Source organism: Demequina sp. NBRC 110056 (genome assembly GCF_002090155.1).
GTDB lineage: Bacteria > Actinomycetota > Actinomycetes > Actinomycetales > Demequinaceae > Demequina.
The window spans coordinates 792,740-849,368 of the sequence record NZ_BBRM01000002.1; the positions used below are offsets into that span (position 1 = coordinate 792,740).

Here is a 56,629-nt window from a genome sequence, read left to right on the forward strand (position 1 = left end):
AACCAGTACATTAGCGGCGAGGCGCCTCCCCCGAGGCGCTCAAGACGGAACGAACAAAGGTGTCTCGTGACCGACGATCCACGACGTGAGGGGCAGCCCCGCCCCGTCGCCGCAACCCTGCGCGTCCTCGGCTTCCTCGAGCTCGGCATCGGGGCGTTGTCGCTGCTGACGATCCTGGTGCTCGTGTTCTTCCAGGCCCTGCAGCGCTACCTCCCCATCGACCAGATCGCGTGGACCGGAGAGATCGCGCGGTTCTCGCTGGTGTGGCTCACCTTCGCGGTGATGGGCTGGCTGGTCACGGCACGGGGCCACATCGCGCTCGAGGTCGTCGACACCCTGCCGTGGCCGTCCGTGGTCCGCGCAGCGCAGACCCTCGCGCTCGTGGTCGTCGCCGCGACCGGCGTGGGGCTCGCGCTCGAGGCCTGGGCTCTCGTCGAGACGCAGAGCATCATCAAGTCCCCGGTGCTGAGGATGCCGATGTCGTGGGTGTACATCCCGGTGCTGTTCGGCGCCGCGATGACCGTGGTGCGCGCGCTGCTCGCCGCGTACGAGGTCGCCCGCTACGGCCCTCCCCCGCCGCCGGAGGCGGAGCAGCCCGTGAGCGACGCTCAGGAGGTGGCGTCATGACGCTTGCGCTCCTCGGCATCGGCATCGCCGTGCTGCTCCTGCTGCGCGTGCCCGTCGCCTTCGCGTTCCTGGGACCATCGCTCGTCTACATGGCGATGATGGAGCAGTCCACGGGCTCCGCGCTGCGCCACGTCACCAACTCGGCCGCCAGCTTCCCGCTGCTGGCGGTGCCGCTCTTCGTCCTGCTCGGGACGCTCGCGAACCACACCGGCATCGCGGAGAAGTTCTTCAGGTTCGCTCTCGCCGCTCTCGCCAAGGTGCGCGGAAGCCTCGGGTACGTCGCCGTCGGCACCTCGGTGGGCTTCTCCTGGATGAGCGGCTCGGCGGTCGCCGACGCGGCCGCGCTGGGCAAGGTCCAGATCCCTGCGATGCTCAAGGCGGGCTACTCGCGACGGTTCGCCACGGGCGTGTCCGCCTCGTCGTCGCTCGTCGCCCCCGTCATGCCGCCGTCGATCCCCGCGGTGATCTACGCCGGGCTCGCCGCCGTCTCGACCGGCGCTCTGTTCGCCGCCTCGGTAGTGCCGGCGATCGCGATGGCGGTCGGCCTGTGCATCGTCGTCTTCGTCCTGGTGCGCCGCGATCGGTCGATCACGACGGACACCTTCGACCGCGCCGAGCTGCGGGCCTCGGTGCCGGGTGTCCTGCTGCCGATGCTGGCCCCCATCATCATCCTCGGCGGGATCCTCGGCGGCTTCTTCACCCCCACCGAGGCCGCGGCGATCGGCGTCGTGTGGATCATCATCGTCGGCCTGCTGCACCGGACCCTCAACTGGGGCGGGTTCGCGAGCGCGGTGAAGGACGCCGTCACCACCACCGCCTCGATCATGCTCATCGTCGCGTCAGCATCGCTGCTGGGCTACATCCTGGCGCGCGAGCGGCTGCCGCAGATGCTCACCGAGGCCGTGCTGGCGGTGACGGACAGCCCGATGGTGTTCCTCGCGCTCGCCGCGCTCATGATGCTGATCCTCGGCACCGTCATCGATGCCACCGCGATCCTGGTGCTCGTCGTCCCGATCCTCCTGCCCATCGCCCGCGAGTTCGGCGTGGACCCCATCACCATGGGCGTCCTGCTGATCGTCTCGCTCATGATCGGGCTGCTCACACCGCCGGTCGGCACGGTGCTGTTCGTCACGGCACACGTGTCGAAGACCAAGGTCGGCGAGGTGTTCCGCGGCTCGATCCCGTTCCTCATCCCCTCCGTGTGCATCGTCGCGATCATCATCCTGTTCCCTGACGTCGTCACCTGGCTGCCGAAGGCGCTCGGACTATGACGACACCAGCAGACGCCCGCACCCGCCTCGTCGGGCTCGTCGGCGAGGGAATCTCCACCTCGCTCACGCCGCCGATGCACGAGCGGGAGGGTGCGCGCCACGGCTTCGCGTACGTCTACCGGACGATCGAGCTGACGAACGCGGAGAGCGGGGTCGGCGCCCTGCACGCGCTCCTCGAGTCGGCGAGGAGGCTCGGCTTCGACGGGCTCAACGTCACCCACCCCGTCAAGCGCACCGTGATGGGCGCGCTCGACCGCCTCGCTCCCAGCGCCACCGCCGTCGGCGCGGTCAACACCGTCCTGTTCACGGCCGACGGCGCCGTCGGTCACAACACGGATGTGACGGGGTTCGCCGCGTCGCTGTCGGACGCCGCCGCCGGCCGTTCCTTCGAGCGGGCGGTGCTCGTCGGCGCGGGCGGCGCCGGGTGCGCGGTCGCCGCCGCTCTCGCGGACCGCGGGATCGCCCGGCTCACGATCGTCGACGAGGACACCGCGCGCGCCGCGGAGCTCGCGGACACCGCGACCGGAGTCGGCGAGGCGACGACACGTATGCCGGAGGACGCCGAGGAGGCACTCCGCGGCGCGGACCTGGTGATCAACGCCACCCCCGTCGGCATGGCCCACCTGCCCGGATGCGCCATCGACGTTGATCTCCTCTCCCCCACGACCTTCGTCGCCGACGTCGTCTACCGGCCGGTCGAGACGGAGCTCATCACCCGGGCACGCGCCCGGGGCTGCACCGTCATGACCGGGCTCGGCATGGCGATGCACCAGGCAGCCGACGCGTTCGAGCTGTTCACCTCAGAGACTGCCGATCGGCGCGCCATGCTCGCCGATCTGACAGAGATGGTCGCCGCCGAGGCGGCCGCAACCACTGCCCCAGCGGCACCCATGAAAGGACAGGAACAATGACGTCACCACGTCCGATGCGCACTCGCTGGGTGGCCCTCGCGGCCGCGCCGGCTCTCCTTCTCGCTGCCTGCTCGTCCGAGGACCCGGCCACGGATCCGACCGACAGCGCGGCACCCGAGGAGTCGTCGGCTCCGCCTGCTGAGCAGGAGACCATCGAGCTCACGCTCGCGCACAGCTACACCGAGGACCAGCCGCAGCACGCCTGCGGCGCGCAGGTCATCGCCGACGAGGTCGCCGCCGCGAACGTCGGCCTCACCGTCGAGATCTTCCCGTCGAGCCAGCTCGGCGGCGACGCGGACCGCATCGCGTCCGTCGTCTCCGGCGACATCGACATCGACATCCAGGGCGCCTCCGCTCTGGGCGCGGTCTACGAGCCGATCAGCGTGCTCGACTCGGCGTTCGCCTTCGACGACGAGACCCACCTCGCGGCGTTCATGGCCAGCGAGGAGTCCGGCGTCCTGATCGAGGGCTTCGCCACCGAGACGGGTGTGCAGACCCTCGGCGTCTGGTCCGCCGGAGCGCGCCATTTCACCGCGAACGACCCGATCCGCACCCCCGACGACCTCGAGGGGCTGAGGATGCGCTTCCCCGGATCGCCGCAGTACCTCATGAATGCCGAGGCCCTCGGCGCGACCGCCACCGAGGTCGCATACGAGGAGCTCTACCTGGCGCTGCAACAGGGCACGGTCGACGGCCAGGAGAACCCGATCACCAACATCGACGCCTCGAACCTCAAGGAGGTGCAGGACTACCTGAGCCTGTCCGCGCACCAGCTCAACACGAACCTCGTGATCGTCAGCCCGATCTGGGAGGAGCTCAGCACGGAGCAGCAGGACGCGCTGTCGGCGGCGACCCTCGCCGCCGTCGACGCGGTCACCGCGTGCGTCGCGGAGGCGGAGACCGAGACCCTCGACGCGTGGCGCGCCGAGGGCGAGTGGGAGATCGTCGACGACGTCGACCGCGACGCCTTCTCCGAGATGGCCGTCACGTACCTGGAGGAGACCTTCACGGGCGAGTCGCTCGAGGTCTTCAACGCGATCCGCGCGACCGCGCCCTGACCGGATCCGCGGCGTGGGGACAGTAGCCACCTACTCCGGCGACACCCACGCCGCGGACCTGGGGGTCACGCTCATGCACGAGCACCTGTTCGTGCGACAGCCGGAGCTCGACGGCGTCCTGCCCGATCCCGAGTGGGACGCGCAGGGCGCCGTCGAGCGCGCGGTGGAGCTCCTGAAGCGCCTCTTCGCTCACGGCGTCCGCACCCTCGTGGACCTCACGGTCCCCGGCATCGGACGGGACGCGACCCTGGTCGGCGAGGTCGCCCGCCGTAGCCCGGTCGCGATCGTCGCCTCCACGGGGTGGTACACGACGACCGTCCTCCCACCCGCGCTGCAGGCACAGGGACCCGGCCGTCTCGTCGACGGCCCGGATCTGCTCTCCGCCCTCTTCGTGGCAGACCTCACCCGGGGCATCGCGGGGACCGAGGTGCGCGCGGGGATGATCAAGGTCGCGTCGGCCGGATCGGGGATCACCGAGGACGTGCGGCGGGTGTTCGCCGCGGCAGCGCACGCCCATGCGGAGACGGGCGCGCCCATCACGACGCACTCGGACCCGCTGGCCGGAGGCGGCCCCGATCAGCAGGATCTCCTCGAGTCGCTCGGGGTGGACCTGACGCGCGTGGTGATCGGCCACGCCGGCGATGGGAGCGACCTCACCCTTCTGCGTCGGATCGCGGACCGCGGCTCGTTCTTGGGCTTCGACCGATTCGGCATGGAGCACACGGCGCCGGACGCCCGCCGCGTCGACAACCTCGTCCGGCTCATCGAGCTCGGGTACGCCGATCGCGTGGTGCTCTCGCACGACGCGGCGGTGCACAGCCGGGTGACCCCGCCGTCGTGGCGAGCCACCCACACGCCCCACTGGCACATGGAGCACCTGCATCGGACGATCCTTCCGGCGCTGCGCGAGCGCGGAGTCTCGGAGGGCACCCTCGCCACCATGATGATCGACAATCCGCGTCGAATCCTCGCTGGTCACTAGGGTGGGGAGCGTGACCGAGACACCGCGACGACGCGACGCCGAGCGCACGCGCGCCGAGCTCCTCGACGTGGCGACGGAGGCGTTCGCGGAGTCCGGCTACTCGGGCACCCGCGTCGACGAGATCGCGAGCAGGACCCGCACCACGAAGCGGATGATCTACTACTACTTCGGCGGCAAGGAGCAGCTCTACCTGGCTGTCCTCGAGAAGGCCTACCGCGGGATCCGCGAGGCGGAGGAGTCGCTCCACGTGGGCGACCTCGACCCCGTCGAGGGCGTGCGGCGACTCGCCGAGCTGACCTACGACCACCACCTCAACCACACCGCGTTCATCCGACTCGTCGCGATCGAGAACATCCACCGCGGCGACTTCATCCGACGGCTCGACAGCCTGCGGTCGCTGAACCGCAACGCGCTGGGCATCCTCGACGGGGTGCTCGAGAGAGGCCGTGCGGACGGTTCGCTTCGCACCGACGTGGACCCGCTCGACGTGCACATCGCCATCAGCGCGTACTGCTTCTTCCAGGTCGCCAACCGCCATACCTTCGGGTTTCTGTTCGAGCGCGACATGCTCGACCCGGACCTGCGCGATCACCACCGCTCGATGATCGGCGACATCGTCGTCGGGTGGCTGACCAGCGGGATCGCCGGCCGCTAGCCCGACTCAGGCGGCCCGACCATCGGGAAGCGCACTCGAGATGAGCCGCGCCGCGCGCGCGAGAACTGCCGCCACCGCCCTGGGCGCCTCGGCCTCGCGCGGCAGGACCACCGACAAGGCCGCGACGACCGGCGCCCCGCGCCCGGCGCCCGCTCGCACCGGCACGGCCACCCCGGTCGACGCCTCCGACACCATGCCCGGGCAGATCGCCCACCCCGTCGCACGCACCTCGGCCAGCGCGTGACGCACGGCCTGGGGGTCGACGAGGGTGTGGGCGGTGTGGCGCCGCAACGGGCCCTGCACGACCTGCTCGCGCACGTCATCGGGGGCGTGGGCGAGCAGCACCAGCCCCGATGAGGTCGCGTGCAACGGAAGGCGGCTCGCGACACGGGCGATGTTGAGGCCCGCCTGCGGGTCGGAGAGCCGCTCGACGATGAGCGCCTCGCCGTTCTCCAGGACGGCAAGCTGCGTGTGCTCGCGGATGCTCGCCTGCACCTGCTCCATCGGTCCGCGCGCCGCCTCGCGCAGGCGCAGCACCTCGGAGCCACGGTGGGCGAGCTCCCACAGCCGCAGCCCGAGTCGCACCTCGCCTCGCGGGTCGCGGTCGAGCAGGCCTGCAGTCGTGAGGTCCTCGACGATCCGGTGCGCGGTCGACATCGGGAGGTGGGCGCGACGCGCGATCTCCGACGGGGTCTGCGCCGTGCGGTCCGACGAGAAGGTCGCCAGGACGCGCACGAGTCTCTCCGTCACCGACTCGCCGCTCGCAGAGTTCGCCACCGCGCCTCACCTCGCTTCCCGTTCAATGAGAACTTTCACTCCTCGCGACGCTACTCGCACGACACTGAGAGGGCAACGAAGCCGCACGAAGGAGCCACGATGGCAACAGTCCCCACGGTCGCGCCCGAGAGGGCGCCCGCGCCCGACACCGTCCCGACGCAGGCCGACATGAGCGCCGCGATCGCCCGGCGCCACCGCGAGCTCGCGGCGCTCGGCGACTCCGCCCCCGCGACCGCCGTCGACTTCGCGCCGTATCGCTCGAGCCTGCTGCGCCATCCCACCAAGAATCCGCGCCTGGCGGACCCCGAGGCGGTCGAGCTGCACTCCCCCGCATTCGGCGAGCACGACGTCGCTGGCGTCGAGGCGGACCTGACCGCGCATCACACCGGTGAGCCGCAGGGCGAGCGCATGACGGTCACCGGAACGCTCATGGACGGCCGCGGGAGGCCGCTGCGATCCCAGCTGGTCGAGGTGTGGCAGGCGAACGCGTCGGGCCGCTACGTGCACCAACGTGACCGCCACGCCGCCCCGCTCGACCCCCACTTCACCGGCGCGGGGCGCATCATCACGGACGACCAGGGCCGCTACTCGTTCACGACGATCAAGCCCGGCGCGTACCCGTGGCGCAACCACGCGAACGCCTGGCGTCCGGCGCACATCCACTTCTCGGTCTTCGGCCGCGCGTTCCTCCAGCGCCTCGTCACCCAGATGTACTTCCCGGGGGACCCCATGTTCCCCCTGGACCCCATCTACAACTCGATCCACCGCCAGGCCGATCGCGACCGACTGGTCGCCGCCTACGACCACGACGCGAACGTGCCGGAGTTCTCGATCGCCTACCGGTTCGACATCGTGGTGGACGGACCCGACGCGACGTGGTTCGAGCGGGACGGGGAGCCGGCATGAGCGCATCGGACGTCAGCCTCGCTCCGACGCCGCACCAGACGGTCGGACCCTTCTTCGCGTTCGGGCTCGAGTATCCCGACATGCATCAGGTCGCCCACCCCCACAGCGACGGCGCCATCACGCTCAGCGGACGCCTCCTCGACGGCGCCGGCGCGCCGGTGCCGGACGGGGTCATCGAGATCTTCTCGGCGACAGCCGGGGGCGAGATCCCGCGCGAGCGCGGGAGCCTCAGACGGGACGGCCTGCGCTTCACGGGCTTCGGGCGCGCCTTCACGGACGACGACGGCCGCTACCTGTTCTGGACCACGGAGCCGGCGCCCACCGCGGCCGGCGGAGCGGCGTTCTTCGCCGTCGGCGTGTTCGCGCGGGGTCTCTCGGCGCGCCTGGCCACCCGCATCTATGTCCCTGGCGACGCCGATGCGCTCGCGAGCGACCCGCTCCTGGCCTCGCTCGATCAGGACGAGGCGGCGACGTTGACGGCCGTCCGCACCGCCGAGGGCCATCTGGTCCACGACATTCGCCTTCAGGGCGAACGGGAGACGGTGTTCCTTGTCTTCTGAGCAGTTCCACGCGCACGCGCCGCTCCTCGACCCCCTCCGGGCGTCCGATGCGAGTGGCGCGGCCGATGCGGGAGGCACCTCCGATGCCGCCGTGGTCGCGGCGATGGTCGAGGTCGAGGTCGCTCTGGTCGAGGCGTGGGCCGAGTCCGTGCCGAGCGCGGCCGTCGCGGCCGAGCGGATTCGCGCAAGCGTCGACGCGCCCGGCTCGCCCTTCGCGAGCGACTCGCTCGCATGCACCGCCTCCGAGCTCGCACGCGCATCGGCGGGCTCCGGCGCGCCCGTGCTGCCTCTGGTCGACCTGCTGCGCGCCGAGGCGCCCCCGGAGGCCCGGCGCTGGGTCCACCGCGGCCCGACCACCCAGGACGTCGTCGACTCCGCGCTGATGGTGGTCGCGCGGACGGCCGCCGCCAGCATCGACGCGGCACTCGCCGCGACGGTCACGGAGCTCAGGAGGCGCGCGGCGCTCCACGCGAGCGACCTCGCGGTCGCGCGAACGCTGACGCAGCCCGCAGTCCCCACCACCCTCGGCGCACGCTTCGACGCGTGGGCCGCGATGGTCGAGCAGGCCCGCGTCGGACTGCTCGGCGCCGCCCGCCTCCCCGTCCAGCTCGGCGGAGCGGGAGGCACGCTCGCCTCGTTCGTCGAGATCTCGCGAGCGGAGGGACTCGCGGTGGAGGACGCCCGCCTCGCCGCAGCGACCCTGCCCGCCGCGCTCGCCGAGAGGCTCGGCCTGGAGACGCCCGCGGGTCCGTGGCACACCTCCCGCGGGCCCGTCACCGCTCTCGGGGACGCGCTCGTGAGGTGCACCGATGCGCTGGGAACCATCGCGAGCGATGTCGCGCTGCTCGGACGGCCGGAGATCGGCGAGGTGATCGACACCTCGGGCGGCGGCTCATCGGCGATGCCCCACAAGCGCAACCCCGTCCGCGCGGTGCTCGTGCGCGCCGGAGCCCTCCGCGCCCCCGCGCTGGCCATGACGCTCCACACCTGCGCCGCGACCGCGATCGATGAGCGACCCGACGGAGCGTGGCACGCCGAGTGGCGCCCGCTCCAGGAGCTGCTCGCCCTCACCGTCGCGAGCGCGGTCACCGGGCAGGCACTCGTCGAGGGCCTCGCCGTGGACCCCGTGGCCGCGCGGGCGCACGTCGACAGCGCCGGCGCGGCGCTCCTGAGCGAGCGCATCGCCGCGCACCTGCGCGACGCGCTCGCTCCCGACGCGCTGGCACGCGTCACCGCTGCCCTCGGCTCTCGCGAAGAGGCCCATGCCGCCATCGCCGCCGAGACCGCGTGGGAGTCGGACAGGATCGACGAGCTCCTCGATCCGCACTCGTATCTGGGGCTCGTCGACCCCGCTCACGTGCGAGGCGGCCGGCCGTGACGACCGTCTCGATTCGCGTGGACGCCCACGGGGCGGACGCCGCGCGGCCGCCGCTGGTGCTCGGCCCCTCGCTCGGCACGGTCTCCGCGCAGGTGTGGGAGGACGCGGAGGCACGGCTCGCGGCACGGTTCACGCTGGTCCACTGGGACCTGCCGGGCCATGGGACCGCGCCGGCGTCCGACTCTCCCTTCACCGTCGCCGACCTGGCCGATGCGCTCGCCGCGGCGCTGCCTGGTCCGGTGGCCTACGCCGGCGTGTCGCTCGGCGGCGCCGTCGGTCTCGAGCTCGCACGGCGCCACCCTCACCTCGTGGCCTCGTTGGCGGTGGTGTGCTCCGCCGCCGCGTTCGGCGAGCCGCAGGCGTGGGAGGACCGGGCCGCGCAGGTGAGGTCGACCGGGACGGCGGCGCTCGTCACGGGCGCCGCCTCACGATGGTTCGCGCCCGAGACCATCGGCCGTCGACCGGACCTCGTCGGCCGTCTCCTGCACGGCCTGCGGGACGCGGACGACGCATCGTACGCACGATGCTGCGAGGCACTCGCCCGCTTCGACGCCCGCGAGCACCTGGGCGAGGTCGAGGCTCCCACGCTCGCACTGTGGGGCGACCTCGATCCCGTCACTCCGGAGGCCTGCGCCGCCGAGGTCGCGCACGGGGTGCGCCGCGGTCGAGCGCAGGGCATCGCAGGCGCCTCACACCTCGCCCCCGTCGATGCGCCGCAGGCGGTCGCCGACGCGCTCATCACCCACCTGGAGGGACACCCATGACCGACGGTCCAGCCGACCTCTCGGACAGCGAGCGCCGCGAGCGCGGCATGGCGGTGCGCCGGGCCGTGCTCTCCGACGCGCACGTCGACGCCGCAGGGCGGCGCGCGTCCGACTTCACCGCGGACTTCCAGGACTTCATCACGCGCACCGCGTGGGGCGATGTGTGGTCGCGGCCCGGCCTGAGCCGGCGCGACCGTTCCATCGCCGTGCTCAGCCAGCTCATCGCACTCGGCCACCACCACGAGCTCGAGATGCACGTGCGCGCAGCACTCCGCAACGGGCTCACGGTGGACGAGATCAAAGAGGTGATCCTGCAGTCCGCCATCTACGCCGGAGTGCCCGCCGCGCACCAGGCGTTCGCGGTCGCCGAGCGCGCGCTCCGTGCCGACGAGACCAGCGATGACGGCCACCCCGGCACCGCACAGACGCTAGACTGACCGCATAGCGCAGGCTCGTTCGCTTTGCGAACGCGCGTGAGGTCGTGAGGCCCTGCGCATCGCATCACCCAAAGGAGAGTCCATGATCGACAAGCGCCGCGACACCGTCACCGAGGCCCTCGAGGACATCCACGATGGCGCGGTGATCCTCGTCGGCGGATTCGGGCGCGCCGGCCAACCGGTCGAGCTCATCGACGGCCTCATCGCCCAGGGCGCTCGCGACCTCACCGTCGTGAACAACAACGCCGGCAACGGCGATACGGGGCTCGCTGCGCTGCTCGCGGCCGGACGCGTGCGCAAGATGGTGTGCTCGTTCCCCCGTCAACACGATTCGTGGGTCTTCGACGGCCTCTACCGCGCAGGCGAGGTCGAGCTCGAGCTGGTCCCCCAGGGCACCCTCGCGGAACGCATCCGCGCCGCCGGCGCCGGCATCCCTGCCTTCTACTGCCCGACGGGCGTCGGCACCCCGCTGGCCGAGGGCAAGGAGTCGCGGGTCATCGACGGCAGGGAGCACGTGCTCGAGCACGCCCTCGCCGCTGACTACGCCCTCATCGCGGGGCTCGCGGCCGACCGCTGGGGCAACCTCGTGTTCCGCAGGACGGCGCGCAACTTCGGGCCGATCATGGCGACGGCCGCACGCACGACGATCGCCCAGGTCGACGAGATCGTGGAGCTGGGCGCGCTCGACCCCGAGGCGATCGTCACCCCGGGCGTCCACGTCGACCGCGTGGTCGAGGTCGGCGAGCGCCCGTGGCTCCGCGACGGCGCATTCGTCGGAGGCGTCACGGTCAACGGCGAGCCACTGTCACAGCCCACGACGAAGGAGGCCACGGCATGACGACGCCCCAGCGCCCGACCGGGCTCAGCCGAGCGGAGGTCGCCGCCAAGGTCGCCGCGGCCATCCCCGACGGCGCGTGCGTCAACCTCGGCATCGGCGCCCCCACGGCCGTCGCCGACCACCTCCCGGACGGGGTCGAGATCATGCTCCACACCGAGAACGGCATGCTCGGAATGGGCGCCGCGCCTGCGCCCGAGCACGTCGACCCGGACCTCATCAACGCCGGCAAGCAGGCTGTCACGGCCGTGCTGGGCGCCTCCTACTTCCACCACGCGGACTCCTTCGCCATGATGCGCGGGGGCCACGTCGACCTCTGCGTCCTCGGCGCCTACCAGGTCTCCCAGCGAGGAGACCTCGCCAACTGGTCCACCGGAGCGCCCGGCGCGATCCCCGCCGTCGGCGGCGCGATGGACCTGGCCACCGGCGCGCGCGAGGTCGTGGTCATGACGGACCTGCTCACCCGCGACGGCACCCCCAAGCTCGTGCAGGACTGCACCTATCCCCTGACGGGGGTCGCGTGCGTCACCCGGGTGTTCACCGACCATGGGGCGTTCACCATCACCGACGGGCGCTTCGCGCTCGACGAGATCTACGGCGACGCGGACGTCCGTTGGCTGCGCGCCACGCTCGACCTCGACCTCGTCGACGCTCGACAGGAGGACCAGACATGAGCACGGCGCCGGTGATCTACGACGCGGTGCGCACGCCCTTCGGACGCCACGGGCGCGGGCTGGCGCAGGTGCGTCCGGACGACCTCGCGGCGACCGTGATCGGCGCGATCGTCGAGCGGTCGGGACTCGACCCGGCCTCGATCGACGACGTCATCATGGGCGACGCGAACCAGGCAGGCGAGGACAACCGCGACGTGGCGCGCTTCGGCGCTCTGCTCGCGGGCCTCCCGACGAGCGTGCCCGGCACCACGGTCAACCGCCTGTGCGGATCGAGCCTCGACGCGATCATCCACGCGAGCCGAGCAGTCATCGCCGAGGACGCGTCGCTCGTCGTCGCGGGCGGCGTGGAGTCGATGACGCGCGCACCCTTCGTCCTCGAGAAGTCGCCCCGCGCCTTCCCGGCGGCGAACCAGACCCTGTGGAGCACCTCCATCGGGTGGCGCATGGTCAACCCCCGCTTCCCAGCGGAGTGGTCGATCTCGAACGGCGAGAGCGCGGAGCGGCTCGCGAGCATCTACGGGATCTCCCGCGAGGACCAGGACGCGTTCGCTGTCCGCAGCCATCGGCTCGCGGCGCTGGCGTGGGACGAGGGCGTGTTCGACGACGAGATCGTCCAGATCGCTGAACATCCGCTGCCGCGCGACGAGTCGATCCGGCCCGACTCGTCCTCGGAGGCGCTCGCGACCCTATCGCCGGCCTTCGCGGCGGACGGCACGGTCACCGCCGGCAACTCGTCTCCGCTGAGCGACGGCGCGAGCGCGATCCTCGTGGGCGCGCCAGGCGCGCTCGACGTGGAGCCGCTCGCCACCATCACCGGGCGCGGCGTCGCCGGCAACGACCCCGACGTCTTCGGCGTCGCACCGGTCGAGGCCGCGAACCGTGCCCTCGCACGCGCCGGAAGGACCTGGGACGACGTGGACGTCGTCGAGCTCAACGAGGCCTTCGCCTCGCAGTCGCTCGCCTGCCTGCGGCTGTGGCCCGACCTCGACCCCGAGCGGCTCAACGTCCACGGAGGCGCCATCGCCATCGGGCACCCGCTCGGCGCGTCGGGGGCGCGTATCGTGGGCCGCGCGGCTCACCACCTGGCGAGCCGCGGCGGCGGCGTGGCCGTCGCCGCGATCTGCATCGGCGTGGGCCAGGGCCTCGCCGTCGTCATCGAGAGGTAGGGATGGACGACTCCACCGCCGCGACCTCCGAGGACTCCGCGACCTTCGTCCAGTCCCTCGCCCGCGGCCTCAGCGTGATCCGGGCCTTCTCGGGCGAGCGTCCGGCGATGACGCTCTCGGAGGTGGCCGAGCACGCGGGCATCTCTCGCGCCGCCGCGCGGCGCTTCCTGCTCACCCTCGAGTCCCTGGGCTACGTCACGAGCGAGGCCCGCGCCTATCGCCTGACGCCGCAGGTGCTCGAGCTGGGCGTCAGCTACCTGTCGTCGCTGTCCCTCCCGGAGGTGGCCCAGCCCCACCTGGAGGCGCTCGCCGCAGAGCTGGGAGAGTCCGTCTCGGCCGCCGTGCTCGACGGCGCTCGGATCGTCTACGTGGCGCGTGCGGAGGCGCGACGCATCATGAGCGTGCGCATCGCCGTCGGCACCCACTTCCCGGCACACGCCGCCGCCATGGGACGCGTCCTGCTCGCGTCCCTCCCGGAGGACGCGTGGGAGGAGCGCCTGCGTCAGACGGGCCTCGCAAGGCTCACCAGCCGCACCGAGATCGACCTCTCGACGCTGCTCGGCGTCCTGCGGGAGACGATGGTCCACGGGTGGGCCGCCGTGGACGGGGAGCTCGAAGAGGGCCTGCGGTCGGTGGCCGTGCCCGTGCGCGGCCCGCACGGCATCGTCGCCGCCATCAACGTCGCGACCGGAGCGGGCGCACCCCGCGACGCGGAGACCACCGAGGGCTTCGTCCACGCGCTGCAGCGCACCGCCCGCGCCATCGAGGACGAGATGCGCCGCGTGTCCCTCACGCACAGCTGACCGAGGCAACCCTCCCGCTCCGCGATAATGGGCGCCATGCCGTCGCAGCCGCCCGTCCACGCCAGCAGCCACCCGCGGCGCTGGGCCGGTCCGCTCACCGGCGGCATCCTCGGCATCGGCCTCGCGGTGATCGGATGGGCCGCGATCGCCGGCACGGGCGCCGGCGAGGACAACACCCCCGCGGACCTCGCCGACGCCCCCACCGCGGCCGGCGACCCCTCTCCGACCGCCCCTTCAAGCGCATCGGCGCCACCCCCCGTCGAGCCGAGCGAGACTCCGGAGCCCGAGCCGGACGTGACCTTCACCCTCGTCGCAGGAGGCGACATCCTCACGCACGGGCCCGTGCTGCGCTCTGCCCAGCGCGCGGCAGGCGGCTCGGGCTACGACTTCGCCCCGCTCATGGAGAACGTGCGGCCGTACGTCAGCGGCGCGGACCTGGCGATCTGCCACATCGAGGTGCCGATCGCTCCCGAGGGGACGCAGCCCAGCGGCTACCCGGTGTTCGGCGCGCCGCAGGAGCTCATCCCGGCGCTCGACGCTGAGGGCTGGACCGGTTGCTCCGTAGCGTCGAACCACTCGGTCGACCGCGGCTTCGCGGGGCTCGAGGCGACGCTCGACGCGTTCGACGCGGCGCGCATGGGCCACTCGGGCACCGCGCGCACCGAGACCGAGCAGCTGTCGACGCAGCTGTACTCCGTGCGCTCCGAGGGACGCGTGGTCGACGTCGCCTCGATCTCCTTCACCTACGGCCTCAACGGGCTGCCCAAGCCCGAGGGCAAGCCCTGGGCGGTCGACACCTTCAATGCGGACGACGCGAACGTGACGCCCATCCTCGAGGCGGCGCAGCGCGCTCGCGACGAAGGCGCCGACGTCGTCGTCGCGTCGGTCCACTGCTGCGTCGAGTACCGCACCGAGCCCACCGACGCGCAACGGTCCATCGCCTCGCAGATCGCGGACTCCGGCCTCGTGGACCTCTACATCGGCCACCACGCGCACGTCCCGCAGCCCATCGAGCTGCTGCCCGGCGGCCCGTCCGGCAAGGGCATGTGGACCGCCTTCGGCCACGGCAACTTCCTGTCGAACCAGGACACGCAGTGCTGCGTGGCGGCGAGCAACTCGGGCTACATCACCACCTCGACCATCACCGTGGACCCCGAGGGCGGGGTCGACGTGTCCGTCGAGTGGACCGGCGTCACGGTCGACCGCCTCGACTCGCACACCATGCAGGTGCTGCGCGACATCGTGGACACCGGATCGGCGAGCGTCAGCGCGGCCGAGGCGAAGGCTCGCTTGGCCCGCGTCGCCGACGCGGTGGGCGACGAGGCGCCCGAGCGCACCTCCCCGCCCGAGCAGCTCGCCGACAACGGGTACGCGCACCTGCGGTGGTGGCAGCCGGGGGCGTAGGTCCCGCGCGGTCGCGCCAGGGCGCCGGGTCCTGGTGGCTTCGCGCCGATGCGCGCGCTGGGTTCGGCGGGGACCGTGCCGTTCGCGTGGGCTCGCCCGGGCGTGGACCGTGGCCTGCGCGCCGTGCGGGCGGCCTGCACATCCGGGGGCGGGCTCAGCCCAGGCGGTCCTCGGCGAACGCCGCGTCGTGCTCCTGCGGCCGCGGGTCGATGAGGCTCGTGGTGAACTGCGGCCGCGACTCCCCCACCGCTCCCGCGGGCTGGGCGACGCCGAAGAGCCAGCCCTGGCCGTAACGCCAGCCGCAGTTGGCCAGGAACTCGGCCTGCGCCTCGGTCTCGATGCCCTCGGCGATCGTGGCGAGCCCCAGCTCGCGCGCGAGGGCGCCCAGGGCGCGCGAGACGCGCGCGCCCGCCGGGTCCTCGGGGATGCCGGCGACGAAGGACATGTCGAGCTTCACGCCGGACACGGGCAGGTCGCGCAGGTAGCTCAGCGGGGACACGCCCGTGCCGAAGTCGTCGAGCAGGATGGGCACGCCCGCGTTGCGCAGCTCGGTGAGCTCGTGGCGGATGCGCGTGTTCGGCGCCACCAGCGACGCCTCGGTGAGCTCGACCACGAGCCGCTGCGGGCTCAGGTGGTAGCGGCCGATCGCGCTGAGGACGCGGTCCGCGAACTCCGAGTCGCCCAGCTGGTCGGCGCTGACGTTGAGCGACACCCAGGTGGTGGTCGACGGGCCGTGCGCGAGGAACTCCGCGGCCTGGTCGACGAGCGCCGTGCCGAGCGCCACGGACAGGTTCTTGTCCTCGATGAGCGGCAGGAACGCCGACGGCAGCAGCAGCCCCCGCGTCGGGTGCTGCCAGCGGACGAGCGCCTCGTAGCCGACGATGGTGCGCGTCGCGAGCTCGAGGATGGGCTGATAGTGCAGCACCAGCTGGCGCGCCTCGATGGCGGCCACGAGGTCCTGCGCGAGCGCCGACTGCGCGTCGGTGGTGGTCCGCATCGACGGCTCGTACACCTCGGTGCGCGACTTGCCGGTGGACTTCGCCCGGTACATCGCGGCGTCGGCGGCGCTCAGCAGGCTGGGCGCGCCGCCGGAGGTGGTCTCCTCGTCGGCCATCGCGATGCCCACGGACGCGTGGAGCGTGATCTGGTGGCGCTTCACCTGCACGGGGCGCTTGAGGCCCTGGTGGATCGCGCCGGCGATCTCGAACAGCGCCTTCGAGCAGTCGGGGTCCTGGACCACGATGACGAACTCGTCGCCGCCGATGCGCGCGACCGTGCCGCGGCCCGCCGCGGCGGTGCGCAGGATGCCGGCGACGTGGACGAGGGCATTGTCACCCATCGCGTGACCGAAGCGGTCGTTGAGGCCCTTGAAGCCGTCGAGGTCGACGGCGATGACGCCCACCCGCGCCTCGGCGTCGGGCTGCTCGAGGACGTTCTGGAGCACGTCCTGCAGCAACGTGCGGTTCGCGAGGCCCGTCAGCGGGTCGTGCATGGCGCGGTGGGCCATGAGCTCGGAGTGCATGCGGTCGTCCGTCGAGTCGCGCACCTGCACCACGTAGTGGTCGGGAGCGCCGCCGGCATACCTGACGAGGCCCACGTCGAGAACGGCCCACACCACGTTGCCGTCGGCGCGCACGTAGCGCTTCTCCACCGAGAAGCGGTTGGAGTGGCCGTCGTACAGCCGCTGCAGCTGGTCGCGCTCGGCGTGCAGGTCCTGCGGGTGGCTGAGGGCCGAGAACGGCGTGCCGCGCAGCGCGGACACCGTTGAGCCCATCATCTCCGCGAAGGCACGGTTGACCTCCATGAGACGCCACTCGAGGTCCACGAGCGCCATGCCCACGGGGGCGTTCTCCATCGCCTTGCGGAACTGGGCGTCGGAGCGGTTGAGCGCCTCGGCGGCCTCGCGCAGGCCTGAGGTGTCCATCATCGTGACGACCGTGACGGGACCCTCGTCCAGGCTGTCCGGCACCACCCGCGCGCGCACCTGGATCCAGCGCACGTCGTCCGCGCCGCGGCGTCCGGGGACGCCGACGATCCGCGGGTTCTCGTCGGTCCTGCCGATGCCGAACGCCTCCCGCAGCAGGATCGGTCGCAGCTGGTCGTCGACCGCGCGAAGGTTGAGCCTCGCGATCGGCAGGCCCACCGCATCGGCCCTGTTGACGTCGAGGATGCTCGCGGCGACGTCGGACATCAGGGCGATCTCGTCGGCCTGCGTGATGATGAGGACGCCGTCACGCGCCGAGGACAGCACCGCGTCGAACTGACTGCGGAGCTGGCGCTCGCGGGCGAGCATGGTGTCGCGGACCTTGCGCGCCTTGTAGGAGCGCCAGAAGGAGTAGAAGGCCAGGGCAGCAAGACCCAGCGCGAGCACCGTGACCGTGATGGCCACGGCAGGCTGCTCGAGCTGATCTACGACTGACCCCATGGCTCTCCCTCAGCATCGTCATCGAACGCCGGAGTCTCCACGGTAGTGGGTGACTCCCCTCGCAGAATAGCGAGCGTCGACGCCAATTCGTCAGGAGTGACCAATACCTCACGAGCCTTCGAGCCTTGCGACGGCCCTACTATCTCGCGGGTCTCGAGCAGATCCATGAGCCGGCCGGCCTTCGCGAAGCCCATCTTGAGCTTGCGCTGGAGCATGGAGGTCGAGCCCAGCTGGGTGCTGATGACGAGCTCCGCCGCGGCGATCAGGTCGTCGAGGTCGTCGCCAATGTCCTCGGCCACCGCGGCGGCACCGCCCTGCGGCTGGGTGACGTCCTCGCGGTACACCGGGTTCGCCTGGTTCTTCACGTGGTCGACGGCCGCGTGGATCTCGGACTCCGACACCCACGAGCCCTGCACGCGCATCGGCTTCGACTCCCCCATCGGCATGAAGAGCGCGTCGCCCTGGCCGATGAGCTTCTCCGCGCCGGGCATGTCGAGCACGACGCGGGAGTCGGCGAGCGAGCTCGTCGCGAACGCCAGGCGGCTCGGCACGTTGGCCTTGATGGTGCCCGTGATGATGTCCACCGACGGGCGCTGCGTCGCGAGCACCAGGTGGATGCCGGCGGCGCGCGCGAGCTGGGTGATGCGCTGGATCGACTCGTCCACGTCGCGGGGCGCGACCATCATGAGGTCGGCGAGCTCGTCGACGATCACCAGCAGGTACGGGTACGTCGTGATCTTGCGCTCGGAGCCGGGCAGCGGCTTGACCTTGCCAGCGCGCACCGCCTTGTTGAAGTCGTCGATGTGCTTGAAGCCGAACAGCGCCAGGTCGTCGTACCTCATGTCCATCTCCTTCACGACCCACTCGAGGGCCTGGGCGGCCTTCTTGGGATCGGTGATGATGGGCGTGATGAGGTGCGGGATGCCTTCGTAGATGGTGAGCTCGACGCGCTTGGGGTCCACGAGCACCATGCGCACCTCGTTGGGGGTGGCGCGCATGAGGATCGAGGTGATCATCGAGTTGACGAACGAGGACTTTCCGGCGCCGGTGGCACCTGCGACGAGCAGGTGCGGCATCTTCGCGAGGTTCGCCAGCACGAAGCCGCCCTCGACGTCCTTGCCGATGCCGATCGCCATGGGGTGGTCGTTCTTGGTCGCCGTGGGAGAGCGCAGCACGTCACCCAGCGAGACCGTCTCGCGATCCACGTTGGGGATCTCGATGCCGATGGCCTTCTTGCCCGGGATGGGCGACAGGATGCGCACGTCGGGGCTCGCGACGGCGTAGGCGATGTTCTTCGACAGGTTGGTGATGCGCTCGACCTTGACGCCCTGCCCGAGCTCGACCTCGTACCGCGTGACGGTCGGGCCGCGCGTGAAGCCCGTCACCTGCGCGTCGACGCCGAAGTCCTCGAGGACTGCGCTGAGCGCCTCGACCACGCGGTCGTTGGCCGCGGAGCGGGTCTTGTGCGGGGCACCCTTGGCGAGCACCTCCATGTCGGGCAGCACGTACGGGTTGGAGTTCTCGAGCTCGCCCTGCTCGCCCGTGGGGACGATGCTCGTGGCGGGGGGCGCGTTGCGCTCGGGGGCCACGTCGGCCAGCACGTCGTACCCAGCGGTGTCGACGTCCTCGCCCGCGGGGTCGTACGGCGACAGCGAGCGCGTCTCGAGGACCTCGGTGCCGGCCATGCCCGCTCCAGCGCCCTTGCCGCCCAGATCGTTGCCGTGCGGCGGTGTCGCCGCGCTCGCCGCGCTGCCCGGGTTGATGATCTCGTCGAACTCGGTGTGGTCGATGCTCGCGGCGTGCGCGAACGCCTCGTCCGCCTCGTACCCGTCGAGCGCGTCGTCCTGGGCCTGCGCGGACTTGCCGCGGCTGAGCAGGCGGCGCCTGTGCTTGGGCTCCTTCTGCGGGATGCGATCGAGGGTGCGGTGCTCGGGCAGGTCGAGGTAGTCCTCGGCCTCCTCGTCGCGCCCGCGCAGCCGGCCGACGAAGGCGCGCACGTGCGCGACGACCTCGCGGATGGGCTTGCCGATGATGATGAGCACGCCGAGCAGTCCCAGCAGGATCAGGACGACCACGGCCAGCGGAGCCGTCAGCGCCCACGCGAGCGGCGTGCCGACCAGGTAGCCGAGGATGCCGCCGGCGTCCTGGATCGCCTCGAGCCCGTCCTCGTTGGGGCTGGGACGGCCAGCGTTGATCTGGATGAGGCCGTCGATCGTCAGCACCAGGATGACCGCGCCGAGGGTGATGCGGTGGTTCGCCTCCTCCTCGCCCGGCGCGCGGAACAGCCGGACCGCGAAGGCGAGCAGGACGATCGGGATCGCGAAGGCGAGCACGCCGAAGGTGCCGGCGACGACCCAGTGGATGGCGACACCCACCCACGACTCGAGGCCCCACCACTCGCGCGCGGCGATGAGGATCGCGGCGATGACGAGGGTGATCGCGAGCCCGTCGCGCCTCACCTCGGGGCTGACCTCCTTGGCGCCGTGACCGATTGAGCGGACCGAGCCGCCCACCGCGCCGGACACGCCGCGCCCCATCGCCGCGACGCCGCGCAGGACCGCGGGCGCGGGCTTCTTCTCGGGCGCCTTGGAGCGTGACGCCGGTGACTTCGGGCGCGTGCTCGTAGAACGTGACTGAGCCATGGTTCCGGACGCTACCCGCGCATCGGCGCTTTGCACGGTTGCCACCCCGCGTGCGCCCACACCCCGCGATCCCCTTGCCGAGTTCGTGTAGGCCTCGCCCACATTCAGGCGCGCGCGGCACCCAGCGTGGAGCGTAGGGCTCCGCTTCATCGATGCAACGGCACCAGCACCCGCTCCTCGCATACCGCGATCGCGGGTACCTCTACCGTGCCGTTCGCGTCGGGCTCCTTCGCGACGTCCCAACCGGGCCAGTTCAACTCCTGCGTGACCCATGCGTCCACGAGAGGGTCCTCAGCTTCCAGGCACGCGACCATGTCCTCGATCGCGGCTGCGAACTCTGCCTCGGATACTTCGGCCCGGTCATACGGCCAGTCGACCGTGTTCTCGGGTGGCGCGGAGGCGACCTCCACAGCGGTGCCCGTCGCCCCGTTGATCAACGTCCGGCTATCCAGCGGCTCCGCCAGTTGCACGACGACGTAGTCCTGGCAGTCGTCGCCCGCGCTCTCGATCAGCCCGCCGCTGCCCGACGGCGTCACCGTCACCTGCTCGGTGGTCTCGTCCACCTCGACAGGTTCGGCCTCATTGCACGAGTCAAAGGTGATCGCGACTCGCGTGCCGTCGAGTGACAGCTCAGCGGCGTCGACCTCGGTCGCCGGCGCGCACGCGCCAAGGGCCACGGCCACACCGCACGCGAGAGCACAGCCCCACGCGCGCATCGGCCCTCCTCAGGTGCTCTCTACGACTCGATGATGATCGGGATGATCATCGGCCGGCGGCGCAGCTTGGTGCCCACATACCGGCCGAGGACCCGGCGCATCACCTGCTGCAGCTGGTGCTGGTCGGTCGAGCCGGTGCGGGCGGCGTCCTCGAGCGCGTTCTTGATCTGCGGCAGGATCGCGTCGAACACGCTGTCGTCCTCCGCGAGGCCCCGCGCGTGGACCTCGGGGCCGGAGACCACCTTGCCGTTCGCCGAGTCGATGACCGCGAAGACGGACACGAAGCCCTCCTCTGACAGGATGCGGCGGTCCTTGAGCTCGGTGTCGGTGATCTCGCCCACCGAGGAGCCGTCGACGTAGACGTTGTGCGTCTCGACGGCGCCCACGACCTTCGCGCGGCCGTCCTTCATGTCCACCACGACGCCGTTCTCGGCGAAGACGACGTTCTTTTCCGGCACGCCCGTCTTCATCGCGAGCTTGCCGTTCGCGAGCAGGTGGCGCACCTCGCCGTGCACCGGCATGACGTTGCGGGGCTTGACGATGTTGTAGCAGTACAGCAGCTCGCCCGCGCTCGCGTGGCCGGACACGTGCACGCGCGCGCTGCCCTGGTGGACCACGGTCGCGCCCAGGCGCATCAGCCCGTTGATGACGCGGAACACCGCGTTCTCGTTGCCCGGGATGAGCGATGAGGCGAGGATCACCATGTCGCCGGGGCCCACCCGCAGCTTGTGGTCCAGGCTCGCGATGCGGCTGAGGGCGGCCATGGGCTCGCCCTGCGAGCCGGTGCACATGTAGACCACCTTCTCGGGCGGCATGTCATCCGCCTTGCGGGCATCCACGAGGATGTTCGCCGGCACGTCGAGGTAGCCCATCTCCGCGGCGATGTTCATGTTGCGCACCATCGACCGGCCCACGAAGGCGACGCGGCGGCCGTGCGCGTGCGCGGCGTTGATGACCTGCTGGACGCGGTGCACGTGACTCGAGAAGGAGGCCACGACGAGGCGGCCCTCGGCCTGCGCGAACATCTGGTCGAGGACCGGCGTGATCTCGACCTCGGAGGCCGTGAAGCCGGGAGCCTCGGCGTTGGTCGAGTCCGTCATGAACAGGTCCACGCCGCGCTCGCCGAGCTTGGCGAACGCGCGCAGGTCCGTGATGCGCCCGTCGAGCGGAAGCTGGTCCATCTTGAAGTCGCCCGTGTGGAGCACGGTGCCGGCGTCGGTGGTGATGAAGACCGCGAGCGCGTCCGGGATCGAGTGGTTGACCGCGACGAACTCGAGGCCGAACTTCCCCAGCTGCTCCTGCTGGCCCTCCTTCACCGCGAGGGTGATGGGCTTCATGCGGTGCTCGCGCAGCTTGGCCTCGATGAAGGCGAGCGTCAGCTGCGAGCCGATGATCGGGATGTCCTCGCGCAGGCGCAGCAGGTAGGGCACCGCGCCGATGTGGTCCTCGTGGCCGTGCGTCAGCACGATCGCCTCGATGTCATCGACTCGGTCCTCGATGTAGCCGAAGTCGGGAAGGATCAGGTCGACGCCGGGCTGGTGGTCCTCGGGGAACAGCACGCCGCAGTCGACGATGAGGAGGCGGCCGTCGATCTCGAAGACGGCCATGTTGCGGCCCACCTCGCCCAGTCCTCCCAGCGGGACGATGCGCAGGGTGCCGGGCAGCAGCGGCTTCGGTTCGGTCAGCTCGGGGTGGAAGTTCACGGGGCTCCTAGGGAAGGGCGACCTCCGCTGCGCTGAGCGCCGACGCGAGCGAGGCGTACTCGTCGTCGTCGAGCGGCAGGAGCGGCAGGCGCATGTGGCGCCCCGGGATGACGCCGAGCAGCTGCATGGCCGCCTTGGCGTTCGCGGCCCCGGGGCCGTTGAAGATGGCGTCGTGGACGGGCAGCATCCCGTCGTGCAGCGCCTCGGCGCTGGCGGTGTCGCCGGCGTCGTGTGCGGCGATCATCGCCGCGATGCGCTCACCGGCCACGTGGGCGGACACGGAGACCACGCCCACCGCGCCGGCGCGCAGGAAGTCGAGAGTGAGGGGGTCATCGCCCGAGTACCAGGCGAGACCCGTGCGTGCGATGCGGTCCTTGGCCTGCTCGACGCCGCCGGTCGCGTCCTTGTTCGCGACGATGGTGTCGAGCTCGGCGAGCGCGTCGAAGGACTCGTCCGTCAGCGCCACGCCTGTGCGGCCCGGGATGTCGTAGAGCATCACGGGCAGGTCGGACGCCGCGGCGATCGCGCTGAGGTGCGCGACGATGCCTTTTTGCGACGGCTTAGAGTAGTACGGCACCAGGCCGAGGATGCCGTCGACTCCGGCCTCCGCGCCCTGCTCCGCCATGCGGATCGCGTGGGCGGTGTCGTTCGATCCCGCCCCCGTGATGATGGTGACGTCCGGTCCCACGGCCTCGCGGACCGCATGGATGAGGTCGACCTTCTCGGGAGCGTGGGTCGTGGGCGCCTCGCCCGTGGTCCCCGACAGCACCAGGCCGTCGGATCCGTGCGCGACGAGGTGCCGCGCGAGCGCCGCCGAGGCCTCGAAGTCGATCTCGCCGTCCTCGTGCATCGGCGTCACCATCGCGGTCAGCACGGTGCCGAAGGGTCGCGAGATCGTCATGGGCATAACCTACCGCGACCAGGCCCGTCTCTCCCCCGCGATCGCCACGCCGTACCGCTCAACACACGGCGGTGACGCCTGGGACGCGAGCGACGCATGTGCAGCCCCAAGCGCCACAAGGTCCGCCTCTGTCACAGGTGTGTGGTGAGCGGTACGCCAGCTCGTGGCGATCGCGTGCGGAGGGCCGATGCGCTCGCCGGGCCGTGCGCCCGGCGTCACCTCTCGCCGCGGGTCGCCACGGTGAGCAGCACCGCGGCGTCGGTCACCGCCTCGAGCCCGTGGCGCGCGGGCGGGATCACCAGGAAGTCGCCGGCGCTCATCGCGAGCTGGCGGTCGCCCGCAGTGAAGGTCACCTCGCCGCGCAGCACGTGAAGCGTCGCCTCGCCGGGGCTGTCATGCTCGTGCAGGCTGTTGCCGCCCGCGAGCGCGATGAGGGTCTGGCGCAGGTCATGGTCGTGGTCGCCCACGAGCGTCACCGAGTGGCGCCCGCTGTGCGCCTCGTACGCGAGAGCGAGCTGCTCGTCCGCGAGCGCCGCGAGGTCGACGATCTCCATGTCAACCATGGTGCCGCTCTCGCGCGCTCAGCGCACGGGCACGGCCGCGGTCGCGACGCTCAGCCTGCGGCGACGAGCGCCTCGATGTCCCCCTCGTCGAGCTCGCCAGAGCCGTCGATGACGAGCGTCGCCTGCGTCGCCTCGAACGCCGGGATGGCCTCCCCGCCTACGCCGACGGCGGGGAACGTGATCGCGTCCACGGTCGCCTCGGGCTTGGACAGCTCGACGATCACGGAGTGCGTGCCGCCTGCATCAGCTCCCACGAGGAGCGCGCGCGGCGTCGTCTCGCCGAACACGTCGTCCCACTGCTGGACGACCTTGGAGATGGGCGCCTCGGACGCGGTGCGCTCGCCGTCGAGCGTGACGCCGACGACCACCGATGCCGGAGCGGTGAGCACCACGGAGTCCGACGTGACGGTCGCGCCGTTCGCGGGGATGACCCACAGGTCGCCCTCGGCGCTGTTGTTGCTGACCGCGGCGATCGCCCAGCCGCCGAAGAGGCCCAGGGCGAGGGCGATGATCGTGACGACCGCCGTCACCTGCAGACCGGTGCGCCGCGGCTCCTTGGTCACCTTGATGTCGCCGGACTTCGCGTCCTTGCTGTCGCTCACTGCTGCTCTCCCCGTCACCCAACTGAACTGTCGACGCCCCTAGTGTGGCGCATCGGCGCCCTGCGAACCGCATCGGCGCTCCCCCGGGCCGTCGCCAGCCGGGCGTACGCTGTCGCCATGGCCGCGATCCCCACGCCGTACGAGGACCTGCTGCGCGACGTGCTCGCGACCGGCACCCGCAAGGACGACCGCACCGGCACGGGCACGCTGTCGGTCTTCGGCCGCCAGCTGCGGTACGACCTGTCGCAGGGCTTCCCGCTGATCACCACCAAGCGCGTCCACGTGCGCTCCGTCGTGGGCGAGCTGCTGTGGTTCCTGCGCGGGGACACCAATGTGAGGTGGCTGCAGGAGCGCGGCATCTCGATCTGGGACGAGTGGGCCGACGAGGACGGCGACCTCGGGCCGGTGTACGGCTACCAGTGGCGCTCGTGGCCGGCTCCCGGCGGCGGCCACGTCGACCAGATCGCCGCGGTGATCGAGTCGATCCGCACCAAGCCGGACTCGCGCCGGCACATCGTCAGCGCGTGGAACCCGGCGCTCGTCGACGAGATGGCGCTGCCACCATGCCACGCGCTGTTCCAGTTCTACGTCGCGGACGGCAAGCTGTCGTGCCAGCTGTACCAGCGCAGCGCCGACCTGTTCCTGGGAGTGCCGTTCAACATCGCGTCGTATTCGCTGCTCACCCACATGATCGCGGCGCAGACCGACCTCGAGGTGGGCGACTTCGTGTGGACCGGCGGCGACTGCCACATCTACTCCAACCACCTGGAGCAGGTCGAGCTGCAGCTGAGCCGCGAGCCGTACCCCTACCCGACCCTGTCGCTGCCGACCAAGGACTCGCTGTTCGACTACGACATCGACGACGTGGTCATCGACAGCTACCAGCACCACCCGGGCATCAAGGCCCCGGTCGCCGTCTAGCCGCCCGATGCTGAGAGCCATCTGGGCGCAGGCGCGCGACGGGGCCGGCCGGCCGGTGATCGGCGCCGCCGGGGACATGCCCTGGAACGTGCCCGAGGACCTCGCGCGCTTCTCAGCGCTGACCCGCGGCGGCGCGGTCGTCATGGGGCGCCGCACCTGGGAGTCCTTCCCCGAGCGCTTCCGGCCCCTCCCGGGCCGCATCAACGTCGTCGTCACGTCGGCAGAGTCCGTCGAGGGCGCCGATGCGGTGGTCGCCTCCCTGTCGTCAGGGCTCGAGACAGCGGCGCGCCTCACGCCCAACGGGGACGTGTGGGTCATCGGGGGTGGCCGCGTCTACGCGGCGGCGCTCGACGCCGTCGACGGGCTCGAGGTCACTGAGCTGGATCTCGAGGTCGACGGCGACACCTACGCCCCGGCGATCGATCCGGCCGTCTGGGAGCTCACGGCGGAAGGCGACTGGGCGACGTCGCGCACGGGCGTGCGCCACCGCTTCCTCACGTATACCCGCCGGTAGGCCCGCGCATCCCAGCCGGCCCGCGCATCGGCCGTGCGCGCTTGTCGCCTCCTGCCGCTCGGCCCGCACGAACTCGCGGACCAACTCTGAGATCGTGCGGGCGCCCCCGCCTGAAGCAGTCTGACCCGCGCAGTTCGTCCGCGAGTTCGTGCACGCTGGCAGGATGAGCGCATGCGAGCCCCCGCGTACGCCATCCCTCATCGGATCGAGACCGAGCGGCTCATCATCCGCCGCTACGTCGAGGCGGATGCCGAGCAGCTCGCCGCCGTGACCACGCGCAACGTCGAGCACCTGCGCCGGTACATGGAATGGATCAGGTTCGAGCCCCAGTCCATCGAGCAGCGCCGCGCCTGGATCGCCGAGGTGAACGCCAAGGCCGACGCTGGCGAGGACTACACGCTCGGCATGTTCCTGCGCGGCGGCGACGGCAGCGAGGGCGAGTTCGTCGGCGGCACCGGGTTCCACGTGCGCTCGCGGCCCGAGCGTCTGGCGATCGGCTACTGGATCTCCTCGGAGCACGAGGGGCGCGGGCTCGTGACCGAGGCGTCGGCCGCGCTCACCGTCGTAGGCCTCACGGTGACCGGCGCTACGGTCGTCGACATCTCGCACGCGCCCTCCAACGAACGCAGCGCGGCGGTGCCCGCCCGGCTGGGCTTCGAGCGTCAGGACGACGGCGGCGAGGAATGCTTCGACGGCGGCTGTCACGAGCAGTCCGTGACCTGGTTCGCCACCTGGGACTCGCTCCAGTCGGAGCCGCTGGCCTCGACGCCGCGCCCGCGCCTCCTCGACGAAGCCGGCGCCGTGCTGCAGTGGCCGGCATGACGCCGCTCGACGGCGCCCCTCGCACGATCGTGGCGCCGCGCGTGGTGCTCCGTGCGTTCTCGGCCCACGACGCCGAGGCGTTCGATGCGCTCGTGATGTCGAGCATCGAGCACCTGCTGCCGTGGGAGCCGTGGGCTGCCGACGAGCCGCATCCTCTCGAGCAGCGTCGCCGCGACCTCGCCGACCTCGCCCACCAGCTCGCCGCGGGCATCGCCGCGCACTACGCGATCGAGCGACTCGCGGACGGTGCGCTGCTGGGCTCAGCGGCCCTCGTGACCGGCGCGAGCCAGGACCGCATCGAGCTCGGGTACTGGCTCGGGGTCGCCCACCTCGGTCAGGGGTACGCGACCGAGGCGTCGGCAGCGCTCACGGCGGTGGCCCTCGATCGTCTGAGGCTCCCCCGCGTTGAGCTTTGGGCGGACACGCGCAACCTCCCATCCAACGGCGTGGCCCAGCGTCTGGGCTACCAGCTCGTAGGCACCGAGCCCTCGTACCGCGAGCACCCGGGCGAGGTGCCGCTCATGAACGTCTGGGTCGCCGAGCCGGGGTGGCGCGTCCCCTGACCACCGTCACTGGCCCCACAAACCAGGCGCCACCGCGCCGGCCCGTGGCCCCGAGACGCCGTGCCAGGATGAGCGCATGCCGCGCCTCGACCGACCTCGCCAGCAGGCGCTGTCGGTGTCGATCGCGACGGGCGCGTATGCCGTCAGTTTCGGCGCCCTGTCGGTCGCGGCGGGCCTGGACATCTGGCAGACGATGGCGCTCAGCCTGCTCGTGTTCTCCGGCGGATCGCAGTTCGCCTTCGTCGGCGTGATCGGCGCCGGCGGCTCCCCCGGCGCCGCCATCGCCACCTCCACCGTGCTGGGCCTGCGCAACGGGTTCTACGGTGTGGGGCTCGCGCCGGTCATGCGACCGATGCGCGGGTTGCGGCTCGCATGGGCGAGCCAGGTGACGATCGACGAGTCGACGGCCGTGGCCCTCGCGCAGCCGGCCGAGGACCTCGAGGCCAGGCGTGCGGGCTTCTGGTGGACCGGGGTCGGGGTGTTCGTCCTGTGGAACGCCATCACGGTCGTGGGCGCCGTGCTCGGCTCGCGCATCGGCGACCCGGCGCAGTGGGGCCTCGACGCCGCGGCCGCCGCCGCGTTCCTGGGCCTGCTGTGGCCGCGCCTCGCGACCCGTCCCGCACAGGCCGTCGCCGCCGCCTCTGCGGTGCTCGCGCTCGCCCTGACGCCGGTGCTGCCGGCGGGTCTGCCGATCCTCGCGGCCGCGCTGGTCGCGATCGTCGCAGGCTGGCGCGCGCCCCGTACCGCGGACGAGGTGCCCGAGTGAGCTCCTACGCCCTCATGTGGGCCGCCATCGTCGCGGCGGGCCTGCTCGCGTGGCTGACGAAGCTCGCCGGGCACACCGTGCCCGAGCGGTGGCTGGAGAACCCGCGCGTGCACCGCATCGCCGTCTTCGTCACGGTCGCGCTGCTGGGGGCGCTGTTCGCCGTCCAGGCCTTCACCTCGGGCTCGTCCATCGTGCTCGACGCCCGCGTCGCGGCCGTCGCCGTGGCCGCGGTGCTGCTGTGGCGGCGCGCGCCGTTCATCGTCGTGGTGTTCGCCGCAGCCGCCGTAGCGGCGGGCCTGCGTCTGCTCGGCTGGGGCTGACCCGCACGCGCTCCGCTGCCACGCCTCTACCAGCGTTGCCGGCTCGACCCAACACCGGCGGTACCTGGCGTGGCTGGCGACCCGCGCATCGGCGCTCCTGCCCACCGCCCGCGCACGTGGCGCCCTCGCCCGTGGCGCCCGCGTACGCTGGATCCATGCCCACCGCCGACGTCTCCGCCCGTCCCGCCGTGCCCGGAGACGAGGAGGCCATCGCCGCCATCCAGCTCGCGGCCTGGCACGGGCTGGTGGGCGCGGACGCCGTCGCCCAGATCCCGCGCGACCAGGTGCTCGCCACCTGGCAGGCGGCCATCGAGGCTCCCCCGTCGCGCGAGCACCGCGTGTTCGTCGCGACCGATGGGCCTCAGGTGGTCGGCTTCGCCGCGCTCGGCTCCGCGGGAGAGATCATCGCGCTCGAGGTCGCGCCCGAGCACCGCCGGTTCGGCCACGGCTCGCGCCTGCTCGCGGCGTGCGTCGACACGGTGCGCCTCCAGGGCGGCACTGCCGTCCGGGCGTGGGCACTGGAGGGGGACGATGCGCGCGTCGCCTTCCTGACGGGCGCCGGCCTGGGAGAGGGCGGGGTCCGACGCGGCATGGAGGGGCCCAACGGCGAGCTCGCCGAGCTGATGTTCCGCGCCGAGCTCGAGGCCTGAGCGAACCCGCTCAACCCGCTCAGGGACGGGCGCGCTTGCGCTCCGCGCGGTAGAGGTCCGCCGCGTGGCGCATCGACTTGCGCGCCATCGAGCGGTCGCGGTTGTCCTCGTAGGCGTGGGCGACGTGGAACCAGGCGGCCCAGTCCTCCGGGTTGATCTCCGCGTTGCGCCGGGCGGCCTCGAAGCTCGCCTCTGCGGCCTCCTCGGTGAGGCGGCCGCCCGGAAGGGTCTCGCCGCCGCCGATGGGCAGGCGCCCCTCGCGCTCCAGCTGGCTCGCCATCTGCTGCGTCGTGATGCCCAGCCGCCACTCGTGGTAGAGCCACCACACGCCGACGGTGGGCAGCACGAGCAGCGCTCCGCCGAGGATGCGAGCCGCGATCTCGGGGGCGCGCAGGAACGCGAAGGCGAAGTCGGCTACGAAGACGAAGTAGAGCGAGACCAAGACCGTCATCGCGACGGCCGCGAGGAACGCGGGGTTGCGGAACAGGTTCATCTACAGCGACATGTACTTGTCGAGGCCGACGGTGAGCCCGGGGTGGGAGGCGACCTCGCGCACGCCCAGCAGCACGCCGGGCATGAAGGACACCCGGTCGAAACTGTCGGTGCGGATCGTGAACGCCTCCCCGGCGTTGCCGAACATGATCTCCTCGTGGGCGACCAGGCCGCGCAGGCGGACCGCGTGGACGTGGACGCCGTCGAGGTTCGCCCCGCGGGCGCCGTCAGGGTCGTGGGCGGTCGCGTCGGGCATCGCGGGCAAGCCTGCCGCGGCGCGCGCGGCGGCGATGCCCCGCGCGGTGTGGGCGGCCGTGCCGGAGGGCGCGTCCACCTTGTCCGGGTGGTGCAGCTCCACGACCTCGGCCGACTCAAAGTACGGCGCGGCCGCCTCGGCGAAGCGCATCGCGAGCACCGCGCCGAGCGCGAAGTTGGGGGCGATGAGGACGCCCAGCTCGGGGCGCTCGCGCAGGTGCTCCTCGACGCGGCCGAGAGACTCGGCGGTCCACCCCGTCGTGCCGACGACGGCGTGGATGCCGGCGTCGATGAGCGCGTGGACGTTGGCCTCGGTCGAGTCGGGCACCGTGAAGTCGACGGCGACGGTCGCCTGCGCGTGCACCGCAGCGGCGACGTCGTCGTCCGCGTCGAGCGCGGCCACGACGGCCAGGTCCTCTGCGGCCTCGACCGCCCGCACCACGTGGGAACCCATGCGCCCGGCGGCGCCCAAGACTGCGACGTTGATCATGGCCTCGAGCCTAACGGCCACGCGCTGCGCCATCGGCCAGGATCCCGTGCGGAGCGGAGGAGGCTGGCTCACGCTCCGGCCAGCGCGCTGGAAGGCACTGAGTGCCGAATCCGGCGCGAAACCGGCACTCAATGCCTTCCAGGACGCGCAAGACGGGAAGTGCATGGAGCCTTCCGCCGGGCGGACGCGGCCCGCGCCGCGCGCAGCTACGCCGCCGGACCCACCCGCACCGAGACGCGCTCGCGCGACGCGAGCTCCGCGGCGAGGCCGACCACCTCGTCGGCGGTCACCGCGCGCACCTGGTCGAGCGCCTCACCGATGGACCACAGCTCGCCGAACACCAGCTCCGCCTTGCCCAGGCGGGACATCCGCGAGTAGGAGTCCTCGAGCCGCAGCACGGTGGTGCCGGCGATCTGGCCCTTGGCCTTGGCGAGCTCCTCGGGGGTCACGCCCTCCGCGAGACGCTCGAGCTCCGCGCCGAGCAGGCGCTCCACCTCGTCCGCGTTGGTCGGGTTGCAGGCGGCGTACATGCCCCAGATCCCAGTCTCGGCGTTGGGCGCGCCGAACGAGTACACGGCGTACGTCAGGCCGCGCTTCTCGCGGATCTCCTGGAACAGCCGCGAGGACATGCCGCCGCCCAGGATCGCGTTCATGACGCCCAGCGTCGAGCGGCGCTCGTCCGTCGCGCGGAAGCCGCGGGAGCCCAGCAGCACGTGCGACTGCTCCAGGTCGCGCGTGATGCGCACCTCGGGCGTGAGGCGGGCCTCGACGGTCGCGAGCGGATCACGGCGCCCCACGGGAGCCGTCTCCCCGGTGAGGTCCCAGCCCCCGGCGACGAGCGCATCGGCGACCAGCGAGCACACCGTCTCGTGGTGCACGTTGCCCGCGGCCGTGACGATGAGTCCAGCCGGTCCGTAGTGCTGCTGGTAGTGCTCCCAGACGGCGTCGCGACTCACCGAGCGGATGATCTCGGGGGTCCCGCCGATGGGCCGGCCGAGCGGGTGGCCGCTCAGCACGGCCTCGGTGAAGCGCTCGTGGGCGACGTCGCCCGGGTCGTCCTCCGCCATCGCGAGCTCCTCGAGGATCACCCCGCGCTCCATGTCGAAGTCGGCCTGGTCGAGCCGCGCGGACGTCACCATGTCGAGGATCACGTCGACCGCGAGCGGCAGATCCGTGTCGATGGTGCGCGCGTAGTAGCAGGTGTACTCCTTGCCGGTGAGGGCGTTGGACTCCCCGCCCACCCGGTCGAAGGCCTCCGCGATGTCGAGCGCGCTGCGCCGTCCCGTGCCCTTGAACAGCAGGTGCTCGAGGAAGTGCGTCGAGCCGGCATGCTCGGGCGTCTCGTCGCGGCTGCCGACGCCCACCCACGCGCCGAACGTCGCCGAGCGCATGCCCGGGATGTGCTCGGTCAGGACCCGCACGCCTCCCGGCAGCACGGAGCGCTGGATGACCGCCCCCTGATCCTGCTCGACCGTGAGATGGGCGCCCAACGAGGACGCGGAGACGAGGGGAAGAGCGTGAGGCATAGGGGTGAGCCTAACCCCGCTTGCAGGCGGCCGATGCGCGGGCTGGGCTCCGCACGGAAGCCGGCACGCGCATCGGCCGGGCGGCGGCCCTCGCGCGCGGTCCGCGCTCACGCATCGCGCTTGCGTCAGCGCGGAGGACCCGGATGGGCTCTCACGACTGACCACCAGCCATCCGTCAGTGCGGAGGACGCGCGGTCAGCGCGAACGTCACCCGCGCCGGATATGCCAGAGGGCGGCCCCGGCACCGGATCTCTCCGGCGTCGGGACCGCCCTCGTGACAGTCAGACGGTGCGGGCGATTACTCGCCGGCCTCCTCGGAGCCCTCGGACGAGCCCTCCTCGACGACGCCCAGCGACAGCTTGCCGCGCGGGTCGACCTCGTTGATCTCGACCTGGATCTTCTGGCCGATGGACAGGACGTCCTCGACGTTCTCGACGCGCTTGCCGCCCACGAGCTTGCGGATCTGCGAGATGTGCAGGAGTCCGTCCTTGCCGGGGCTGAGCGAGATGAACGCGCCGAACGCGACCGTCTTGACGACGGTGCCGACGAAGCGCTCGCCAACCTCGGGCACGTGCGGGTTGGCGATCGCATTGATCGCCGCGCGCGCGGCCTCGGCGGATGGGCCGTCGACGGCGCCGATGAAGACCGTGCCGTCGTCCTCGATCGAGATGTCCGCGCCGGTGTCGTCCTGGATCTGGTTGATCATCTTGCCCTTGGGGCCGATGACCTCGCCGATCTTGTCGACAGGCACACGCACCGTGATGATGCGGGGAGCGTGCGGGCTCATCTCGTCGGGCTCGGAGATGGCCTGCTCCATGACGCCGAGGATGTGCAGACGCGCGTCCTTGGCCTGACCCAGCGCGCCGGCGAGCACCGAGGCGGGGATGCCGTCGAGCTTGGTATCGAGCTGGATCGCGGTGACGAACTCGGAGGTTCCGGCGACCTTGAAGTCCATGTCGCCGAACGCGTCCTCCGCGCCCAGGATGTCGGTCAGCGCCGCGTAGCGGGTCTCGCCGTCGACGGTGTCGGACACGAGGCCCATCGCGATGCCGGCGACGGGGGCCTTGAGCGGCACGCCCGCGTTGAGCATGGCGAGCGTCGAGGCGCACACCGAGCCCATCGAGGTCGAGCCGTTCGAGCCGAGCGCCTCGGACACCTGACGGATCGCGTAGGGGAAGTCCTCACGCGACGGCAGCACCGGCACCAGGGCACGCTCGGCGAGCGCGCCGTGGCCGATCTCGCGGCGCTTCGGGGAGCCCACGCGACCGGTCTCGCCCGTGGAGAAGGGCGGGAAGTTGTAGTGGTGCATGTAGCGCTTCTTCGTCTCCGGGTTGAAGGAGTCGATCTGCTGCTCCATCTTGAGCATGTTCAGCGTGGTGATGCCCATGATCTGGGTCTCGCCGCGCTCGAAGATGGCGGAGCCGTGCACGCGCGGGATGGGGCCGACCTCTGCCGAGAGCGGGCGGATGTCCGCCAGCCCACGGCCGTCGATGCGGACACCGTCCTTGAGGATGCGCTGGCGGATGGTCTGCTTGGTCACCGAACGGATCGCAGCGGACACCTCCTTCTCGCGGCCCTCGAACGTCGACGCGAAGTGCTCCAGCGCGCCGGCCTTGATCTCGTCGAGGCGGTTCTCGCGCTCCTGCTTGTCAGCGATCTGCAGCGCGGCGGCGAGGTCGCCGGCCACGTGCGGCTCGACGGCGGCAAACACGTCGTCCTGGTAGTCAAGGAAGCGCGGGAACTCCACCGTCTCCTTCGCGGCCTTGTCGGCCAGCTGCTGCTGAGCCTCGCACAGGGCGCGGATGAAGGGCTTGGCGGCCTCGAGGCCCTCGGCCACGACCTCCTCCGTGGGGGCCTGGGCACCCTCGGAGACGAGCTCGAAGGCGTCGTCGGTCGCCTCGGCCTCGACCATCATGATGGCGACGTCGTCACCCACGATGCGGCCGGCCACGACCATGTCGAACACCGCGCGCTCCTTGTCGGAGTACTTGGGGAACGCCACCCACTGGCCGTCGATCAGCGCGACGCGCACGCCGCCGATGGGGCCGGAGAAGGGCAGGCCGGACAGCTGGGTCGACATCGACGCGGCGTTGATCGCGAGGGTGTCGTACGCGTCGTCCGGGTGGATCGCGAGGACGTCGATGACGACCTGGACCTCGTTGCGCAGGCCCGACACGAAGGACGGACGCAGAGGACGGTCGATGAGGCGGCACGTGAGGATCGCGTCCGTCGAGGGGCGGCCCTCGCGGCGGAAGAACGAGCCGGGGATCTTGCCGGCGGCGTACGAGCGCTCCTCGACGTCCACCGTCAGGGGGAAGAAGTCGAAGCCGTCGCGGGGGTGCTTGCCGGCGGTGGTGGCGGACAGCAGCATCGTCTCGCCGTCGAGGTACGCGGCGGCGGAGCCGGCGGCCTGCTTGGCGAGGCGGCCGGTCTCGAAGCGCACGGTACGGGTGCCGAACGAACCATTGTCGATGGTCGCCTCGGCGAACTGGATCTCGGGACCTTCCATCAGGAAGTCGCTCCAATCGTTATGGAGCAGGCCAGGCGAACTTAAGGGGCGTCAGATGCCTCACTGATCGTCAGTCGACATGCTCAGACTCGTGTCCGCGACTCGTGCGCGGGGATTCTGCCCATCTCCACCGAGGATCAGCGTCCAGCTGGCCTGCCAGGTGTATGAAGTTGGGCTCCGCCACGTGTGGCGGGCCGTGTCAATGCTACCAGCGTGGGGCCGATGCGCGGGGATCTGGGCCCTCACGAGTGCTCGCCGAGAGCGAAGCGCGCGGCCCGTGCCGACCGGGCCGGCCGAACGTGCCGGAGCAAGCGAAAGACCCGGCCGCTCGACCTCCGTGAGGAGGGAGCAGCCGGGCCGAGCGCACCGGGCGCGTCTTAGCGACGCAGGCCCAGGCGCTCAATCAGCGAGCGGTAGCGCTCGATGTCGACACGCTGGAGGTAGTTCAGCAGGTTGCGGCGCTGGCCGACGAGCAGGAGGAGGCCACGACGCGAGTGGTGGTCGTGCTTGTGCTCCTTGAGGTGCTCGGTCAGGTCCTTGATGCGCTGCGACAGGAGCGCGACCTGAACCTCGGGCGAACCGGTGTCACCCTCGGACGTGGCGTACTCGGTCATGATGGACTTCTTGGTGGCTGCGTCGAGAGGCATGCGCACTCCTTCTTCTTCGTCTCGTTGCGCGGCGCACCCGGGCTGGTTCTCCGGGGCACTGGGATCCGCGGCCGTTTCACGGCGACGATCAAGCATACAGGACGTGGGGCCTGCCGCGCGACCGGAATACGGTCACGCGGGAGCGACGGCGCCACGCCGGTCGCCCGCTCCCCCGTCCATCATCACGGCGGCCGCGCGAGCGAGCGGCACCGGTGCCGCGACGAGCTCCGTCCATGGTCTCACGGCGTGGGTCGACACGAGCAGGTCGACGGCCTGCGCGAGGTGCCGGGGCTCGGTGCCCGCGACGCCCGTCACGGTGAGGCCCTCCTTCGCGATGCGCGTGCCGTCGCATGCGGCGACGCCTGCCTCAAGGGGCCCGAGTACCGCGACGGAGCCACCCGTCGCGAGCGCGCCCACCGTGGGCGCCAGCGAGTCCGCCGCGCCGGAAGCCACCACCGCGACGTCGCAGGCGGGCAGGCGCGCGCCGGGGTCGAGCGCGACGTCCGCGCCGAACGCCAGCGCGCGGGCGCGCCGCTGCGAGCGCTCCTCGACGACCACGCACGACGCGGCGCCGGACTCGGCCGCGAGCGCGGTCACCGCGAGGCCGATCAGGCCCGCGCCGACGACCATGACGCGCTTGCCCGCGAGGGAGCCGATGCGCTCGACGGCTGCGACGGCACGCGCCACGGCGCAGCCGGCGGGGCTGACGAGGGCGTCAGGCGCCCAATCGGGCACTCGCGCGAGCGCGGCGCCGCGCGGCAGCTGCAGGTGGGAGGCGAACGAGCCAGGCAGCGTCCACTCGTCCGCGACGGGCTCGGCGCCGATCTCCCGCGCGCCGGAGCACGCGGACCGATCCCCGGCGCGGCAGCGGCGGCATTCGCCGCACGACGTTCGCGCGAGCCACACGACGCGGTCGCCCTCCGCCAGCGGGGCGCCGTTCACGTCGGCCACGCCCGCTCCGACCGCGAGCAGCCGCCCCACACCCTCGTGGCCGAGCACGGTGGGCGCGCCGCCGAAGCGCCGTTCCTCCACCACGCGCCGCACGCAGCCGCAGGCCGTCGTGCACGTAACGGCCACGACGGCCTCGCCCGGCCCGGGCCACGGCAGCGGCTGGTGCGTCACCTCGACATCGCCGCCTCCGTGCCAGAGCGCGACGCTCGCCCGGTCGCCACGAGCCGAGGCGGCGGACAGGGAGAGTGGCGCGGGCGCATCGGGCATGCGGAGAATCTGTCGTGCGAGCAGGCGCGCGGGCAAGCCAGGAGCGCACGCATCCGCCAAGGTTCACGCAGTGTTCAGCGCGCGTTCACCGCGCCAGCGGCGCCAGGTGACGGATCAGTAGCGATCGAGGTGCGGCTGCTGCGGGTCCGGCAGGACCGCGCCCGCGGTCGAGTCCCAGGCGTCCTTCCAGCGGCCGTCGTCGATCGCCTCCTCGAGGACGTCGTTGATCCACAGCCGGAACTCGTCGTCCGCGAGCGCGACGCCGATGCCGTACGGCTCGGACGTGAAGTTGCCTCCGACGAGGCGCAGCGCACCGTCCGCCTCCGCCGCATAGCCGGCGAGGATGACGTCGTCCGTGGTGAGCACGTCGACCTGGCCCGCGAGCAAGGCGTCGAGGCACGCCCCGTAGTCGTCGAACAGCACCAGGTTGGCCTCGGGCGCGAGCTGCTCGACCGTGCGCGCGGCGGTCGACCCGTCGACCGAGCAGACCTGCTTGTCGGCGAGGTCCGTGACCGAGGCGACGGACGCATCGTCGGTGCGCGTCAGGAGCGACTGACCGGCGACGTAGTACGGCCCCGCGAAGCCCACGACCTCCTTGCGCTCGCTCGACATCGTGTACGTCGCGACGATGAAGTCCGCGTCACCGCCGCTCAGCATCTCCTCGCGCTCCCCCGAGACGGCCTCGACCCACGTGATCCCGTCCTCGTCGATGCCGAGCTCGGCCGCGATCATGCGCGCCACCTCGACGTCGAAGCCCTGCGGCACGCCCGCGTCGTCGAGCTCGCCGAACAGCGGCTGGTCGTACTTGATGCCCACCGTCACGGCGCCGGCGTCCGCCAGGCTCGCCATGGTCGACCCATCCGGATACTCGTCGCTGCTGCAACCAGCGAGCGCGACGGCGGCGAGCACAGCGCCTCCCACGCCGACGTTCCTCATCGCGGACATGAGACCCCTCTCTCTCGGAAGTGAGAGTAGCGAAGCCTGACCCCTACGCATGCAGCAGGTCTGCGCGCGTCCCCGGCAAGCGTGCTCCCGGCGCCGCCGGAGGGCCGACGCGGGGGCTGGCTACGGACCCGGCGTGCCCCCGGTCCCGTAGCCGGTGTTCGCGGCGTACCGCTTGGCCTCGGCACCCCCCTCGTGCATCGCGGAGGAGCCGTCGTCCTTCTTGGCGACGTGCTTCGAGCGCCGCATGCGGCCCTCGAGCCAGATCGCGAGACGCGAGATCGAGAGGTTGATGAGGATGTAGATGATCGCGCCGACGAAGAACAGCGGCACCAGGTAGTAGTCGCCGAAGTAGTCGCGGTTGAGCTTCACGACGCGCAGCAGCTCCTGGTAGCCCACGATGTAGCCGAGCGAGGTGTCCTTGAGGAGCACCACCAGCTGGCTCACCAGCGCGGGAAGCATGATGCGCACCGCCTGCGGCAGCTCGATGAGCACCGTGGTGCGCATGGGCGACAGGCCGATGCTGAGCCCGGCCTCGCGCTGGCCCTTGGGAAGCGCGGCAAGACCGGCGCGCAGGATCTCCGCGACCACGGCGGCGTTGTAGACCACGAGGCCGAACACGACCGACCACAGGGGTGACCAGCCGAACACGAGCTTGGCGAGGAACATCAGCAGCAGGACTGGCAGGCCGCGTGCGAGCTCGGTCGTCACGGCGGCCGAACCGCTGAGCACCCTGCCGGTGGCGCCTCGACGCACCACCGACAGCGAGCCACCGATGAGCAGGGCGATGGGCGCTGCGATCGCGGCGGCGGTGAGCGTGGCCACCAGGCCGCGTGCGAGCAGGGAGTGCCACACGTCGCCCGCGCTCTGCCCCTTGGGCGGGTCGGTGAGCACCAACCACCGCTCGTCGAAGATGCCGTTCTGGTACATCCGGTACGCGAGGTAGCCGAACAGCGCGAGGAAGCCCAGGGTGAAGACGATGTTGTAGATCCGGTCGCGGCGGATCGCCTTGGGGCCGGGGGCGTCGTACAGGACGGAGGACTCGGAGCTCATCGCGCGAACGCCACCTTCTTCTCGATCCTGCCGGCGAGCACGCCCAACGGGATCGTGATCACCAAGTACATGAGGCCCACGCCGAAGAAGATCCACAGGCCGTCGACCGGGTTGGCGTTCATGAGGCGCTGCGACGAGGCCGTGAGCTCGGTGTACGCGAAGCCTGCCGCGACCGAGGTGTTCTTCGTCAGCGCGATGAGCACGGAGATCAGCGGCGGGATGGCGGAGCGCCACGCCTGGGGCAGCACCACCTGCGTGAGCGTCTGCCCGAAGGTGAAGCCGATGGAGCGCGCGGCCTCAGCCTGGCCGATGCCAACCGAGTTGATGCCCGACCGCATCGCCTCGCACACGAATGCGCTCGTGTAGATGCTGAGCGACACGATGGCCGGCCAGAAGCCGAGCTGCGGGAACACGAAGCCGAAGGCCGGCGCCACGAACACCCAGAAGAAGAACATCAGGGTGAGCGGGGTGTTGCGGACGATCTCGACGTAGACGGTGGCGAAGGTCCGCAGCGGGCCGATGGGTGAGACGCGGAACGCGGCGAGGACCGTGCCGGCGACGAGGGCGAGGATCCCGGACAGAGCGGTCAGCGACAGGGTCGCCAGGAACGCGCCCCAGATGAAGCCGAACTCCTCGATGAACGTCTGCACGCACTCTCCTGACGGGTGATGGCCGTGCGTGGCCCCTCGGCGAGGGGCCACGCACGGCGTCGATCAGCTGACCTCGTACCGGTCGACCGTGGGCTGCTCGGGCTCGGGGAGCACGGTGCCTGCGGTCTCGTTCCAGGCCTCGAGCCAGCGGCCGTCCTCGAAGATCTCCTCGAGGACGTCGTTGATCCAGTTGCGGAACTCGGTGTCCTCACGGGTGAGGCCGATGCCGTAGGGCTCCTCGGTGAAGGGCTCACCCGCGACCTTGAACGCGTCGTCCTCGGCCACGTAGCCGGCGAGGATGACATTGTCCGTGGTCACCACGTCGACCTGGCCGTTGCGCAGCGGCTCGAGGCAGTCGGTGTAGGCCGCGAACAGCGACAGCTCGGCGTCGGGGTAGTTGTCCGCGATGTTCTGCGCGGGCGTCGATCCCTCGACCGAGCAGACGTTCTTGCCTGCGAGGTCGTCCGGAGACGTGATGTCCTCGTTGTCCGCCAGCACCATGAGCGCCTGGCCCGCGTTGTAGTACGGGCCCGCGAAGCTGATGAGCTCCTTGCGGTCATCGTTGATCGTGTAGGTCGCCACGACGATGTCGACGGAGCCATCCTGGATGAAGGGCTCGCGGTTCGCGGACACCGTCTCGACCCACTCGATGTTGTCCTCGGAGATGCCGAGCTCGCCCGCGATGATCTTGCCGATCTCGACGTCGAAGCCCTCGGGGTCGCCGCTCGGCGCCAGCAGGCCGAACAGCGGCTGGTCGAACTTGGTGCCGATCGTGATGGAGCCGGCCTCGGCCAGCGTCGCCATCGTCGAGCCCTCGGGGAAGTCCCCGGCGTCGACGTCGGCGGTCTCGCCGTCGCCCGACGAGCACGCTGCGAGAGCGATCGCGGCAGCCGCACCGAGCGCGGCCATCCTGGTCTTCTTCAGCATTGTCTCTCCTCTTGTCCCGCCCCGAGGATTGCCCGGGGCCCTCACGCACTAGTGCGTCAAGATCTTCGACAGGAAGTCCTTGGCGCGCTCGGACTTGGGGTTCGTGAAGAACTCCTCCGGCGTCGCCTCCTCCTGGATCGCTCCGTCGGCCATGAACACCACGCGGTTCGCAGCCTTGCGGGCGAAGCCCATCTCGTGGGTCACGACGATCATCGTCATGCCCTCCTTCGCGAGGTCCGTCATGACATCCAGGACCTCGTTGATCATCTCGGGGTCGAGCGCCGAGGTCGGCTCGTCGAAGAGCATCACCTTGGGCTTCATCGCGAGCGATCGCGCGATGGCGACTCGCTGCTGCTGACCGCCCGAGAGCTGGGCCGGGTACTTCTCCGCCTGGTTCGCGACACCCACGCGCTCGAGCAGCGCCATGGCCTGCTCGTTCGCCTCGGCCTTCGACATGCCCTTGACCTTGATGGGGCCCATGGTCACGTTCTCGAGGATCGTCTTGTGGGCGAACAGGTTGAACGACTGGAACACCATGCCGACGTCCGCACGCAGGCGCGCGAGCGGCTTGCCCTCGGCGGGCAGCTCCTGGCCGTCGATGGTGATCGAACCGGTGTCGATGGTCTCCAGGCGGTTGATCGCGCGGCACAGCGTCGACTTTCCCGAGCCGGAGGGGCCGATCACGATGACGACCTCGCCCTTCGCGACCGCAAGGTTGATGTCCTTGAGGACGTGCAGGTCGCCGAAGTGCTTGTTGACCTCCGCGAGCCTGACGAGGTGGCTGGTGTCCCCTACGCCGGTGCTTCCAGGGCTTTCGTCCATGACTCGACCATAGCCGCATTCACCTGTTTGTGGCCGGGCTTAATCGAGATGTAACACGTCGCGGCACCACGCGACATCCTCGGCGAGCGCGTCGACGAGCGCGTCGAGCGAGCCGAAGTCGAGCATCGGCCTGCGCCACTCGACGAGAGCGAGCTCGACGTCGGCGCCGTACAGGTCGAGTCCCTTGCCGTCGATGACGTACGCCTCGACGCGCAGCCCCTCGCTGCCGACGGTGTAGTTATGGCCGATGCTGATGGCCGCCGGCAGCGGCGTCGTGCTCGGCGGCGTCGCGCTCGGCCCGTCGCCGGCCTCCAGGATGCCGAGGTAGCCGGCGTACACGCCGTGGCGCGGGATCATGCCCGAGGAGACGTCGAGGTTCGCGGTCGGGAACCCGATCTCCCGGCCCAGCTTGTCGCCGTGGACCACGGTCCCGCGCACGCCGTGCAGGCGGCCGAGAACCTCCGCGGCCTCGACGAGCTTGCCGTCGTCGAGAAGCTCGCGCACCCAGGTGGAGGACCAGCGTCGCCCGGACTCGGAGATCGCGCAGGCGTCGTCGATGACCTCGACCTCGAAGCCGAGCGCGTCGCCGAGCTCACGCAGGGTGTCGACGTCGCCCGCGTTGCCTCGCCCGAACTTGGTGTCCTTGCCGACGACGACGCGCTGGGCGTTCAGCCCTTCGACGAGCCACGTGCGGACGAACTCCTCGGGCGTCTGCTGGGCGAACTCGAGGGTGTACGGCACGACGATGGTGCCGTGCAGGCCGGTCTGAGCCATGCTGTCGAGCCGGTCGTCGATGCCCATGATGAGGACGGGCGGGTGCTCCGGGTCGTGGACGGCCTTGGGGTGGGGCCAGAACGTCATCGCGACGGCACGCTGGCCTCGCGCCTTGGCGTCGGCCACCATGCGCGTGAGCACCGCCTGGTGCCCGCGGTGCACGCCGTCGAAGTTGCCGAGCGTCACCGTCGTGGGCCCAAGATCCGCGGGGACGTCCGCGAGCGAGTTCCACATCTGCATGGGTGCCATTGTGCCGGAGCGCAGCGGAGGCACCCGACGGCCCCATGCCGGAGCGCAGCGCAGGCACCCGACGGCCCCATGCCGGAGCGCAGCGGAGGCACCGGACTGCGCTGTGCCAAAGCGCAGCGGCGGGTCGTGGGCCCGGCGGCGCGTGCGCCTACCGGTGGTCGAGCATGATCAGCGCGAGCTTGGATGGCTCGAGCGCCTCCACCGCGTGCGGCAGGCGCGTGCCGAGGTGGATCACGCCGCCCGGGACGAGCTCCTCGGTGCGGCCGTCGGCCGTGATCGCCAGTCGACCTTCGAGCACCATGAGCAGCACGGGCATCGCCGCGGTGTGCTCGGTGAGCACCTGGCCCTCGTCGAACGCGAACATCACGATGCGCGAGCCGGGCTCCTTGAGCACGGTCCGCGACAGCGTGGACTCGGGCTGGACAGCCACGAGGCTCGCGAGGTCGTCGACGGCGGTCATGTGGGCCGATGCGTCGGCTGGGTCGACGCCGAGCATCGAGGGACGCAGCCGGGCGGGCTGGGACGGGGTGGCGGACATGCGGGGCTCCTCTCGCCTCTCGATGAGGCTAGGCCCGCCTTTCCGGCCGCACCTGTGACGCTGGTCCCTTGCTAGGACGCCTGTCCCGAGGGCTTGAAGACCACCTCGGGCTTGAGGCGTCCGCCTTCGGGTCGCACGATGGCGACCAGGTCGCCCGCGGGATCGAGCGCCGCGAGGGGGCCGTCCCAGGCGATCCCGGCGTCGGCGTCGAGCCATTGGCCGTAACCCAGCGCGACCGCTTCGGTCTCGCTCAGGGCGTGCACGGGCATGATGTCGGCAGCGGCGGAGCCGAGCCCGAGCCGCGGGACCTCTCCCCCGGCCTCCACGATGTCTCCGAGCGCATCCAGAGTCGCCGCGTCCTTGATCTCGAGGTCGCCGACGCTGGTGCGGCGCAGGGCGGTGAGGTGGCCGCCGACCCCGAGCGCGGCGCCGAGGTCGCGCGCGAGGGCGCGCACGTAAGTGCCGGACGACACGTCCACGCGGACGTCGAGGTCGATGAACGTCCCCTCCCGTCGGGCGCCCAGCACCGAGAACGCGTGCACCGTCACGGGCCGCGCGGGCAGCTCGACGTCCTCGCCCTCGCGCACCCGCTTGTAGGCGCGCTCGCCGTCGATCTTGATCGCGCTGACCGAGCTCGGCACCTGCTGGATGTCGCCGGTCAGCCCAGCGATCGCATCGGCGATCTGCGGTGAGGTGACATCCGTGGCGTCGGCGGTCGCCGTGACGTCGCCTTCGGCGTCGTCCGTGACCGTCGTCTGGCCCAGCCGGATGGTCGCCTCGTAGACCTTGTCGTGGCCCACCACGTAGGTGAGCAGCTTGGTCGCCCGGCCGATGCCGATGACGAGCAGCCCAGTCGCCATGGGATCGAGCGTCCCGGCGTGGCCGACCTTGCGCGTGCCGGCGAGACGCCGCATGCGTCCCACGACGTCGTGCGAGGTCCAGCCCGCGGGCTTGTCGACGAGGACCAGCCCGGGGGCGGGCTCGTCCTTAGCGCGCCTCGCCATCGGCGCCGTCAGACTCGTCGTCCTCGGGGTGACGGTACGGGTCCGCCTCCCCCGCGTACTGCGCGTTCTCGCGCAGCTTGGCGAGCTCGGCGTCCCGCTGCTGCGCCTCGTGCAGCGCCTTGTCCAGGCTCGCTGCGGTCTCGGGGACCGCGTCGAGGTGGAACTCGAGGGTGGGCGTGAGCCGGATGCCCAGCTCACGCCCCACCAGCGAGCGCAGCCGTCCCTTCGACGAAGCGAGGGCGGCGGCCGTGGCCGCGCGCTCCTCCTCCCCGCCGTAGACGGTGTAGAACACGGACGCCTGCTGGAGGTCGCCGGTGACGCGAACGTCGGTCACCGTCACGAACCCCAGCCGGGGATCCTTGATCTCGGTCTCCAGCGCGCGGGCCACCAGCTTCTTGATGGTGCCCGCGAGCCGGAGTGCCCGTGCGCTGTCTGCCATTAGGACCTCGGGATCTCGACCATCTCGAACGTCTCGATGATGTCACCGACCTGGATGTCGTTGAACTTGCCCAGGCCGATACCGCACTCGAATCCGTCCTTGACCTCGGTGGCGTCGTCCTTGAAGCGGCGCAGGGTGTCGATGGTCGGCTCGCCGATGACGACGCCCTCGCGGACGACCTTCGCCTTGGCGTTGCGGACGATCTTGCCGCTGCGCACCAGGGATCCGGCGATGTTGCCGAACTTGGACGAGCGGAAGATCTCCATGATCTCCGCGGCGCCCACCTGACGCTCCTCGAACTCCGGCTTGAGCATGCCCTTGAGCGACGCCTCGACGTCCTCGATGGCGCGGTAGATGACCGAGTAGAAGCGCATGTCCACGCCCTCGCGGTCCGCGAGGTCCTGGACGCGCTCCGCGGGACGGACGTTGAAGCCCAGGATGATCGCGTTGTCGACCGTCGCCAGGTTCACGTCGTTCTGCGTCACGGCACCCACGCCACGGTGGATGATGCGCAGGTCGACCTCGTCGCCCACATCGATCTGGAGCAGCGCGTCCTCGAGTGCCTCGACGGCACCGGACACGTCACCCTTGATGATGAGGTTGAGGGTGTCGACCTTGCCCTCCTCGATGGCCTTCGTGAAGTCCTCGAGGCTGATGCGCTTGCGGCGCTTGGCGAGCTGAGCGGCACGCTCAGCAGCCTCGCGCTTCTCCGCGATCTGTCGGGCGGTGCGGTCGTCCTCGGCCACCAGGAAGGTGTCGCCGGCGCCAGGCACGGATGTGAGGCCGATGACCAGGACCGGACGGGCAGGCGTGGCCTCCTCGACAGGCTGGTCGTGCTCGTCGAACATGGCGCGCACGCGGCCGTAGGCCGTGCCGGCGACGATCGAGTCGCCCACGCGCAGCGTTCCCGAGTTGACCAGGACGGTCGCGACGGCGCCGCGGCCCTTGTCGAGGTGAGCCTCGACGGCCACACCACGCGCGTCCTTGTTGGGGTTCGCACGCAGCTCGAGGCCGGCGTCCGCCGTCAGCAGCACCGCCTCGAGGAGGTCGTCGATGCCCTGGTTCTTGAGCGCGGAGACGTTGACGAACATCGTGTCGCCACCCCACTCCTCGTCGACCAGGTTGTACTCGGTGAGCTGCTGGCGGATCTTGTCGGGGTTGGCCCCCTCCTTGTCCACCTTGTTGACCGCGACCACGATCGGCACGTTCGCCGCCTGGGCGTGGTTGAGCGCCTCGATGGTCTGGGGCATCACGCCGTCGTCGGCCGCGACCACGAGGATCGCGATGTCCGTCACCTGGGCACCACGGGCACGCATGGCGGTGAACGCCTCGTGACCCGGGGTGTCGATGAAGGTGATGGCACGGGTCTGGCCGTCGTGCTCGTGGTGCACCTGGTAGGCGCCGATGTGCTGGGTGATGCCGCCGGCCTCGCCGGAGATGACGTCGGCCTTGCGGATGGAGTCCAGCAGGCGCGTCTTTCCGTGGTCGACGTGACCCATGACCGTGACGACCGGCGGGCGGTCCTCGAGGTCCTCGTCCGTCTCGGCCTCGAGCTCGGCCTCTAGGTCGAGCCCGAAGTCCTCGAGCAGCTCGCGGTCCTCCTCCTCGGGGGACACGATCTGGATCTTGTAGCCCAGCTCTGCGCCGAGCGACTCGAAGGTGTCCTCGTCGAGCGACTGCGTGGCCGTGGCCATCTCGCCCAGGTGGAACAGCACCGTGACCAGCGACGCGGGGTTCACGTCGATGCGCTCGGCGAAGTCCGTGAGCGTCGCGCCGCGGCGCAGGCGGATCAGCGTCTCGCCGTCACCCCGCGGGATGTTGACGCCACCGATCGCCGGAGCCTGCTGCTGCTCGTACTCGGCCCGCTTGGCGCGCTTGCTCTTGCGCGAGCGCGCGGGCTTGCCACCCTGGCGTCCGAAGGCGCCGGCGGTGCCGCCGCCGCGACCGCGACCACCGGGGGCCGGACGGCCGCCGGGACCACCGAAGCCGCCGGGACCGCCAGGTCCGCGACCGCCGGGGCCACCAGGACCACGACCGCCGGGACCACCGCGACCCGCAGGCGCGCCGGGGCCACCGGGCGTGCGGTTGGGCATCTGGCCCGGGCTCGGACGCGGTCCGCGACCGGGGCCGCCGGGGCCACCTGCACCCGGGCCGCCGGGCCGTGCGCCCGGACCACCGGGACGCGCGCCGCCGGGACGCTGGGTCTGGAAGGGGTTGTTGCCGCCCGGACGCGGGCGCGGACGGGGTCCGGCTGCGCGATCCGAGAACGGGTTGTTGCCGCCCGGACGGGGGCGGGGCTTGGGCATGTCGGCGGGCGAGGCACCGGACGCCGCGGGAGCGGCAGGCGCGGCGGGTGCCGCGGGCTTCTCCGCCGCAGGCGCCTGAGGAGCCTGAGGCGCGGGCGCCTCGGCCTCGGGGGCCGGAGCCGCCGGCTTCGGGCCGGGCTTGGGGCCGGGCTTCACGGCAGGCTTCGCGGGGGCCTTGGGGGCGGACGCCTTGGGAGCGTCGCCGCCGGCGTTCGCGGGGAAGGCCTCGCGGGCCTTGCGCACGACGGGCGCCTCGAGCGCCGACGAGGCGCCCTTGACGTACTCGCCGAGCTCGTTCAGCTTGGCGATCAGATCCTTGCTCGAGACTCCGAGCTCTTTCGCGATCTCATGAACGCGGGGCTTTGCCACAATTCTCCTGTCTCGGTCCGACCGAGGCAGGGTCGAACCATCGTTACGAGTGGGTACTCATCGTGAGGTACTCATCGGTCGCTCATGGGCTTTCATCCCTTGACTTCGATGGTGGGCATGGCGGCGCTGGGTCCCGCGCGCCCGGGGAGGGCCACGCTGCTCGCATCGGCGCCAGGAGAGCGCAACGCTCTCCCGATGCTGTTGCGACGCAACGCCTGCGCAAGGCAATCGGACTCGGGATGCAGCCACGCACCCCGTCCCGGCAGCGACTCACGCTCGTCGACGACCACGCGGCCGTCCTCGAGTGCGAGTCGCACCAGAGCCGACCGAGCCGCCTTGCTGCGGCATCCCACACAGGTGCGCACGGGTTCGTGCGAACGCGCGTCGATGTCACCGGAAGGCGAACTCGGCTCCATCAGTCTAGCGTCTCGGCGCGCGGGCTAGGGACGCTCGGGCGCGGCGCGCCCCGGAGTGTCGGGCGCCTCGTCCGACCGGATGTCGATCCGCCACCCCGTGAGACGGGCGGCGAGGCGGGCGTTCTGCCCCTCCTTGCCGATCGCCAGCGACAGGTGGAAGTCGGGCACGACGACCCGTGCGGCGCGCGCCTCCTCGTCGACCACGGTGACCGACACGACGCGCGAGGGCGACAGGGCGTTGCCCACGAAGGTCGCGGGGTCCTCGTCCCAGTCGACGATGTCGATCTTCTCGCCACGCAGCTCGCTCATGACGGCGCGCACGCGCGAGCCCATGGGGCCGATGCACGCGCCCTTGGCGTTCACACCCGGCTCGGTCGCGCGCACGGCCATCTTGGTGCGGTGGCCGGACTCGCGGGCGAGCGACATGATCTCGACGGTGCCGTCCGCGATCTCGGGGACCTCGAGCTCGAAGAGCTTGCGCACGAGCCCAGGGTGGGTGCGCGACAGCGTGATCGACGGGCCCTTCTGGCCGCGCGAGACGTCGAGGACGTACCCGCGCAGGCGCTCGCCGTGCGTGTAGATCTCGGTCGGGACCTGCTCGTGCGGCGGCAGCAGCGCCTCGGTCTCGCCGATGTCGACGTGGACGTTGCGCGGGTCTGCGCTCTGCTGGATGACGCCGGAGACCAGGTGTCCCTCCTTGCCCGCGTACGAGCCGAGCACGGCGTCGTCGCCGACCTGGCGCATGCGCTGCACGATCACCTGGCGGGCGGTGGCCGTCGCGATGCGGCCGAAGTTCTCCGGGGTGTCGTCGAACTCGGGCAGGTCCTCGAGCGCGACCTCCGACTCGGGCTCGGGGTCCTCGCGGGCGAAGATCGACACCTTGCCGGTGTCGCGGTCCACGTGGGCGCGCGCGTGCCGGAAGGCTCCCGGGGTCTTGTGGTACGCGGAGACAAGCGCCTGCTCGATCGCGTCGACCAGCACGTCGAGCCTGATCTCGCGCTCCTTCTCGAGGCTCTTGAGCGCGTACATGTCGATGTCCATCAGGCCCCCTCGTCCAGACGCTTGAGCTCGACCTCGATGCGCCCCTCGGCGACATCCGCGATGTCGATGCGCTCGACGCCGTGCGGCGCGTCGAGCACCAGCGTGTCGCCCTCCACGTCGGTGAGGCGGGCCACGGTCTCCGTGCCGTCCACGAGCGCGAGCGCGACCTTGCGCGTGCGGGCACGCAGGAAGTGGCGGCGCTCGGTGAGCGGCCGGTCCGTGCCGGGCGTGCCGATCTCGAGCACGTACGGCGTCGACGGCACGTTGGCCTCGTCGAGAGCCGCGCCGATCGCACGGCTGGCCTCGGCGACGCGGTCGAGGTCCGCGCTGCCGACCTCCGTCTCTGGCAGGTCGACGGTGACGGTCACGCGAGTGCGCTTGCCTGCGGGAGACACGCTCACGCCGTCGAGGACGAGCCCCGCCTCGGCGGCGCCCGGCGCGGCCAGCTCGGCGATCCTGGTCGTGAGGTCCATGGGCCCAGCCTCCTGCGCGAGTGCGCGTTCCGTTCCTGAAATTCGGTCGCAGACAGTGTACCTGCGTGAGACCACCCCGCGGGGGCCCATGGGAGGATGACGGCCATGAGGGCGCACACGACCTGGGCCATCGCTGCGGCCGCGGCGCTCGTGCTGTCGGCATGCTCGTGGCGAGCCGAGACGCCGCCGCCCGACTGGCCCTCCCCCGACGCTGCGACGGTGATGCGCGACGACGCGGCCGAGCGCGAGCAGGCGGTCGTCGACGCGACGTCGGACCCGGGCGTCGACGCCACCGCGGCCACGTCGGTCCTCGTCCAGATCGAGGACCCCGACGCCCAGGAGCGGCTGGACGCCCTCGGGGGCCTGTACGTCGCGTATCCCGACGCGACGGCGAGCCCGTCGCCCGCTCCCACGTCGCTCGCGCTGCAGGACGCCGTCACGCAGGCACGGGACGGCCACCTGGCCGATGCGCTCGTGGCCGACGACGCCGACCTCGCCTCCTTGCTCGCCTCGGCGGGGCTGGCGCACGCGCTGTCGAGCTGGTTCGCGGTGTGGGTCGCCGACGCGGTCGCCGATGCCGGTCAGCCGGTGGTCGCGGAACGCACCCTCGCGAGCCCCTCGCTGCCGCACCCTGACCTGCTGCCAGGCGAGGCCACCGCCATCGACGCGACCGTGCTCGCCCAGCTCGCGCTCGAGCACGACCAGGCCCGCTACGCCTACGAGGTCCTCGCGGCCCGGGCCGGCGAGGACCTGCGCGGGCAGTGGCTCGAGCTGCGCGCCCTGCACGCCGCGCGCGCGGAGGCGCTCGTCTCCGTCCCCGGCGTCGAGGACCTGCGCGAGGCTGTGTACGTGCTGACGTTCGACCAGGTGGACGACTCGACGCACGCGCTCTCGACGGCGACGGGCCTGCAGGACGCGCTCGGCGATACGTACGCCGCGCTGGCCGTGTCCGCGGGCGCCGAGGACATGCCGTGGCTCCTCAACGCCGCGTTCGACGCGTACGCGCAGGCGGCCGCGCTCGGCGACGCGTCAGCCGACGCCTACGCCGTGCCGGCCCTACCGGGACTCACCGTCGCCGAGACCTCGGCGACGCCGGACGAGTAGCCAGCGAGCGCATCGGCGCTGCAGCGCGGAGAGCTCAGACGGGCAGAGCTCAGCCGAGCGCGTCCTGGACGCGTCGGGCGACCTCAGTCACCGCATCGGCGACGGGCAGTGCCTCGCTCGTCCCGGCGCGGCGGTCCTTGAGCTCGACCTCGCCGTCCGCGAGGCCGCGGCCGGCGACGAGGATGAACGGGGCTCCGAGCAGCTCGGCGTCCTTGAACTTCACGCCGGGCGAGACCTTGGGACGGTCGTCGAAGAGCACCTCGATGCCGGACGACTCGAGGCCGGTCGCGAGCGACTCAGCGGCGTCGAAGACCTCCTGGTCCTTGCCGGTCGCCACGACGTGCACGTGGTACGGCGCGACGTGGGCGGGCCAGGCGAGGCCGAGCTCGTCGTTGTTGAGCTCCGCGAGCAGCGCCATGACGCGGGTGACGCCCACGCCGTACGAGCCCATGGTGACGACCTGCTGCTTGCCGTTGACGTCGAGGACCTTGAGGTCGAGCGCCTCGGCGTACTTGCGGCCCAGCTGGAAGATGTGGCCGATCTCGACTCCGCGCGCGAGCTCGAGCGGGCCCGAGCCGTCGGGAGCAGGGTCCCCCGCTCGCACCGCTGCGGCCTCGATGGTGCCGTCACCGACGAAGTCGCGCCCGGCCACCAGGTCGAACACGTGCTTGCCGTGGACGTTCGCGCCGGTGATCCAGCGCGTGCCGGGGACGATGCGCGGGTCGAGGAGGTACGGGATGGCGGTGTCGCCCTCGGAGAGGTACTCGACGCCGTCGGGACGCGCCTGCGGGCCGAGCGCGCCGGGGCCGATGTAGCCCTTCACGAGCTCGGGGCGGGACTTGAGGTCCTCCTCGGTCGCGGCCTCCACGGTCGCGGGAGCGAGCGCCGCCTCGAGACGGGTGAGGTCGACGTCGCGGTCGCCGGGCACGCCGACGACGATGATCGCGCGAGCGCCGGTCGGGTCCGTCGCGGCGATCACCACGTTCTTGAGGGTGTCCGCCGCCGTCCACTCGCGGTCGGGGCGCGGGTGGCTCGCGTTCGCTGCCGCGACGAGCGTCTCGATGGTCGGGGTGTCCGGGGTGTCCTCGACGTGCGCCTCGGGGGCGTCGGTCCAGTCGAGGGCGGGCGGGACGGGCGTCGTGACCGCCTCGACGTTGGCCGCGTAGCCGCCGGCCGAGCGCACGAACGTGTCCTCGCCGATCTCGGTGGGCGCGAGGAACTCCTCGGACTTCGAGCCGCCCATCGCGCCGGACATCGCGTTGACGATGACGTAGTCGATGCCGAGCCGGTCGAAGATCCGGATGTAGGCGGCGCGCTGCTTCTGGTACGCGGCCTCGAGCCCCTCGTCGTCGATGTCGAACGTGTAGGCGTCCTTCATGATGAACTCGCGGCCGCGCAGCAGGCCCGCACGCGGGCGCGCCTCATCGCGGTACTTGGTCTGGATCTGGAACAGCGACAGCGGCAGGTCCTTGTAGCTGCTGTAGAGGTCCTTCACGAGCAGGGTGAACATCTCCTCGTGCGTGGGCGCGAGCAGCATGTCCGTGCCCTTGCGGTCCTGCAGGCGGAAGAGGTTGGGGCCGTACTCGTCCCAGCGTCCGGTCGCCTCGTAGGGCTCCTTGCCCAGCAGCGCCGGGAAGTGCACCTCCTGGCTGCCGGCGGCCTCCATCTCCTCGCGCACCACGGCCTCGACCTTGGCGAGCACCTTGAGGCCGAGCGGCAACCACGAATAGATGCCGGGGGCGGCGCGGCGAATGTAGCCGGCGCGGACCAGGAGCTTATGGGAGGCGACCTCGGCGTCGGCCGGGTCCTCGCGAAGCGTACGGAGGAAGAGCGTGGACATGCGGAGCATGGGTCAAGCGTAGTGGCGCGGGGCGGCGGCGCCGTTCCGGGGCGGCGTGTGCGTTCCGCACTGACGTCCGCGCCCTCCGTGCGTCAGGAGGGCCGATGCGCGCGTTCCCGACCGACGCATCTCGCCTCGGTCAGTCGGGAACGCGCCGGGGCGCCTCTGCCGCACCGCCGGGACACGCAGCGGGGCCCTGAGACCGAGTGGTCTCAGGGCCCCGTCATGCGGTCACACCGTCAGGAGGCTAGAAGCGGTCCATCCGGTAGAGGAAGGCGGCCATCGCGTCGCGGGTGATCGACTCCGACGGACGGAACTCCTTGCCGCCGGGGACGGTCCAGCCAGTCGAGACGCCGGTCTCGGCGAGCCACGCCATCTCCTTGTAGAACTGCTGGCCGACCTTCACGTCCACGAACGGGGACTTCGAAGGAGCCGTGTAGCCCTTCACGTCAGCGAACCGGTAGAGGAACGCCGCCATCGCGTTGCGGTCGATGGGCTCGTACGGGCGGTACTCCTTCTTGCTGCCCACGGCCCAGCCGGTGGAGATGCCCTCCGAGGCCAGCCACGCGATCTCCTTGTAGTACGGCTGGGAGGTGGGGACGTCCGCGAACGGCGACTTCGAGGGCGCCGTGTACGCGGGCGAGCCGGCCCAGCGGTAGAGGAAGGCCGCCATGGCGTCACGGTTCACGGTGCCGAGCGGGCGGTAGGTGCCGTCCGCGTAGCCCGTGGTGATGCCCTGCGCCGCGAACCACTCGATGTGGGTGCGGAACTGGCTGGTCGCGATGTCCGAGAACTTCGGGATGCGGACCAGGCCCTGGTAGGCGATGCGCAGCTCCTTGGCCTTGGCGTTCACCTCGCCCTGCGAGCGGATGTCCGCGTTGACGAGGACGTTCGCGCCCTTGAGCGCCGTGTTGACCTTCGCCACCGACGGCACCGTGTAGTTCGACAGGTTGACGCCCTTGATGGCCGCGAGGGCCGACTTCAGCGCGGCCGTGTCGGCCGAGCGGTAGACGAGGTCGTCGATCGCATCGAGCACGTCCTTGGTCGCCGCGGCGACCTGGTCCTGCTGCGTGACATTGGCGTTGAGGAGTGCCTCGCCTGCCGCCACCGCGGCGTCGAGGTTCGCGAGCGAACCCGGCGTGCGCTGCGAACGGTTCACGGCGTCGGCGGAGGCGATCGCCGCCTTCAGCACGTCGACGTTGGCCGGCAGGTAGTCCAGCGCCTCGATCGCGGCCTTGAGAACCGCAACCGCCGCGTCGACCTCGACCTGAGCGTCCGCGGTCGAGCCGAGGACGCCCTTGCCGAGCACGATCGCTGCGTCGAGCAGCTCGAGCGACTCGGGCGTGCGATCGGTGCGGACGACAGCCTCAGCCTCCGCGAGCGCCTGCTCGAGGTCCGCGACGTCCGCCGGACCAAACTCGAGAGCGGCGATCGCATCCTCGATGGCGGCCGTCGCAGCGTCGACCTCGTCCTGCTCGAGCTTGTTCGCACCCTCGACCGCAGCCGCGGCCTCGACGGCCGTGGTCACAGCGGCGAAGGACTCGGCGGTGTAGAGGCCCTCGTCCAGCGCGTCCGCCTTGGCCAGCGCCGCGTTGAGCTCGGTGAAGTCGGCAGCCGGGCAAGCGTCCGTGGGACGCTCGGCGTTGAGGAGGACGTTGTCGATCGGCAGGTTCTCGTACGAGTTGTTGACGAGCCAGCCGTACCGGTTGCCACCGATGACGGTGGGGACGATGTCGGCCGCGTTGCCGCCGAGCGTCCACGCGGCGACCTCGTCACCGTGCGCGTCGAGCACTGCGAGGTCGACGTACGCGAGGTTGTCCTGCGCGCGTACCGTGTGCTGGAACGTGTACCAGCCGGAGTCCGTCACCGTGACAGGCGCGGCGCCGAAGCCGCTCAGGTACGGCGACGAGTTCGCGGCGTTGTTGGAAACACCGACCGTCCACGTGCCCGCACCGTCGGCGCCAGCGTGGAAGATGAAGTCCCGCTTGCCCGAGCCGTCGGTTCCATTGATCGCGTGCGACCAGTCGAACTGACCCGCGGGTGCGGTGGCGTCGAGGTAGAAGTCAGCCGACGCCGTGTAGCCGCCCTCGGGGAAGACCGACGAGTAGCCCGCGTAACGCGTGAACACGCTGGTGTTGTACTGGACGACCGGCGCCTCGGCGTAGTAGCAGCCCGCGGCAGCCGGCATAGTCTTGTCGGCACCCGCGATGGCGACGCCGGAAAGGCCCCCATCGGCTCCCGCGGCGTGCGCCGCGTCCTCGAAGTCGACGACTGAGGTCGGAAGCGCGGGTCCGTGCGGCACCGATGCGGTGTCGAGGAAGCGATACTCAGCACAGCCGGCGGTGAGGGACTTCACCGTGCCAGTGCCCTCCTGGGTCGATCCGAGCGAGAAGCCGACGCCCAGAACCATCGCCTCGGGGAGATCCTCCACAAGCTCCTCGAGGGTGAAGAGGTGCCAGTTGCCGTTCTTGTTGTCCTTGGTGCTCCACCAGTTGCCGACGCCGTAGACGCCGGGCTCGTAGACGAGTGTGCCCGCCCAGCTACCGGAGCTGTCCTCGGAGTAAGCGAGGTTGAGGCTGATGTCGAACTCGTCGTCCTCGCCGACCCGGACGTAGTCGAACGCAGGCTCGCCTGCATCGGCGACGTCGAACCGCTCGATCTCGTAGTTCATGTAGCCGACCTTGCTGGTCGAGACGATGTCGAGCCCGTCAGGAGTGAAGGCTGTCGCCGAACCGTCTGACAGGGTCCACTGATGAAGCGCACTCGTCGTGTTCGTGTCGGACAGGTACACGGTCTCGACCGCGGCGCAGGCGGTCGGCGCGCCGACGTCGGTGGGCGACGCGACGGGCGTACCCGCGGTGTCGACAGTGACAGTGGCCTGGGCGGCGGTGCCGACCAGGGTCGCGGCGAGTGCCGCGAGGGAGACGCCCGCGACGATGCGGGCACTCTTCTGGTGCATGGGTTGTTCCCTCAGCAGTCGATGCAGCCGCGCGTATCGTGACGATTTTCACGAGGCCCGACGTGCAATGGCGTGCCTCACGTTAAGCACGCCGTCCGACATCGCCGGACGCGCAAACGGGCCGTCGATATCAGATGTGAGAAAACTCACCGTCAGAAACGGACAAACGGGACGTGCGGTGCGTGCACGCGGCCCGCCGGGGATCACCCGACGGGCCGCGCGGAGGGCGAGGCTACGCGCTCGCCCCCGGTCGGGTGGCCCGCTCCAGCGCCACGCCGACGACCGTGAGGAACGCCGTCGCGGCGAGCGTGCCGGGCCACGTGGCGCTCGACGCCATGAAGGCCACGAACGCTGCGAGCGCGGCGGCGGGAGCCCACCAGCGGGCGCGGCCCGCCCTCCACAGCGCGACCATCGCGAGCGGCACAGCCAGGAATAGGCCGAGCATGGCCGGCATCTGCAGGAGCGGGAAGGCCCACGCCTGATCGGAGACGACGGTGAAGACCTCGTCGATCGCCTCAGGGCCGTAGAGCTGGCCGATGGCGGACTGGATCCAGTCGACCATCAGCATCCCGGGCAACGTGGTGAGCGTGCAGAACGCGAGAACCGCGGCGATGTTCGCGATCACGCGGCCGCGGCCGATGATCGTCGACGCAATGAGCAGTGCCGGGGCCACCCACAGGGCGTAGCCCCAGTGGAAGGCGAAGGACTTGATCTGCAGCGCGGCCATGCCGTCGGTGTAGGCCTCATTGAGTTCGGCACCGGTGGCGCCGGGAGCGGGGTCGGCGAGCGTGGCAACGGTGCAGAGGATGCCTGCGAGTACGGGCATCGCGATGAGCGTCCAACGACGCAGCTGCACCGCGAGCGGCGCTGGCTCGACCCCGGACGGGGCGAGCGTGGGGACGGTGGTGGACATGCGGGTGTTTCCTTTCGAGTGGAGCGGACACCACCACTGTCCAGGCACGACGTCTGAACCGGATCGCCCGGAAGCGCGAACTTCGCCTACCTCCTGCGACGGATTCTGATCTCCGCCTCAGGACGGAGGGACGGCCTCCCCCGGGGCCACCACTCCGTGTTCGTACGCGTAGATCACGGCCTGCACTCGATCCTTCAGACCAAGCTTCGCCAGCAGGTTTGACACATGCGTCTTGACCGTCGCCTCGGTGACGAACAGCTCGCGTGCGATGTCCGCGTTGGATGCGCCGCGCGCGACGAGCCCGAGCACCTCGAGCTCGCGCGCCGTGAGCAGCGCGAGTTCGCTCCCGGCGACCGGCCTGCGGAGCGCGGCCCGAGTGACGAAGGCGTCGATCACGCGGGCGGTGATGCGCGGCGCGAGCAGCGCCTCGCCGGCAGCGACCACGCGGATGGCTGCGGCGAGCTCCTCTGCGGGCGCGTCCTTCAGCATGAAGCCCGAGGCTCCCGCCTGGAGTGCCGCGAACACGTACTCGTCGAGGTCGAAGGTCGTGAGCACCAGCACGCGTGGTCCGCCTCCGACGGCGGTGATGCGGCGCGTGGCCTCGATGCCGTCAAGGAGCGGCATGCGGATGTCCATGAGCATCACGTCGGGCCGCTCGCGACGCGCGGCGGCGACCGCTTGCTCCCCGTCGGCGGCCTCGCCGACAACCTCGATGTCCGGCTCGCTCGACAGCAGCGACCGGAAGCCGGCGCGGACCATCCCCTGGTCATCGGCGACGACCACCCTGATTCTGTCGTCGTTCATGCCGTCCCCTCCCGCGCGAAGGCCGCCGTGACCACCACGCCGCCGCCGGACGCATCGGCGATGTCGAGGTGCCCGCCGTACAGCGCGATGCGCTCACGCATCCCGACGAGGCCGTGCCCGCCCAGGGTGTCCTCGCTCGGCATGCCGCGGCCGTCGTCCCGCACCTCGAGCACCACCCGGCCGGCCTCCCACCGGACGGCGACGTCGATGCGGGAGGCGTGGGCGTGCCGGGTCGCGTTGGTGATGGCCTCCTGCGCGACCCGGAACGCGGCGAGGTCCAGGCCGGGCGTCAGCGGTCGCGGCGTTCCCTCGATCGCGAGGTGCACCGACGTGTGAGGGGTCGACAGCCGCTCGACGAGGCGTGGCAGCTCGTCCAGGCCGGGCGCGGGCGCGAGGTCTCCGTCGCCGCCGCCCCGCAGCACCCCGAGCAGCCGTCGCATCTCCCCCATCGCCTCACGCGTGACGGTCTCGGCCGCGGAGAGGTCGCGCGCCTCGTCGGCATGGTCGTCGCCGAGGCGGCGCCGCACCGCCTGCAACTGGATGGTCACGACCG

Annotated in this window: 56 protein-coding genes (1 of these 56 only partly in view); 24 read left to right on the forward strand and 32 right to left on the reverse strand. The window is 71.3% G+C overall.

Going from position 1 to position 56,629, the window contains the following annotated elements; genetic code table 11:
• The first annotated feature begins 66 nt into the window (after positions 1-66).
• Genes B7K25_RS03700 through B7K25_RS03725 form a run of 6 tightly spaced genes read left to right on the forward strand, consistent with a single transcriptional unit; the run spans position 67 to position 5,504 of the window.
• On the forward strand, positions 67-627 hold the full coding sequence (locus tag B7K25_RS03700; RefSeq protein WP_159450098.1) for a TRAP transporter small permease: 561 nt from the start codon (positions 67-69) through the stop codon (positions 625-627).
• Complete coding sequence (locus B7K25_RS03705; RefSeq protein ID WP_084104310.1) at positions 624-1,898, forward strand: TRAP transporter large permease; 1,275 nt, start codon at positions 624-626, stop codon at positions 1,896-1,898. Before B7K25_RS03700 ends, B7K25_RS03705 begins: the two co-directional genes overlap by 4 nt.
• Positions 1,895-2,809 carry a shikimate dehydrogenase gene (locus tag B7K25_RS03710; protein WP_084104312.1) on the forward strand — a complete coding sequence of 305 codons (915 nt, stop codon included), beginning with the start codon at positions 1,895-1,897 and terminating at the stop codon, positions 2,807-2,809. The genes B7K25_RS03705 and B7K25_RS03710 overlap by 4 nt, the downstream gene beginning before the upstream one ends.
• A complete protein-coding gene (locus tag B7K25_RS03715; protein ID WP_144018823.1) occupies positions 2,806-3,867 on the forward strand; it encodes a DctP family TRAP transporter solute-binding subunit in 1,062 nt (353 codons plus the stop codon). Before B7K25_RS03710 ends, B7K25_RS03715 begins: the two co-directional genes overlap by 4 nt.
• A 13-nt stretch (positions 3,868-3,880) precedes the next feature.
• Positions 3,881-4,849, forward strand: a complete 969-nt coding sequence (locus B7K25_RS03720; RefSeq protein WP_084104316.1) for a phosphotriesterase — start codon at positions 3,881-3,883, stop codon at positions 4,847-4,849.
• A 10-nt stretch (positions 4,850-4,859) separates the two neighbouring features.
• A complete protein-coding gene (locus B7K25_RS03725) occupies positions 4,860-5,504 on the forward strand; it encodes a TetR/AcrR family transcriptional regulator (RefSeq protein WP_234988061.1) in 645 nt (214 codons plus the stop codon).
• Positions 5,505-5,510: 6 nt separating this feature from the next.
• On the opposite strand, the gene B7K25_RS03730 is transcribed toward B7K25_RS03725, so the two are convergent.
• Positions 5,511-6,281, reverse strand: a complete 771-nt coding sequence (locus B7K25_RS03730) for an IclR family transcriptional regulator (protein ID WP_084104320.1) — start codon at positions 6,279-6,281, stop codon at positions 5,511-5,513.
• Positions 6,282-6,380: 99 nt separating this feature from the next.
• Between B7K25_RS03730 and pcaH the strand changes: the two genes are divergently transcribed.
• The 10 genes from pcaH to B7K25_RS03780 all read left to right on the forward strand — a co-directional run bounded on the left by pcaH (position 6,381) and on the right by B7K25_RS03780 (position 15,208).
• Complete coding sequence (pcaH, locus tag B7K25_RS03735; protein WP_084104322.1) at positions 6,381-7,187, forward strand: protocatechuate 3,4-dioxygenase subunit beta; 807 nt, start codon at positions 6,381-6,383, stop codon at positions 7,185-7,187.
• Positions 7,184-7,747, forward strand: a complete 564-nt coding sequence (pcaG, locus tag B7K25_RS03740; RefSeq protein ID WP_084104324.1) for a protocatechuate 3,4-dioxygenase subunit alpha — start codon at positions 7,184-7,186, stop codon at positions 7,745-7,747. The genes pcaH and pcaG overlap by 4 nt, the downstream gene beginning before the upstream one ends.
• Complete coding sequence (locus B7K25_RS03745; protein ID WP_084104326.1) at positions 7,737-9,125, forward strand: lyase family protein; 1,389 nt, start codon at positions 7,737-7,739, stop codon at positions 9,123-9,125. The genes pcaG and B7K25_RS03745 overlap by 11 nt, the downstream gene beginning before the upstream one ends.
• Positions 9,122-9,889, forward strand: coding sequence for an alpha/beta fold hydrolase (locus tag B7K25_RS03750; RefSeq protein WP_084104328.1), 768 nt, complete (start codon positions 9,122-9,124; stop codon positions 9,887-9,889). The genes B7K25_RS03745 and B7K25_RS03750 overlap by 4 nt, the downstream gene beginning before the upstream one ends.
• Positions 9,886-10,326: a 4-carboxymuconolactone decarboxylase gene (gene pcaC / locus B7K25_RS03755; RefSeq protein WP_084104330.1), complete on the forward strand. Its 441-nt coding sequence runs from the start codon at positions 9,886-9,888 to the stop codon at positions 10,324-10,326. The genes B7K25_RS03750 and pcaC overlap by 4 nt, the downstream gene beginning before the upstream one ends.
• Positions 10,327-10,408: 82 nt before the next feature.
• Positions 10,409-11,164, forward strand: coding sequence for a 3-oxoacid CoA-transferase subunit A (locus B7K25_RS03760; RefSeq protein WP_084104332.1), 756 nt, complete (start codon positions 10,409-10,411; stop codon positions 11,162-11,164).
• Positions 11,161-11,835, forward strand: a complete 675-nt coding sequence (locus tag B7K25_RS03765) for a 3-oxoacid CoA-transferase subunit B (protein ID WP_084104334.1) — start codon at positions 11,161-11,163, stop codon at positions 11,833-11,835. Before B7K25_RS03760 ends, B7K25_RS03765 begins: the two co-directional genes overlap by 4 nt.
• Complete coding sequence (locus tag B7K25_RS03770) at positions 11,832-13,001, forward strand: thiolase family protein (RefSeq protein ID WP_084104336.1); 1,170 nt, start codon at positions 11,832-11,834, stop codon at positions 12,999-13,001. The genes B7K25_RS03765 and B7K25_RS03770 overlap by 4 nt, the downstream gene beginning before the upstream one ends.
• 2 nt (positions 13,002-13,003) lie before the next feature.
• Positions 13,004-13,804, forward strand: coding sequence for an IclR family transcriptional regulator C-terminal domain-containing protein (locus B7K25_RS03775; protein ID WP_084104338.1), 801 nt, complete (start codon positions 13,004-13,006; stop codon positions 13,802-13,804).
• A gap of 36 nt (positions 13,805-13,840) precedes the next feature.
• Positions 13,841-15,208: a CapA family protein gene (locus B7K25_RS03780; protein WP_084104528.1), complete on the forward strand. Its 1,368-nt coding sequence runs from the start codon at positions 13,841-13,843 to the stop codon at positions 15,206-15,208.
• Between the two features lie 154 nt (positions 15,209-15,362).
• On the opposite strand, the gene B7K25_RS03785 is transcribed toward B7K25_RS03780, so the two are convergent.
• From B7K25_RS03785 to B7K25_RS03815, 7 genes are all read right to left on the reverse strand, one after another.
• The gene (locus B7K25_RS03785) at positions 15,363-17,633 is read right to left on the reverse strand and encodes a bifunctional diguanylate cyclase/phosphodiesterase (protein WP_084104339.1); all 2,271 of its coding nucleotides are present in this window, start codon (positions 17,631-17,633) and stop codon (positions 15,363-15,365) included.
• Positions 17,618-20,275, reverse strand: a complete 2,658-nt coding sequence (locus tag B7K25_RS03790) for a DNA translocase FtsK (RefSeq protein ID WP_084104340.1) — start codon at positions 20,273-20,275, stop codon at positions 17,618-17,620. Before B7K25_RS03790 ends, B7K25_RS03785 begins: the two co-directional genes overlap by 16 nt.
• Positions 20,276-20,421: 146 nt before the next feature.
• The gene (locus tag B7K25_RS03795; protein WP_084104341.1) at positions 20,422-20,991 is read right to left on the reverse strand and encodes a hypothetical protein; all 570 of its coding nucleotides are present in this window, start codon (positions 20,989-20,991) and stop codon (positions 20,422-20,424) included.
• A gap of 20 nt (positions 20,992-21,011) precedes the next feature.
• On the reverse strand, positions 21,012-22,694 hold the full coding sequence (locus B7K25_RS03800) for a ribonuclease J (protein WP_304441517.1): 1,683 nt from the start codon (positions 22,692-22,694) through the stop codon (positions 21,012-21,014).
• 7 nt (positions 22,695-22,701) lie between these two features.
• On the reverse strand, positions 22,702-23,595 hold the full coding sequence (dapA, locus tag B7K25_RS03805; protein WP_371328277.1) for a 4-hydroxy-tetrahydrodipicolinate synthase: 894 nt from the start codon (positions 23,593-23,595) through the stop codon (positions 22,702-22,704).
• 215 nt (positions 23,596-23,810) lie between these two features.
• A complete protein-coding gene (locus B7K25_RS03810; RefSeq protein WP_084104343.1) occupies positions 23,811-24,149 on the reverse strand; it encodes a cupin domain-containing protein in 339 nt (112 codons plus the stop codon).
• 59 nt (positions 24,150-24,208) lie between these two features.
• The gene (locus B7K25_RS03815) at positions 24,209-24,760 is read right to left on the reverse strand and encodes a hypothetical protein (protein ID WP_084104344.1); all 552 of its coding nucleotides are present in this window, start codon (positions 24,758-24,760) and stop codon (positions 24,209-24,211) included.
• Positions 24,761-24,877: 117 nt separating this feature from the next.
• On the opposite strand from B7K25_RS03815, the gene B7K25_RS03820 reads away from it, so the two are divergent.
• The 7 genes from B7K25_RS03820 to B7K25_RS03850 all read left to right on the forward strand — a co-directional run bounded on the left by B7K25_RS03820 (position 24,878) and on the right by B7K25_RS03850 (position 29,316).
• Positions 24,878-25,681, forward strand: coding sequence for a thymidylate synthase (locus B7K25_RS03820; RefSeq protein WP_084104530.1), 804 nt, complete (start codon positions 24,878-24,880; stop codon positions 25,679-25,681).
• A 7-nt stretch (positions 25,682-25,688) separates the two neighbouring features.
• Complete coding sequence (locus tag B7K25_RS03825) at positions 25,689-26,195, forward strand: dihydrofolate reductase (protein ID WP_084104345.1); 507 nt, start codon at positions 25,689-25,691, stop codon at positions 26,193-26,195.
• A 171-nt stretch (positions 26,196-26,366) separates the two neighbouring features.
• Positions 26,367-27,017 carry a GNAT family N-acetyltransferase gene (locus tag B7K25_RS03830; protein WP_084104346.1) on the forward strand — a complete coding sequence of 217 codons (651 nt, stop codon included), beginning with the start codon at positions 26,367-26,369 and terminating at the stop codon, positions 27,015-27,017.
• Positions 27,014-27,580 (forward strand): GNAT family N-acetyltransferase, encoded by a 567-nt coding sequence (locus B7K25_RS03835; RefSeq protein WP_159450099.1) that lies wholly within the window; start codon positions 27,014-27,016, stop codon positions 27,578-27,580. Before B7K25_RS03830 ends, B7K25_RS03835 begins: the two co-directional genes overlap by 4 nt.
• Positions 27,581-27,656: 76 nt before the next feature.
• Positions 27,657-28,346 carry an AzlC family ABC transporter permease gene (locus B7K25_RS03840; protein WP_084104348.1) on the forward strand — a complete coding sequence of 230 codons (690 nt, stop codon included), beginning with the start codon at positions 27,657-27,659 and terminating at the stop codon, positions 28,344-28,346.
• Positions 28,343-28,666 (forward strand): AzlD domain-containing protein, encoded by a 324-nt coding sequence (locus B7K25_RS13835; RefSeq protein ID WP_371328278.1) that lies wholly within the window; start codon positions 28,343-28,345, stop codon positions 28,664-28,666. Before B7K25_RS03840 ends, B7K25_RS13835 begins: the two co-directional genes overlap by 4 nt.
• Positions 28,667-28,821: 155 nt before the next feature.
• Positions 28,822-29,316, forward strand: coding sequence for a GNAT family N-acetyltransferase (locus B7K25_RS03850; protein ID WP_084104349.1), 495 nt, complete (start codon positions 28,822-28,824; stop codon positions 29,314-29,316).
• A 19-nt stretch (positions 29,317-29,335) separates the two neighbouring features.
• Here the strand turns inward: B7K25_RS03850 and B7K25_RS03855 are convergent, their stop codons facing one another.
• The 19 genes from B7K25_RS03855 to rimP form a co-directional block, all read right to left on the reverse strand.
• On the reverse strand, positions 29,336-29,809 hold the full coding sequence (locus B7K25_RS03855; RefSeq protein ID WP_084104350.1) for a hypothetical protein: 474 nt from the start codon (positions 29,807-29,809) through the stop codon (positions 29,336-29,338).
• The gene (gene dapB / locus B7K25_RS03860) at positions 29,810-30,553 is read right to left on the reverse strand and encodes a 4-hydroxy-tetrahydrodipicolinate reductase (protein ID WP_084104351.1); all 744 of its coding nucleotides are present in this window, start codon (positions 30,551-30,553) and stop codon (positions 29,810-29,812) included.
• Between the two features lie 206 nt (positions 30,554-30,759).
• Positions 30,760-32,079, reverse strand: a complete 1,320-nt coding sequence (locus B7K25_RS03865; RefSeq protein ID WP_084104352.1) for a pitrilysin family protein — start codon at positions 32,077-32,079, stop codon at positions 30,760-30,762.
• 298 nt (positions 32,080-32,377) lie between these two features.
• A complete protein-coding gene (locus B7K25_RS03870; RefSeq protein ID WP_084104353.1) occupies positions 32,378-34,588 on the reverse strand; it encodes a polyribonucleotide nucleotidyltransferase in 2,211 nt (736 codons plus the stop codon).
• A gap of 377 nt (positions 34,589-34,965) precedes the next feature.
• Complete coding sequence (rpsO, locus tag B7K25_RS03875) at positions 34,966-35,235, reverse strand: 30S ribosomal protein S15 (protein ID WP_084104354.1); 270 nt, start codon at positions 35,233-35,235, stop codon at positions 34,966-34,968.
• A gap of 132 nt (positions 35,236-35,367) precedes the next feature.
• Entirely contained in the window at positions 35,368-36,453 is a 1,086-nt protein-coding gene (locus B7K25_RS03880; RefSeq protein ID WP_084104355.1) for an alcohol dehydrogenase catalytic domain-containing protein, read from the reverse strand.
• Positions 36,454-36,567: 114 nt separating this feature from the next.
• A complete protein-coding gene (locus B7K25_RS03885; protein WP_084104356.1) occupies positions 36,568-37,398 on the reverse strand; it encodes a glutamate ABC transporter substrate-binding protein in 831 nt (276 codons plus the stop codon).
• 120 nt (positions 37,399-37,518) lie between these two features.
• Complete coding sequence (locus B7K25_RS03890; RefSeq protein WP_084104357.1) at positions 37,519-38,448, reverse strand: amino acid ABC transporter permease; 930 nt, start codon at positions 38,446-38,448, stop codon at positions 37,519-37,521.
• A complete protein-coding gene (locus B7K25_RS03895) occupies positions 38,445-39,098 on the reverse strand; it encodes an amino acid ABC transporter permease (protein ID WP_084104358.1) in 654 nt (217 codons plus the stop codon). The genes B7K25_RS03890 and B7K25_RS03895 overlap by 4 nt, the downstream gene beginning before the upstream one ends.
• A 63-nt stretch (positions 39,099-39,161) precedes the next feature.
• Entirely contained in the window at positions 39,162-40,025 is an 864-nt protein-coding gene (locus B7K25_RS03900; protein ID WP_084104359.1) for a glutamate ABC transporter substrate-binding protein, read from the reverse strand.
• 48 nt (positions 40,026-40,073) lie between these two features.
• On the reverse strand, positions 40,074-40,847 hold the full coding sequence (locus tag B7K25_RS03905; RefSeq protein WP_084104360.1) for an amino acid ABC transporter ATP-binding protein: 774 nt from the start codon (positions 40,845-40,847) through the stop codon (positions 40,074-40,076).
• A gap of 39 nt (positions 40,848-40,886) precedes the next feature.
• On the reverse strand, positions 40,887-41,861 hold the full coding sequence (locus tag B7K25_RS03910; protein ID WP_084104361.1) for a bifunctional riboflavin kinase/FAD synthetase: 975 nt from the start codon (positions 41,859-41,861) through the stop codon (positions 40,887-40,889).
• Between the two features lie 157 nt (positions 41,862-42,018).
• Positions 42,019-42,408: a cupin domain-containing protein gene (locus B7K25_RS03915; protein WP_234988062.1), complete on the reverse strand. Its 390-nt coding sequence runs from the start codon at positions 42,406-42,408 to the stop codon at positions 42,019-42,021.
• A 71-nt stretch (positions 42,409-42,479) separates the two neighbouring features.
• Entirely contained in the window at positions 42,480-43,412 is a 933-nt protein-coding gene (truB, locus tag B7K25_RS03920) for a tRNA pseudouridine(55) synthase TruB (RefSeq protein ID WP_084104362.1), read from the reverse strand.
• Positions 43,396-43,851, reverse strand: coding sequence for a 30S ribosome-binding factor RbfA (gene rbfA, locus B7K25_RS03925; RefSeq protein ID WP_084104363.1), 456 nt, complete (start codon positions 43,849-43,851; stop codon positions 43,396-43,398). Before rbfA ends, truB begins: the two co-directional genes overlap by 17 nt.
• Positions 43,851-46,526, reverse strand: a complete 2,676-nt coding sequence (infB, locus tag B7K25_RS03930; RefSeq protein ID WP_084104364.1) for a translation initiation factor IF-2 — start codon at positions 46,524-46,526, stop codon at positions 43,851-43,853. Before infB ends, rbfA begins: the two co-directional genes overlap by 1 nt.
• A 92-nt stretch (positions 46,527-46,618) precedes the next feature.
• Complete coding sequence (locus tag B7K25_RS03935) at positions 46,619-46,942, reverse strand: YlxR family protein (protein ID WP_084104365.1); 324 nt, start codon at positions 46,940-46,942, stop codon at positions 46,619-46,621.
• A 24-nt stretch (positions 46,943-46,966) separates the two neighbouring features.
• Entirely contained in the window at positions 46,967-47,983 is a 1,017-nt protein-coding gene (gene nusA, locus B7K25_RS03940) for a transcription termination factor NusA (RefSeq protein ID WP_084104366.1), read from the reverse strand.
• A complete protein-coding gene (rimP, locus tag B7K25_RS03945; RefSeq protein ID WP_159450100.1) occupies positions 47,983-48,456 on the reverse strand; it encodes a ribosome maturation factor RimP in 474 nt (157 codons plus the stop codon). Before rimP ends, nusA begins: the two co-directional genes overlap by 1 nt.
• A gap of 105 nt (positions 48,457-48,561) precedes the next feature.
• Between rimP and B7K25_RS03950 the strand changes: the two genes are divergently transcribed.
• Entirely contained in the window at positions 48,562-49,560 is a 999-nt protein-coding gene (locus B7K25_RS03950) for a hypothetical protein (protein WP_084104368.1), read from the forward strand.
• 49 nt (positions 49,561-49,609) lie between these two features.
• Here B7K25_RS03950 and B7K25_RS03955 read toward each other — a convergent pair whose 3' ends face one another.
• The 5 genes from B7K25_RS03955 to B7K25_RS03975 form a co-directional block, all read right to left on the reverse strand.
• Entirely contained in the window at positions 49,610-51,409 is a 1,800-nt protein-coding gene (locus B7K25_RS03955) for a proline--tRNA ligase (protein WP_234988063.1), read from the reverse strand.
• Between the two features lie 238 nt (positions 51,410-51,647).
• Positions 51,648-54,359 (reverse strand): S-layer homology domain-containing protein, encoded by a 2,712-nt coding sequence (locus B7K25_RS03960; RefSeq protein WP_159450101.1) that lies wholly within the window; start codon positions 54,357-54,359, stop codon positions 51,648-51,650.
• 232 nt (positions 54,360-54,591) lie between these two features.
• A complete protein-coding gene (locus tag B7K25_RS03965) occupies positions 54,592-55,272 on the reverse strand; it encodes a hypothetical protein (RefSeq protein ID WP_084104369.1) in 681 nt (226 codons plus the stop codon).
• 117 nt (positions 55,273-55,389) lie between these two features.
• On the reverse strand, positions 55,390-56,076 hold the full coding sequence (locus B7K25_RS03970; RefSeq protein WP_084104370.1) for a response regulator transcription factor: 687 nt from the start codon (positions 56,074-56,076) through the stop codon (positions 55,390-55,392).
• Positions 56,073-56,629: the final stretch of a sensor histidine kinase gene (locus tag B7K25_RS03975; protein WP_084104371.1), read on the reverse strand. The gene runs 586 nt beyond the window's last position; 557 of the gene's 1,143 nt are visible here — the last part of the coding sequence; the start codon falls outside the window, past its right edge — the gene reads right to left on this strand; the stop codon is at positions 56,073-56,075. Before B7K25_RS03975 ends, B7K25_RS03970 begins: the two co-directional genes overlap by 4 nt.

Coding starts and splice junctions, on each gene's coding strand:
- B7K25_RS03715 (WP_144018823.1), top strand. CDS start 2,806: ATGACGTCACCACGTCCGATGCGCACTCGCTGGGTGGCCCTCGCGGCC.
- B7K25_RS03955 (WP_234988063.1), bottom strand. CDS start 51,409: ATGCTCCGCATGTCCACGCTCTTCCTCCGTACGCTTCGCGAGGACCCG.
- pcaG (WP_084104324.1), top strand. CDS start 7,184: ATGAGCGCATCGGACGTCAGCCTCGCTCCGACGCCGCACCAGACGGTC.
- rbfA (WP_084104363.1), bottom strand. CDS start 43,851: ATGGCAGACAGCGCACGGGCACTCCGGCTCGCGGGCACCATCAAGAAG.
- B7K25_RS03865 (WP_084104352.1), bottom strand. CDS start 32,079: ATGCCTCACGCTCTTCCCCTCGTCTCCGCGTCCTCGTTGGGCGCCCAT.
- B7K25_RS03820 (WP_084104530.1), top strand. CDS start 24,878: ATGGCCGCGATCCCCACGCCGTACGAGGACCTGCTGCGCGACGTGCTC.
- B7K25_RS03915 (WP_234988062.1), bottom strand. CDS start 42,408: ATGTCCGCCACCCCGTCCCAGCCCGCCCGGCTGCGTCCCTCGATGCTC.
- B7K25_RS03870 (WP_084104353.1), bottom strand. CDS start 34,588: ATGGAAGGTCCCGAGATCCAGTTCGCCGAGGCGACCATCGACAATGGT.
- B7K25_RS03770 (WP_084104336.1), top strand. CDS start 11,832: ATGAGCACGGCGCCGGTGATCTACGACGCGGTGCGCACGCCCTTCGGA.
- B7K25_RS03880 (WP_084104355.1), bottom strand. CDS start 36,453: ATGCCCGATGCGCCCGCGCCACTCTCCCTGTCCGCCGCCTCGGCTCGT.
- nusA (WP_084104366.1), bottom strand. CDS start 47,983: ATGGACATCGACATGTACGCGCTCAAGAGCCTCGAGAAGGAGCGCGAG.
- truB (WP_084104362.1), bottom strand. CDS start 43,412: ATGGCGAGGCGCGCTAAGGACGAGCCCGCCCCCGGGCTGGTCCTCGTC.
- B7K25_RS03890 (WP_084104357.1), bottom strand. CDS start 38,448: ATGAGCTCCGAGTCCTCCGTCCTGTACGACGCCCCCGGCCCCAAGGCG.
- B7K25_RS03965 (WP_084104369.1), bottom strand. CDS start 55,272: ATGTCCACCACCGTCCCCACGCTCGCCCCGTCCGGGGTCGAGCCAGCG.
- B7K25_RS03835 (WP_159450099.1), top strand. CDS start 27,014: ATGACGCCGCTCGACGGCGCCCCTCGCACGATCGTGGCGCCGCGCGTG.
- B7K25_RS03775 (WP_084104338.1), top strand. CDS start 13,004: ATGGACGACTCCACCGCCGCGACCTCCGAGGACTCCGCGACCTTCGTC.
- B7K25_RS03790 (WP_084104340.1), bottom strand. CDS start 20,275: ATGGCTCAGTCACGTTCTACGAGCACGCGCCCGAAGTCACCGGCGTCA.
- B7K25_RS03855 (WP_084104350.1), bottom strand. CDS start 29,809: ATGAACCTGTTCCGCAACCCCGCGTTCCTCGCGGCCGTCGCGATGACG.
- B7K25_RS03950 (WP_084104368.1), top strand. CDS start 48,562: ATGAGGGCGCACACGACCTGGGCCATCGCTGCGGCCGCGGCGCTCGTG.
- B7K25_RS03705 (WP_084104310.1), top strand. CDS start 624: ATGACGCTTGCGCTCCTCGGCATCGGCATCGCCGTGCTGCTCCTGCTG.
- B7K25_RS03710 (WP_084104312.1), top strand. CDS start 1,895: ATGACGACACCAGCAGACGCCCGCACCCGCCTCGTCGGGCTCGTCGGC.
- B7K25_RS03900 (WP_084104359.1), bottom strand. CDS start 40,025: ATGCTGAAGAAGACCAGGATGGCCGCGCTCGGTGCGGCTGCCGCGATC.
- rpsO (WP_084104354.1), bottom strand. CDS start 35,235: ATGCCTCTCGACGCAGCCACCAAGAAGTCCATCATGACCGAGTACGCC.
- B7K25_RS03810 (WP_084104343.1), bottom strand. CDS start 24,149: ATGGAGATCGTCGACCTCGCGGCGCTCGCGGACGAGCAGCTCGCTCTC.
- B7K25_RS03885 (WP_084104356.1), bottom strand. CDS start 37,398: ATGTCCGCGATGAGGAACGTCGGCGTGGGAGGCGCTGTGCTCGCCGCC.
- pcaC (WP_084104330.1), top strand. CDS start 9,886: ATGACCGACGGTCCAGCCGACCTCTCGGACAGCGAGCGCCGCGAGCGC.
- B7K25_RS03780 (WP_084104528.1), top strand. CDS start 13,841: ATGCCGTCGCAGCCGCCCGTCCACGCCAGCAGCCACCCGCGGCGCTGG.
- B7K25_RS03910 (WP_084104361.1), bottom strand. CDS start 41,861: ATGCAGATGTGGAACTCGCTCGCGGACGTCCCCGCGGATCTTGGGCCC.
- B7K25_RS03760 (WP_084104332.1), top strand. CDS start 10,409: ATGATCGACAAGCGCCGCGACACCGTCACCGAGGCCCTCGAGGACATC.
- dapB (WP_084104351.1), bottom strand. CDS start 30,553: ATGATCAACGTCGCAGTCTTGGGCGCCGCCGGGCGCATGGGTTCCCAC.
- B7K25_RS03795 (WP_084104341.1), bottom strand. CDS start 20,991: ATGCGCGCGTGGGGCTGTGCTCTCGCGTGCGGTGTGGCCGTGGCCCTT.
- rimP (WP_159450100.1), bottom strand. CDS start 48,456: ATGGACCTCACGACCAGGATCGCCGAGCTGGCCGCGCCGGGCGCCGCC.
- B7K25_RS03970 (WP_084104370.1), bottom strand. CDS start 56,076: ATGAACGACGACAGAATCAGGGTGGTCGTCGCCGATGACCAGGGGATG.
- B7K25_RS03850 (WP_084104349.1), top strand. CDS start 28,822: ATGCCCACCGCCGACGTCTCCGCCCGTCCCGCCGTGCCCGGAGACGAG.
- dapA (WP_371328277.1), bottom strand. CDS start 23,595: ATGACGATCTCGCGACCCTTCGGCACCGTGCTGACCGCGATGGTGACG.
- B7K25_RS03840 (WP_084104348.1), top strand. CDS start 27,657: ATGCCGCGCCTCGACCGACCTCGCCAGCAGGCGCTGTCGGTGTCGATC.
- B7K25_RS03905 (WP_084104360.1), bottom strand. CDS start 40,847: ATGGACGAAAGCCCTGGAAGCACCGGCGTAGGGGACACCAGCCACCTC.
- pcaH (WP_084104322.1), top strand. CDS start 6,381: ATGGCAACAGTCCCCACGGTCGCGCCCGAGAGGGCGCCCGCGCCCGAC.
- B7K25_RS03830 (WP_084104346.1), top strand. CDS start 26,367: ATGCGAGCCCCCGCGTACGCCATCCCTCATCGGATCGAGACCGAGCGG.
- B7K25_RS03785 (WP_084104339.1), bottom strand. CDS start 17,633: ATGGGGTCAGTCGTAGATCAGCTCGAGCAGCCTGCCGTGGCCATCACG.
- B7K25_RS03765 (WP_084104334.1), top strand. CDS start 11,161: ATGACGACGCCCCAGCGCCCGACCGGGCTCAGCCGAGCGGAGGTCGCC.
- B7K25_RS03825 (WP_084104345.1), top strand. CDS start 25,689: ATGCTGAGAGCCATCTGGGCGCAGGCGCGCGACGGGGCCGGCCGGCCG.
- B7K25_RS03935 (WP_084104365.1), bottom strand. CDS start 46,942: ATGGAGCCGAGTTCGCCTTCCGGTGACATCGACGCGCGTTCGCACGAA.
- B7K25_RS03960 (WP_159450101.1), bottom strand. CDS start 54,359: ATGCACCAGAAGAGTGCCCGCATCGTCGCGGGCGTCTCCCTCGCGGCA.